The organism is Streptomyces sp. NBC_01314 (genome assembly GCF_041435215.1).
In the GTDB taxonomy this organism is placed as follows: Bacteria; Actinomycetota; Actinomycetes; order Streptomycetales; family Streptomycetaceae; genus Streptomyces.
Genome location: NZ_CP108394.1, coordinates 8045258 through 8102928, shown reverse-complemented (window position 1 = coordinate 8102928; position 57671 = coordinate 8045258). Strand labels below are relative to the sequence as shown.

The window sequence follows — 57671 nt, the reverse complement described above, 5'->3', positions numbered from 1 at the left end:
GCGGCACCCGCCGCACGTCTTCGTAAATGCACCTTAGGAGCTCCTTCGAGAACGGATCCAGCCGCACGGGCGGTCGGCGGAACAACTGTAATGATCCGCAATGACATTGGGCCCGCAGGATGACCGCGTGCGGAGCGCACGGCAGGCCACGGGCTCGCTGCAGCCCAGCAGCTCCAGAGGTACGAGTGGCGCCGACTGCGTCGAGATCGTCGTCGCACCCGGCACCGTTCATGCCCGGGGCTCGAAGCCATGTTCACCGCCTACGCGCGTGAGACTTCTGCCTGGGAACAGCGATCCGCGAGCAGCGAACACACAGCTCGGGATGCCTTCAGGTGAACGCCAGAGGCACCCCGACCGCTGTCAGTTCGCCCCGAGGGCGAACTGCTCGCGGAGCAGACCCTCATGGAGCCGTAGCGTGCGCCCGTCCGGCAGGGTCTCCAGCACCTGTACGCCGTCGTAGTTGAGGAGCTGCCGCAGGACCGCCGCGAAGCCGTCGCCACGGGTGGTGGGCATGCCCGCGCGCTGGGCGAGCGCGGTCACGGGCAGGGTGCCGCCCGCGTCGAGCAGGGCGGCGAGTGCCTTGTGGACCTGCTCCTGCTGCGGCTTGCGCGCCAGGCCGTCGAGCTGCACCTGATACGTCTCCGAGTCGAGCAGCGTCGTGACGAGCGCCTCGGTCCGGTTGACGAGGGTCGGGGTGAGAAGGGCGTCGTCTCCCCCGGCGGTCAGCTCCACGTCGAAGAGCGCGTCGTGCGTTCGCTCGAGTTCCGCCTGCTTCTTCTGGGACTTCCCCGTCGGCTTCTTCGGCGCGGCGAGGGTCGTGCCGACCGCCGGCTGAGTGGTGTGCTCACTCGACAGCAGCGTCCTGCCGATCTCCTCCGGAGCCCACCAGACCGGCCGCTGATCCCCCAACTCCCGCCACCCCTTGGGGGGTTCCGCCCCGAACGGCAGGAAGGCCAGTACCGGAATGGTGAACTCGGCGAGGGAGGCACCGCCGTGGTAGCCGGCCTTGAGGGCGGTGTAGCGGGAGTCGGCGTCCCACAGCGCGACGATGGACGCGCCGGGCTGGGGCCACACCACGCGCGGGCCGGAGAGGGCGATCTCCCGGTCGGCGAGCGGGCCGTCGCCGGGCAGGCGGTGCCGGGCGGACGCGGGGTCGGCGGCGGTGTCGACCTTCCTGCCGTGCCGGTCGACGACGTGGCCGTGGTCGCTGGTGAGGATGACGGCCATGCCCTGTGCCGCCGCCACCCGCAGCAGGTCGCGCAGGCCGGGGACGTCGTCGACCCGCCAGGTCCCGTCTCCCAGTTTCTGTTCCTTGGCGAGGCGGTCGTCGATGGCGTTGAGGACGACGGCGACATGCGTCCTGCCGTCGGTGAGGGCCTCCGTGAGGGCCGGGCCGAAGGCGTCGCCCGCGGTGTCGGTGCGCAGGTCGTCCTTGTGGAAGGCGGCGGCCGGGGCGCCGCCCCACAGCTTCAGTGTGGGGAACAGCCGCTTCTCGTCGGCCTGGGTGCCCTTCATCAGGGTGCCCGCGAAGAGCGAGGTCCGGGACACGGCCGTCAGGGTGGGCAGAGCTGCGGCCATGGCACGCCGGTGCGGGGCGCCCTCGGCCAGCGGGTCGAACTCCGCCCACGAGCGGCGTAGTTCCTCGCCGAGTTCGTTCGCTATGGCCGCGCTCATGCCGTCGAGGACGAGCAGCAGCACCCGCCGCTCCTCTCCGCGCCGGACGACCGGTCCGACCACGCGGTCGAGGAAGGTCTCGACGGTCAGCATGCTGCCGGGCTGGGTGCCGGCCTCCGTCCAGACGGCCAGAGCGCGCGCGAAGAGCGCGTCCATCTGCCGTCGTCGGTCCCGGACGCGTGTGCCGAGGGTGTCGTAGGCGGTCTTGAGGACGGGGTCCGGGTCGCCGCCGGCCTCGATGTGCTCCAGGGCGAGGTCGACCCAGCCGGTCTCGGCGATGTGCCGCTGTATGGCGTCGGCCACCGTGGGGGACTCGGCGGGCGATTCGATGGCCAGCCAGCGGGCGAGGCGCTGCCCCATGCGGGCGCGTTCGATGCGGGCGGACTCCTCCGGCTCGTCGGCGAGCCGGTGGTCCTCCAGGCGCCGGACGGCCTCCGCCACCGTGCTCCTGTGGTCCAGCGTGAGTGCTCGTCCTACGGCGGTGAACCGGGCCTCAAGTCCACCGCGCAGTACGGGGCTGGCCCCGACGGCCTGCTCGGCGCCGAACTGGCGGGCCAGCGCGGCCGCCCGGTCGAGCACGGTCCCGGTGGTGCGGCGTGCCTCGCGGGCCTGGTCGGCGTCGGCGCCGCCGGTGCGGTGTCCGGCCGCCAGCAGCGTGGTCACGTACTCCTCGGAGGCCCGACCGAAGACGGCCACCAGGGCGTCGAGCTGTTCGCCGACGGCCGGGGGCCGGTCGCCGAAGTAGCGTTCGGCTCGGCCCCGGGCCTGGTACGTCTCGGGGGCGGGCTCGGCGTGCTGCCACAGTGCCGCGCACACGAGGCCGAAGGCGGCGGCGTCCGCGCCGCGTTCGGCGTCGACGAGGGCGAGCAGGGCGCGTCCGGCGAGACCCGCCTGGTCCTCCTCGCCGAGGAAGGCGGTCAGTCCGGCGCGCTCGGGGCCACGTAGTCCGAGCAACCGTTCGGGGGCGCCGGGCCGGGTCGACCAGTGCAGCAGGGTCTGCACGTCGAGCCTGTCGTCGCCGGGGCGCCGTGCGGCACCCTCGATGTCGTAGCGGCCGAGGCGCAGGCGACGTTGGGCGAGGGCGGTGACGGCGTACTGGCGGGACAGCCAGCCGCCGGGCACCGGCGGCCAGCCGCCCGTGGTCGGCGGGGTGGCGTCGAGCAGGGCTTCGGCGGCCCAGTTGACGTCCTTGAGGCGCGGGTCGATCTTCCGGGCACCGAACGCCTCGCGGACGACGTCCCAGCTGTCGACCGTGTCGATGCGCAGTCTGTGGACGCGGGCGAGGATCGCCGGGTCGAGTTCGTTCTGCTCGCGGTCGGTGAGGACCACCAGGACGGCGGGGCCGGGGCGGCGGCCCACCAGGTGGTCGAGGACGAGTTCGTGAACGGCGAGCGGCGAAAGCGCCACCGCGACACCGGCCGTCCGGCCCTCGCCCCAGGCGGGTTCGGCGGGGCCGTCCCACTGGGGTGCGGACCGCAGCAGCACCACCCTGCGCCGCCCGTCCGCCCCCGTCAGGGAGGCGGCAAGGTGTGTCTGCGAGGACAGGTACTGGGTGACGGTCGCGGTGTTCAGCCGGACGGCGCCCGGGACGGCGGCGACGTCGACGGTGTCCGTCATTCGACGACCTTCCAGGTGATCTCGATGTTCGCGTCGGGGTGGCGGGCGGCCAGTTCGGACAGTTCCGCCTGGATGTCGGCGGCGGCCCGCGCCACGGTCGTACGGCGGGCCCCTGACTTCCGCGTGGTGCCACTCCCCGAAGAGCCGGAGGAGGGCGTCTCCTGCGGGGTGAAGGGGATCCGCGGATCGCTCGTCGGCCTGCCCAGGTCCAGGTCGTCGGCCGTGGGCTGCGGTACGACCGGCGCGGGCGGCGGGGTGGCGGCCTGGCTGCGCTTCACCAGGGCGACGACCTCGCGCTGGGTGCGGGCCAGGGCGTCGCGCAGGTCCGCGGTGCGCTGGTCGTCGCGGGCCACGTTGCGCAACGAGTCGAGCAGCGTCTCGCCCTCGAGGCCTAGCCCGGCGGCGAGCTCCAAGGTGCTCCAGGGCGCGGAGGCGATGGCCTCCGCGACGGTGCGGGCCTTCTTGATGGAGGTGCCGTACCGGTCGGCGCTGGTCTCGCCCAGGTCGAATGAGGCGAGGGCCTCCACGGTCTTCTTGGCCCCGGCCGCGCCCTTGCCGGCCTCGGCCATGAGCGCGTCCAGCAGTTCCAGGGAGCGGCGGGCGAGAGCGAGCCGCCCGGTGTCGGCGGTCTGGTCGAGGCCGAGGAAGGAGGCGTGGGCCTCCAACTGGTGCACCAGGTCGGCCGTGTGATCCCGGTGGGCGTGGGCGGCCTCGATGATCTGCCGGGCGAACTGGTTGACCATACGTCCGCGCCGCAGAGCGGGCGGTTTCTCACCGAAGACCGTCTCGAAGCGCTGCCGTGCCGTGTCCCAGTCGGACTCGGCGGGCAGCGGCTGGCTGCGCAGCGCGTCGTGGTCCTTGATCGCGGACAGTTCGGGCGCGGGGTCGAGGACGGAGCCGCCGCGCACCCACACCCGGTCGTCCATCTCGGCGAAGGCGGCGACGACGAGCCGGGCGAGGAAGTCGGGCAGGCCGCGCGGGTCGGGCTTGTCCGTCCAGTCGGTCAGAGTGATCAGCGACAGGTCCCCGGTGACGCCCTGGGCGCTGGCGAGCCGGCGGAAGTGGTCGGCCCAGTAGCGGGACAGCTCGAAGTACGCCTCCTTCTGCTGCCCGAGGCGCAGGGGCCCCGCGATCCGCTGCATGAGCTTGCGGTCGACGGCCGGGACCTCCACCCGCCCGTCGCGCGCCTCTGCGGCGGCCCGTACATGGGTGAACACCTTGCGCGTGTCCGTGGGTTTGACGGCGGTTTCGGTGGCGTCGGGATCGAGGTCGGGGTGGGCGGGGTACTGGTGGGCGAGCAGCTTGCCCGCGACGTGCCGGATGCCGTCGTGCAGGCTCTGCCCGAAGGACAGGGTGAGGCCGTCGACGTCCGGCAGCGCGACGAGATGGTCGTCGAAGTCGGGTACGACGTCGGCGGGCTGCTTCTGGGCGAGTCCGTACGCCTGTTTGAAGGCACCCTTGACCTGCTTGAGCAGGGCCTCGCGCTGGGTTTCGAGGAGGCCCTTGGCGCGGCTGCGGTTGTCGGCGTTGAGGTGGCCGGCGTACTGGGTGTCGAAGCGGTGCTCGTCGGCGAGGGCCTTGTCGATGACGACGAGGCGGCGGAAGTCGATGAGGCGCTGCGCGGACAGACGGGCGGGCAGCCAGGCGACGGTGCGGGAGCGCTCGTCCTGCTGCCGTTCGCGTAGCCGCCGCATGCGGTCGACATCCTCGGCCCAGCCCCAGTTGCCCTCGTCGAAGGGAAGGTCTATGGCGATGCGCCAGCGACCGTCCTCCTGCGGCATCAGGTCGTGGTCGGGCAGCTCGTCCTCGTCGGCGACGTTCCCGAACACGATCTCGGCGGTGCGGGCGGTGCCGCGCCACACGAAGCCGAGCTGGTCGGTCAACTGCCCGTGCTCGACGCCCAGTTCCTCGGACAGCAGCCGCCGGGCGAGGGCGACCCGGTTGCCGGGGTTGTCGTTGACCTGGGCGTTGGCGATGACGGAGTCCACGTCGACGCCGGACAGCTCCAGCCGTACGCCGGGGTTGGCGTCGGTGCCGGTCTCCTTGATCTCGGGGAACCTGGCCGCCCAGTCCGCGACCTTGTTCTTGATGATGCCGACCTCGGCGCCCGGGATCGGCGCGAGGACCGACCCGTGGTTGAGCGCGCCGAGCCGCCGGATGGTCAGCTCGGCCAGGGAGGGCACGCTGGGCGCGAGCGCGGACAGCAGCAGGGTGCACACGAGCCGGTTGTCGCCGACGAACATGCGGCAGCGGTTGGCGTGCTGCGGGTCGATGATCTCCTCGGGCCGCTTGAGGTACTGCTCGACGTCGTCCTCGGTGATGTCGTACGAGCTGAGCAGGTACGGCCGCAGCTTGTTCTTGTAGAGCTTGTCGGCCGCCTCGAAGACGACCTTCAGGCTGTCGGTGAACGGCTTGTCGCCGCCCTCCGCGATCACCGGGTAGAGGTCGCCGACGGGGATGAGCTGCCCGAGGCGGATCTCGTTGCGGTGGTCGGCGAGTAGCTCGCCCATCAGCTTCAGACCGGTACGGGAGCGCTGCAGCGCGGACGAGATGTGGACCAGGGTGTCCATGAAGGCGGGCGAGAACGGGTACGTCAGCCGGAACGACTCGGCGTCCGCGCCGGTCGTGCCCTTGTCCGAGCCGAGGAGGGTGTCCCAGACCTGGGTGCCGACCCGCTTGGTCTGCTCGAAGGCCGCGTCGACGAGCTGTTCCGTCCCGGGCTTCGGCTTGAGGAGGCGGGCGTGGGCGATCTGCGGAAGGTTGCGGTCCTCCAGGGTGATCTTGTCGAACCGCCCGGAGGCCAGGTTCAGGGTGTCCTGGATGGAGGCCTCCGCCGCGCCCGACACCTCCTCGCCGACCAGCTCGCGCAGGTCGCGCTGGCGGGCGATCAACGACACGACGGGGATGGCACGGCGGGCGTCACCGCCCTCCACGAAGTTCGTGATCTTGCTGGCCTCGCGGGCGACGAACTTCTGCTCGTGGATGAGGGTGGCGAGCCAGAGGATCAGCTCGTCCAGGAACAGGATCAGTCCGTCGTAGCCCAGTGACTTGGCGTGCTCGGCGATGACGGACAGGCCCGCGTCGAGGGAGATGAAGCCGTGCTCGTTCTCGGCGGCGTTCTTGGCGAAGCCGGGGAGGAGGTTGGTGCTGGCGTCGTTGACCAGCTTGGCCCGCAGCTCGGCCGGGGTGGAGGGGTTGCGGAGGTCGAGCCGGGCGCCCTCCTCGTGGATCTCCTCGGCGGCGAGCGCCGTGTCGAGGAGCTGCGGGGTCCAGGCGAAGCCCTCGCCCCACTCGTCCTCCTCATCGTCCGTGTCACTGCTGCCCAGGCCGCGGATGACCGCCTCGTCGCCCATGTTGGCGCGCATGGCGCGGATGTCGGCGAAGAGGGAGTCGGTCCGGTACACCTGCGGGGTCGGCGCCTGCGGGTGCAGCTTCTTGACGTGGTGCACGTACCCGCCGAGCACCCGCTGTTCCAGGGCCTTCGCCCCGAGCATGTGGTACGGCACGAGCAGGAACTTCTTGCCGTCCGTGCCCAGCCACTCGTGCTTGGTCAGCACCGGGTCGAACTCGCTGCGGGCGCGGGCGGCCGGGTCGCCGCTGAGCAGCGCGTACAGCACGGCCATGAAGTGCGACTTACCGGAACCGAACGAGCCGTGGAGGTAGGCCGCCTTGGAACGGTGCCCGTCCAGCGCGGACTTGACGAGGGCCAGCGCCTCGTCGAAGTTCTCCAGCAGCCGCTCGGTGACGACGTAGTCCTTGAGCGCGTGCCGGGCGCCGTCGGGTGTCGTCGCCTCGGCGAGGGACAGCACGAAGTCCGAGGTGGAGATGTTCTCTTTGATGTCGATGACATCGCGGAGGAGGGGCGGCTGCTGTGCCATTACCGGTCACGCTCTCCATCTGGTGGTCTCCGCCACCGCTCGTCCTCGATCGTGCGGGATGTCCGCTGCCTGTTCGGCCGACCAACAGGGACAGCGAAGCCGACCGACCACAGCGAAGGCGGGCCACTGCCCACCCGCGCCGGAAGCGTCCGGCTGCCGGGCAGGCGCTTACTCCCCGTTGCGCTGTATACCCGTCTTCATACCGATCGATCAACCGGCGGCCCTCGCACCCCTGGCCACCGGAATCGGATCGGGGCTACTGAAGACATCTCACTCCGCAAGCCGTACCAGAATGTCGTACCATTGCAGTACCGTTTTCCAGTACCACCAGGAGAGGGTGTCGCAGATGACCATAAGCGCCAGCGAGGCCCGCAAGGACCTCTTCCCCCTCATCAAGCGCGTCAACGACGACCACACCCCCGTACGCATCAGTTCCAAGAGCGGCGACGCCGTGCTGATGTCCGCCGAGGACTACGACTCCTGGCAGGAGACCGTCTACCTGCTGCGCTCTCCCGCCAACGCGCGCAGCCTCATGGAGGCCGTCGCACGGGACAGGGCCGGCGAGGCCGTGATCACCAGGACCATGGCAGAGCTGGAAGAGCTGGCGGGTGACGGGTGAGGAGCGTCCACTTCGACCCGGCCGGATGGGAGGACTTCCTGTTCTGGCTCGGCTCTGACCGCGCCATGGCCCGCCGGATCACCCGGCTGATCGCCGAGATCCAGCGCACGCCCTTCACCGGCATCGGCAAGCCGGAGCCCCTGAAGGGCGACCTGTCCGGCTACTGGTCACGCCGGATCGACGACGAGCACCGGCTCGTCTACCGGGTGGACCAGAAGGAAGTCAAGATCCTCAAGGCCCGCTACCACTACTGAGGCCACCGCTCATCCCCATGCCATCCACCGTCGCGCGGGCTTGGGCACAGAACCCGCTCAGGTCCCGCAGGACCTCGAACCGCTCGCCGACGGCTTGGCGTTGCAGCTCGTAGTGCGTCGATGCGATGATCGCACGCATGTCCGATCACAGGGGAGGCGGTGGAGCGCCGGAGGGTACACGCCGGTCCAGGATCTACGACTACCTGGAGCCGACCGCCCCGGCAGAGCCGACCGCCCCGGCAGAGTCGGCCGCCCCGGCAGAGTCGGCCGAGGTCACCCCCCTGCCCCCTCCTGAACGCGCTCCGGATGCCGCTCTCGAGCAGCCTGCCACCGACCAGGACGCCATCCACCGCCGTCGTCGTCGGCGCGAAGCCGCCGCTCTGCTCGGTGAGTTCCGGCGTACGGCGGTCCTGGTGCCCCTGTCGGTGGACGGCGACCCGCTCACCGGGGAGTTCGGCGGTATCCGCTGGATCTATGCCTTCTCGGACGAGCCCTCCCTGGCCCGATTTGCCGTCGCGAGGGGCGAAGGGACGCGGGAGTGGCCGTACGACCGTGTCCTGGGCGCCCGGCTGCTGGACGTGGCGATCCCGGCGATGCCGGTTCCGTACGGGGTGGCGCTGGACGTCGGCAGTGAGGGGCAGGGCGCACTGTTCCCGCCGGTCATGGGCATCGTGCCGGACGTGGCGGCGGTGGACGCAGGCGCACGCCCCGGCCCAGGCGCGAACGACATGAACGGAATCGACCCGCCCGGGGAGTTGGCTCGATGAACGACGGCGGAGGCGGTGGCGGCGGCGGAGGCGGTGGCGGAGGCGGAGGCGGTGGCGGAGGCGGCGGAAAGGACCTGCAGGTAGAGGCCCTCTCCCTGATCACCGAGGGCATCAACCTGGCCATGTCGGAGCTCCGCGAACTCGGCATGGTCGGCGAAGCGAGCGTGGGCCGCGGCTTCTCCGATCTGGCCCTGTCCGGCCTGGAGTTGGGGCACGGGGGACTGACGTCGGCGCTCGACACCTTCTGTGAGCGCTGGGAATGGGGGGTACGTGCGCTGATCCTGGAGGGCAGCAGCTTCGCGGACGCCGTGGGTCTGGCGGCGGGGACGTTCTACGAGACCGAGCAGTACGTCGACGGCACCTTCAAGATCGCGGCGAACTCCGTGATGGGCAACCCGCACCTCAGCGAGGACCAGGTCACACAGATGTCCTGGGGCGAGATCGGCGACAACCACATGTTCGCCACCTCCGACTGGAGCGCGGAGTCCTGGCAACGGGCCCAGGAGAACACCGACCAGGCCTGGAACGACACCCAACGTGACGTCATGACGTCGCCCCTCCTTGAGAACGGGCCCCTCGACCCGCAGAAGGCGATGGGCATGACCGACCAGGAGTACGAGGCGTCGCTGGACCAGCAGTACGGCCCCTCCCGCGAGGAACGCGAGCAGGCGGCCCAGACCGAGGGACAGCAGCAGAGCGGGGGCGGCAGCTGATGGGTGGCTGGATCCCGGACGGTGTGGAAGACAAGCTCAAGGGCGCCGCCAACACCGTCGTCGGCAAGGCCGAAGAGGTCTACGACGACGGCAAGAAGCTCGTCGGCGAAGGCATCGACAAGGGCACCGACTACGCCGGTGAGCGCTTGGAGGACATGGGCCTCAAGGGTGTGGCGGACAAGGTGGAGGACTGGGGCGACGGCGCCGCGTCCGCCCTGGGCGCCACCCCCGGCGAGCAGCAGCTCGGCGAGACCGAGCAGGCCAATGAACTCATCCACGGCAACCCGACGCGCATCCAGGAGAGCGCCAAACACCTCAAGGACTTCCACACGGCCTTCGACAAGGTCGGCGACGGCATGCGCAAGCTGGACTCCTCCCGGTGGAAGGGACAGGCGGCCGACACCTTCCGCGAGAAGTTCGCCATGCACCCCAAGAAGTGGCTGCACGCGGCGGACGCCTGCGACAAGGCCGCCAAGGCGCTCGACGCGTACGCGGACACGGTCAAGTGGGCCCAGGGCCAGGCCCAGGACGCCGTCGACGCCTACACGGCGGGCATCAAGGCGTCCAAGGCGGCGGTGGACGCGTACAACTCCAAGGTCGACGCCTACAACACCAAGGTGAAGGCCGGTGAGGACCCCGGCCCCAAGCCGGCGGAGTTCAGCGACCCCGGCAAGGCGGACATCACCCGCGCCCACGAACTCCTCAAGGAGGCCCGCCGCCAGCGCAACGAGGCCGCCCGCACCGCCACCACCTCGGTCAAGGCCGCCCTGGAGCACGCCCCCGCCGCACTACCCCCCGCCCTCAAACTCGCCGCCAACTTCGCCGACCAGGGTGCGTCATCGGCCGTGGAACTCACCCATGTCGTCGGAGGCGTGGTCAAGGGCGGCGCGGGCATCATCACCTTCGGCCGCAGCATGAACGCCCTCGACCCGTACAACATCGCCCACCCCGCCGAGTACTACCAGAACGTCAACATGACGCTCGCGGGGCTCACATCGACGGTCGCCCACCCCGATCGGGCCCTCAAGGACGCCTGGCAGTCCGCCAAGAAGGACCCGTCCGAGTTCGGGGGCCGCGTCGTCCTCGACCTGCTCGGCACCAAGGGAGCGGGGGCCGCGCGCGGGGCGGTGACGGGCGGGATCAAAGGCACGCTCAGACACACCGTCGAGGACGTGCTCGAGTCGGGAAAGAAACCGGACATGCCGGCGCGAGAGAGTGTCAGCGACGGTCCCGGCCGGGACTCGCGCCAGCCCGACGCGGTGGAGTCGCGGGGCTCCGACCCGATCGACTTCGCCACCGGCCGGATGTACCTCCCCCAGACAGACGTGACGTTACCCGGCGCCCTTCCCCTGGTGTTCAGACGCCGCGTCGAGTCGGGCTACCACCTGGGCAAGTGGTTCGGCCCGTCCTGGTCCTCCACCATCGACCAACGCCTGGAGATCGACTCCGAGGGCGTCGTCTTCATCACCGAGGACGGCCTGCTCCTCGCCTACCCCCACCCCGCGCCGGGCGCCCCGACCCTCCCCAGCCACGGCCCCCGCTGGCCCCTGGCCCGCGAGGACGGCGGCTACACGGTCACCGACCCCGGTACGCGCCGCACCTGGCACTTCACCGACCGCCGGGACGATCTGGCCGTCCTCGAACAGATCGACGACCGCAACGGCAACTGGCTCACCTTCGAATACGACGCCGAAGGCACCCCGCTCGGCATCGTCTCCAGTGCCGGCTACGACGTCCGCGTCGCCACGGAGGCCGGCCGGGTCACGGCCCTCCGCCTGGCCACCGCCGACCAGGAACTCAAGCGCTACGGCTACACGGACGGCAACCTCACCGAGGTCGTCAACTCCTCCGGCCTCCCCCTCCGCTTCACCTACGACGAGGCCGGCCGCGTCACCTCCTGGACGGACACCAACAACCGCGGCTACGCATACGAGTACGACGACCAGGACCGCTGTATCGCCGAGGGCGGCACGGACGGCCACATGACGCTGCGCGTCTCGTACGACGCCACAGACCCCGACACGGGCCTGCGCGTCACGACCACGACGACCGGCGAGGGCCACACCCGCCGCTTCGTCATCAACGAGGCGTGGCAGGTGGTCGCCGACATCGACCCCCTGGGCGCGGTCACCCGCTACGAGCGGGACCGCCACAACCGCCTGCTGTCCCTGACGGACCCTCTGGGCCACACGACCACGTTCCGCTACGACGAGGCAGGCAACCCCACCGTCGTCACACGCCCTGACGGCCGCGAGGCGAGAGCCGAGTACAACGGCCTCGGCCTGCCGACACGCCTGGTCAACCCGGACGGAACGGTGATCCGCCAGACGTACGACGAACGCGGCAACCGCACATCGGTGACCGCCCCCACAGGCCTCACCACCCACTTCGTCCACGACGACGCGGGCCGGCTGACCGCCGTCACCGATGCCCTCGGCCACACGACGACGGTCCGCCGCGACCGCGCCGGCCTCCCCTTGGACATCACGGCCCCCCTCGGCGCGGTCACCCGCTACGAACGTGACCCCTTCGGCAGACCCGTCACCATCACGGACCCAACGGGTGCAGTGACCCGGCTGGAGTGGACGGTGGAAGGCCACCTCGCCCGCCGCACGGTCGCCGACGGCACCACGGAGTCGTGGACCTACGACGGCGAGGGCAACTGCACCACCCACACCGACCCGATGGGCGGCGTCTCCCACTTCGAGTACACCCACTTCGACCTGCTGACGGCCCGCACGGGCCCGGACGGCGTACGCCACGAGTTCGCGTACGACCTGGAGTTGCGACTGACGAAGGTCACCAACCCACAAGGACTGACCTGGAGTTACGAGTACGACCCGTCAGGCTCTCTGATCGCCGAGACCGACTTCGACGACCGCACCCTCACCTACGAACACGACGCGGCAGGCCGCCTGACGTCCCGCACGAACACGCTCGGCCAGGTGGTGCGTTTCGAGCGCAACGCCCTGGGCCAGTTGCTCCGCAAGGACGCGGCGGGCGACGTCACGACGTACGCGTACGACATGACGGACCAACTCGCCCAGGCAACGGGCCCGGACGGTACGACGCTGACGATCCTGCGCGACCGCTTCGGCCGGGTGCGCTCGGAAACGGTCGACGGCCGCGAACTGACTCACGAGTATGACGATGTGGGCCGTCGAACAGGCCGCACGACCCCGACCGGCATGACGACGACCTGGACGTACGACGCGGCGGGCCGCCGCACGGGGATGGTCGCCGCCGGCCGCGCCATCGACTTCACCTACGACGAGGCAGGCCGCGAACTGACCCGCCAAATCGGCGAGACGGTCGCCCTGGCGCACACATTCGACCCCGTGGGCCGCCTCACCACCCAGGCGGTGACGGACGCATCCGGCCGCCCGCTCCAACACCGCGCGTACACCTACCGCGCCGACGGCAACCTCACCGGCATCGACGACCAACTCTCCGGCACCCGCCACTTCAACCTGGACACAACAGGCCGCGTGACAGCGGTCCACGCCGCGAACTGGACGGAGACATACGCCTACGACGAGGCCGGCAACCAGACCTCGGCGTTCTGGCCCTCGAACCACCCGGGCCGGGAGGCGACAGGCGACCGCTCGTACGAAGGCACCCGCATCACCCGCGCCGGACGCGTCCGCTACGAACACGACCCCCTCGGCCGCATCACCCTCCGCCAGAAGCCCCGGCTGTCCCGCAAACCGGACACCTGGCGCTACGAATGGGACACCGAGGACCGCCTCGCCTCGGTCACCACCCCCGACGGCACCCGCTGGCGCTACACCTACGACCCGCTGGGCCGCCGCACCGCGAAGCTACGCCTGGCCGACGACGGCGAAACGGTGGTGGAGCGGGTCGACTTCACCTGGGACGGCACCACCCTCTGCGAGCAGACCACCACGTCCCCGGCCCTCCCGAATCCCGTCACCTTGACTTGGGATCACCAGGGCCTACGTCCCGTCACTCAGACGGAGCGCATCGCAGCGGCCGGTGTCTCACAGCAGCAGGTCGACTCCCGCTTCTTCGCCATCGTCACTGACTTGGTCGGCACCCCCAGCGAACTCATCGACGAGCACGGAGAGATCGCCTGGCGGACTCGAAGCACACTCTGGGGCACGACAGCCTGGGCAACAGACAGCACCACCTACACCCCTCTCCGCTTCCCGGGCCAGTACTACGACCCCGAAACCGGCCTCCACTACAACTACTTCCGCCACTACGACCCCGAAACAGCCCGCTACCTCACCCCGGACCCCCTTGGACTGGCGCCGGCGCCCAACCCTGTCGGCTACGTCCAGAACCCCTTGGAGGAAATCGACCCCGAAGGTCTGACTCCTTGCCGTCAAGCTGTGGCAGACGACTTCAATGTCCCGCGTAAGGCGGTGGTGGAACCCCGCGTGGTCTACCGTGGCGACACGCGACTTCCTGAAGATATGTTCCAGAACGGATTCTCACCCAAGGGCACCAACGAAGACATCGGCCGATACGCACTTCACGATGACCCGTCGAACTGGGTGGGAACCAGCAAGAGCGCCAGCCAGGCTGGAAATTTCCCCATGTCAGCCCAAGGCCGTGGCACATGGGTATACGAGATCCGCGGCGCCGGATACGGTGTCGATGTCAATCGGTCCCTGGGGGGAGCAATCCGAGCCTGGATAAATGGCACTGGCTTCCCGTCCGAACGAGAGGTCATATTCAGAAACATTGATCCGAGCAACATTGTCCGCGCGGAACGATGGCGCTATGGAATGCCAACGGGAGAGATCATCGAGAACCCGGGGTATGTGGGATGACTGAAGAAATTACGATCCGTGTCCAAAAAGATGACCAGGAGGACCAATGGAAGATGCTGGTCGATGGGGAGGGCCCATGGGATCTTCGCCTCGAATCACCCAACGGGGTTGAGTCGACGGCGAGCGGCGACAATGTCTTTGAAGCTTTGCGATCCATGCGAAGAGAACTCTCAGCAAGAAACATCATTCTCTGCTGCAACGGAGCACGCGTCAACGTCAGACCGTCAGGCCTCTCCGCATCACACGGCGCTTGGATGGTTTACGTTCTCCACATGTGGCGCCCTTCAACAGTTCGAGATCTAGTTCCCGTCTTCGGTTACACCCAGCCTCGCAAAATTGGTACCGTAGAAGAGCAAGACGCCTATTGGGAACGCCACCTCAAAAACAGAAAGAATTGGCTTAATTTCATCAATCCAATCTGGTGGATCTATTTTCTCACAAGTTCCTGGGGGAAGCCCAAAAGGCACGATTTCTAAGAGCTTGACATCCGACGGCCAGAAAGAGGGGAGACCTGTTTCTCCTTCGCTGGTGACACGCCTGATGAGCTGCATCCACGGTTCAATGTAGGAGTAGTCGACGCTCTCTCCGCGGAGCCAGTCCGTGAAGGGGCTGTCCTCGTCGGGGACGAAGTAGTCGTCCCTCAGCTCCAGATGGAATGCGTCCTGCGCGGAGCTCTCAAAGAGCTGGTTGCGCTTGGCGCTGGAGATCAACTCCAGGTCAGACGGGTCGCGGCGTCTGCACTCTTCGTCCCCTTCGCGCACCGTCCGTGCGTGCCGCTCCCGTCCCGCCGTAAGCACTACGGCCGCCATCGCCCTGACCGGTAGGCGTCCAGCAGTTGTCGGCTCGCGACCGTGAAGGGGTGCTCGGGGCCCAGGCCGCGTTCCCGCCGCTCGACGACATCGGTCATCAGCGCGATCCCCTCCTCCACGTGTCCGAGCGCGGCCCGGGTCCGGGAGAGGAGTTGCCGGGCGGCGAGCACGATCGGGTACTCGGGCCCGAAGCGCCGCACATACGTCTCGGCGACCCGCCGGATCTCACGGTCGGCCTCGTGGAAGCGGCCCAGGAGGTACAGCGCCCACGCGTGGTTGTGTCGGGCGCCCAGTGTCACGGTGTGGTCGGGGCCGAGGGACCGCTCGCATTCCGACGGCAGCGTGAGCAGTGTGCCGCCTTCCTCGGTGACCACTTCGGCGGCGGGCAGCATCTCCAGCAGGCTGGCGCGGGCCCGCAGGGTCAGCGGATGCGTGGGGCCCAGTGCCGAGCGCCGTCCGGCGACGGTGTCGCGGAGCAGCGCGACGGATTCCTCGCGTCTGCCGAGGTTCGCCAGCACGAGCTGGAGTCCGTAGCCGCTGTCCGTGGTGTCGGGGTCGTCGGCGCCGAACAGGCGCTCCTGGGCGTCCCGGACCGCGCGGAGCGCCGCTTCGGCTTCGGCGTACCTGCCCAGCCGGAACAGTGCCCGCCCTGCCCTGGAGCGGGCGGCGAGGACCGTACGGTGGTCCGCGCCGAGGAGTCGCTGTGCGAGGTCCGCCGCGCTTCGGGCGGTCTCCCAGGCGGAGAGGTAGTCTCCGGTCCGGTGCAGGGCGACCGACAGCCGCGTCGCGACGGCCAGGGCGTCGGCGGCGGACGGCCCGCCGATGTGCCGCAGCAGGGCCAGCGCGTGAGGTACCAGCAGGCGCAGTCGCGGATCGTGCGGACCCGCGTCGGGTACGCCGGGCACGGCCGCGTCGAGCAGCCGTACGGCTGTCGTGTCGAGGGCGGGCACCAGGTCCGCGGGGGTCGCCGCCGAGACGCTGTCGAGCAGGATGCCGTGACTCTGTACGCAGCGCGCGCCGGCGGCGTCGACCAGTTCGGACAGCGACTGGTCCAGGAGTGCTCTGAGGGCTGTCTCGGTTCGGGCACGGGGCAGTACGGCGCCGATGTCGGCGTGGTTGAGCAGGGTCAGCGGCAGCGGCTCGGCGGCGAACCGGGCCAGCAGTCTGAGCAGGGCCGCCGCTTCGTACCCCGCCTGCTGAACGTCGTCGTCCACGCTGCAGCTCCTCCCCTACGACCATCACAGCCACCGGACTCCGTTCGCCCAACGCGCGGCTCGGGACCCGGTCACGCCCAACACCGCGTACAAGCGCACCACCCAGGCGTACAGCCCACACCCGTCAGTGCATCGCTCCTGTTCGACCACGCAGAGTCCGTCACCGTTTGACGGGGGTCCGTCATGGAGCGACCGCGCGCACGAGGAGCGTCCCGATGTGCCCCGGGTGAGGCGCGTCGAGCACCCGCGCCTCAGCCGTGGCGAACCCGGCCCGGGTGAGCAGGCGCTCCCAGACGGCCGGGCGGTAGCTGTAGCGGTAGGTGAACATCGCCTTTCCGGCGAAGCCTCCCTTGTACATGCCCTGCGGCCCGTACGCGCCAGGGATGGCCGGCGGCTGCGAGAACACGAAGACGCCGCCGGGCCTGAGCCGTTGGCGGACAAGGGGGAAGAGACGGCCCGGGTCGGTGAACCAGGCGGCTCCGAAGATCGAGTAGACCGCGTCGTACACCTTCTCGTGCCCGCTCAGGTACTCCAGCACCTCGCAACACACGAACTCCGCACCGGTACCGGCCCACTTCGTGGTGGTCTTCTCGACCATGACGGGAGACAGGTCGACACCCCGAGCGGCGATGCCGCGCTCAGCAAGGTGGGCGAGGGCGCGGCCGGTGCCGCAGCCGATCTCCAGCACGCGGCGCGGGTCGCCCAGCAGCTCCGGGCCGGGTCCGTGACCGGCGTACTGGGTCCAGCGGAAGCCCGGCTCCGCGTCTTCCTTGAAGGCGGAAGTGGCGAAGGTGTCCCACAGCTCCGTCTCGGCGGCGATGTCGTGTTGTGCGGGCAAAGCGAGTCCTCTTCGCAAGGGCCAGCCCCCTGGGCTCCGGGTGTGTGCGCCTCGGGATGCGAGACAGGGGTGTATCCGCTGAGGTAGACAATGACGCGACCGGGCCTGTCGGTCGGCGCCCGGGATCGGCTCCTCTCAGACCGCGATGACCTGCTGGGCCAGCAGCAGCGCCAGCGGACCCCCCTGAAGCAGAAAGCGTCCCTCGGTGGCGGCCCGGATCGCGTCAGGCATCGGCCACCACATGAGCTTGAAGGTCTCTTCGCTGGGCGTGAGCTGCTGCGGGCCGCAGGTGAGACCTTCGGCCAGGAAAAGGTGGATGCGGGCAGTGGATTTCAGGGTGATGGCGTACGAGCCGAGGGGCCGCCAGGTCTGGGCGGTGACGCCGGCTTCCTCGCGCAGCTCGCGTCGCGCGCACTCATCCGGTGTCTCGCCGTCCTCCCGGCGGCCCCCGGGCAGGAACACGTACTCGCCGCCGTGCTGGGGGAACTCGGCGGTCAGGACGGCAACCATGCCGTCCGCGTCTCGGGCCACGATGACGGAGGCGTCGCACATCGCCCCCCGTTGGGATGTGTCGGTCATGGCCCGGGAGCGTAGCCGCCTACGCTGACAGCCAGGCCGCGAACGGCACGTTCAGCACGGTCGGGTGAGCGATGCCACGACCGTGGTAGCCGTCCTCACCGAAGGCGTCGCCGTGGTCGGCGCACATGATGATCAGCCATCTTTTCCTGCCGGTGAGCCCGTCGACGAGGCGGCCGATGCGTTCGTCCGCATACGCGAGCGCGGCGGCCTGGGACTGCCAGGAGTCGCCGCTGTCGCCGGTGTAGTGGCTGTGGGGGACGTGGGTGGCGGAGACGTTGACGAACAGGAACAGCGGCCGGTCGGCGTACTGCTCGGCGACGGTCAGGGCGTGGTCGACCTGGTGGCGGGTGGAGTCGGGCTCCGGGGAACAGAAGTGGGGCCGCCAGTGGTCCTCGTCGAACATCTCGGGCAGCACCGACCCGAGCGGTGTCTCCCCGCGAGAAGTAGGTCACGCCGCCGACGCACACGGTGCGGTAGCCGTGCTGGGCAAGCCCGGTGAGGAGGTTCGGCGCGTCGAAGACGAACGTGCCCGCATCGACGGAACCCGCGTTGACGACGTTGTTGGTGTGCGCGACTCTGAGGCGCCCGTTCACGGCTGACACCAGAAAGACGCTGCACCAGTTCATCGCATCGCTGGCTGTGAACGACTTCCCTGGCCCACACCAAAGCCCGACAACAGGCCACCGCAGCCTCTTAATCGACCACAGCGGGGGCACCCAGGCACGCCGACGACCGAGCATGCATCATGATCGGATACGGGCAGCGCATGAAGCGGGGGAAGATGATGGCAGCTCCAGCAGAAACTGGATCCCATGGGAATGCGGGCTCGGCGGGAGCTTCGCAGCCATCCGGCGGACTGATCATCTTTCTGAACGGCACATCGAGTTCTGGGAAGTCGAGCATCGCCAAGTCGCTCCTCACGGTCCTGGACGACATGTACTTCCACATGCCGGTGGACGCCCTCGATGCCATGCGGTCGCAGCGGGCCATCGCTCCGGACGAACTACCCTCCGCGCTCAGGCGTGCATTGATGGGCTTCCACCGCGCGGTCGCCGGCATGGCCGCGGGCGGCAACAACCTCGTGGTGGACCACGTCCTGAGCGAGCCGTGGCACCTGCTCGACTGCGTCGCACTCTTCGCCCCCGAAGACGTGGTACTAGTCGGAGTGCACTGCCCTTTGCCGGAACTGGAACGGCGCGAGCAAGAGCGCGGGGACCGCCCACCGGGGCTGGCCGCACGCCAGATCACCCAGGTCCACGCTCACGGCCTCTACGACATCGAGTGCGACACGAGCACCGCCAGTCCGGCCGACTGCGCTCAGCAGATCAAGGACTTCCTGCCGCACCGCTCGACGCCCACCGCATTCGAGAAGCTGAAGGCGAACACCCCGGCCGAGCAGCCACCGGCCGGCTGACCCCTGGCCCGTCCGTCCGAATGCTCGGCTCAGGCGAACACGGACAACGGGTGGGGCCAAAATACTCGTTCACATCCCGCCCCCATGATCGCTACCTGGGGCCACCAGACTCGTTCCTTTTCCTTTGGGACCAACCGACACGTTCGAAGCCACATCGCAGAGGCTTCGGCATCCGCAGTATCGGCTGCCCCTTCGATGGCCTGTTCCATCTGGCGAAAGGTCCGTTCGGCTGATTAAGTGACAGTTTCAGTTGGCACGTGATGACCTGGGGGCAAAGGGATGGCGACAGATACCCACGACGGAGCGGATCCGGAAGCAGCCGGACGTGGGCAGCGAGTCCTCGCGCTTCTGGACAAGGCGATCGACCTCCAGACCCCACTGGTGCGCAAGAACATCGCCCGAGCCCGCCAGCGGAACCCGGAGGCAACTCCGGCACAGGTGATCCGCAGTCTGGAGCGGATGTACGTCAGCGCCTTGAGCGGGACGGGTGCCGCAGTGGGAGCAACCGCAGCCGCACCCGGCGTGGGCACGGGAGTCGCGCTGGCACTGTCGGCAGGCGAGACTCTCTCGTCTCTTGAGCTGAGCGCCCTCTTCGCGCTTTCGGTCGCCGAAGTCCACGGAGTCCCGATCGACGAGGTCGAGCGCCGCCGAACGATCGTGATGGGAATCATGCTCGGCGGGAGCGGCTCCACCACCATTACCAAGGTCGCCGAGCGCACGGGTCAACACTGGGGACGCCAGGTGGTCGCCAAGGTACCGGTCGAGACGTTGCGCCAGATCAACAAGATCCTGGGGAAGAACTTCATCACGAAGTACGGGACCAAGCAGGGAATCATCGTTCTCGGCCGAGTGGCACCCTTCGGTATCGGCGCTGTGATCGGTGGCGGCGCCAACGCCGCCCTCGCCGCTCTGGCAGTGAGGGCCGGTCGTCGGGCGTTTGGCCCGCCCCCGACGTCATGGCCAGAGCTGACGCACGGCACGCCGTCGACGCCCGAGGACTCGCAGGACTGACCCTCGGTGCGCTGAAGGGCGTCGAGCGCTCCGCCACCGGAGGCGACTGCGGCACCTAGCCACATGATCACGACTCGCTACGTGCCCTGACGGGCACGAGGCTTTACGGGCCCGCACTGTGTCAGCGCCCCGCTCCGGGGTTGGAGCGGGGCGCCGACGCGTGACGGGACTGCGCGCGGAGCCGCCCGTCGATCACGCCACGGATGAGGCCGGCCTGCCTGTCCGGCCTCAGCGCAGAGGCGGGCCCGTCTCGCCCGCCGAGGGCCCTGCCCCTGTTAGAGGGCCGCGAACTCGACGAACGCGGTCCATGCCGTGGGGTCCACGGCGAGTGCGGCACGGGTTGTGTCCTTCGAGTCGCGGACGTGGACACTGGCGGGGCGGACGGCGACCTCGACGCATTCGCCGCCCGAGCCCGTGCTGTAACTGCTCTTGAACCAGGCCGGCTCAGGTACCGGCTTCATGAGCTGTTGGGCGTTCATCTCTCTCCAAGCAACTTCTCGACGAGGGCCAGCGACTCACGCGGAGTGAGCGCCTGGGCCCGAAGGATGCCGTACTGCTCCTCGATCTCCCGTACCTGCCTCCGCTCCGTGTAGAGACGGCTGTCCTTGTACGCCTCCACGTAGGCGATCCTCTGTCCTTCGTGCGTCTCGATCAAGGTAAAAGGGCCTTCCAACCCAGCATGCTCGACCCGCTCGATCGGCATCACCTGGATTTCCACGTTGCGCCGATGCCCATACAGCAGAATCTGCTCCAACTGGCCCTGCATCACAGCCTGTCCACCGAGTGGTCGCCGCAGAACGAACTCTTCGATGACAAAGCTGATGGTGGGCATCGGGGTCCGGGAGAAGATCTCCTGGCGTGCCAGGCGAGCCGCGACCCGCTGGTTGATGGTCTCCTCGTTCAGTAGGGGACGCCACATGGAGAACACCGCTCGCGCGTATTCTTCCGTCTGCAAGAGCCCCGGCACAGCCTTGGTCGCGTACACATGCAGGGCTGCCGCCTTGGCCTCCAACCGCGCCGCGTCCCGGAAGAACGCCGGATACTGAGCCCGAGCCACCTCCTCCTTGCTCGCCCTCAACACCCCGCTCGCATCGAGCAGTTCATCCGCCTGGTCGATGAACTTCGGCGGCGGAATACGTCTCGCCTGCTCGAACGACGCGATCGTCGACGCCGAGTACCCGGTCAGCGAACCGACCTTCGCGCGGTCCATCCCCGCCCGCTCCCGGAACAGCTTCAACTGCCGCCCGAACACGCCCAGAACGCCCGTCCCGAACTCGTACTCCGGCTGCTGAACCTCGTCGTCCACGCCACGACTCCTCCCGTACGACCACCACAGTCACCGGACACCGCCCGCCCAACGCAAGACCAGGGAACCGGTCACGCCAACACCGCGTACAAGCGCACCACCCACGTGTACAGCCCGCACCCGTCAGCCCGTCGCTCCTGGTCAACGCTACGCAGCGTCCGCGACCGTTGACCCCATGAAGTCAGCAACTCCCCCCAACGGGCATATGCCACAACACCCCACACCCGAACGCGAGTTCACCATGCGCTTCACCTCCACCCCACGCGGCGCCCGCCTCGCCCGCCGACTCGTCTCCCACCGCCTGGACGCCTGGGGGCGTCACTCCTCGCCCGGCCGCCCCCAGCAAGACCGTATGGTCACCACCATCCAGCGCGACGAACTCAAACAGACCACACCCACTCCCGTAGCCACCTGACGAACGCCGCCGCCGCAAAGGAACGCCACTAACCTCGCTGTTTCGCTTGGGGTGACGAGGTGGCGCTGTGGGGTTGATCGAGGCGGTATCGGGCGGTGGGCATGGTGGGGACCCGGCGCGGTGGTCGGGTTCTCCAAGGTCTTTCGTGTCGTAGGTGGCCGGGGTGGCTGGTCAGTTGGCGGGGCGGGGTAGGGCGGCCAGACGGTGGAAGGCGGCGGCGAGTTGGTGTCGCCAGGGCCAGGTTGCTGCGATCCGCAGATGGAGGCGACGGCCGCCGCGGGTGAGACGGGCAGCGACGTGCAGGATCCGGTAGCGGAGTTTCTTGGGTTCGGCGGTGGCCAGTTCGCCGTCCAGCAGCAGGACGCGGGTCCAGGCCAGAAGGTCGATGGCCGCGAGGCTGAGCTCGAGCCAGGCGGCGTTGACGGAGAACAGGCGGGATGGGAAGCGTCCGAAGCCGGTGGTCTTGCCGCACCGGATGTGGTCCTCGACGGTGGCGTGTCCACGGTGGCGGACCTCCAGGAACTGGGCCGAGCCGCCGCCGGAGTACGGGGTGTCGGTGAGGAAGACCTGGTGCCGCAGGCCCTCGTCCTGGTCGAACAGGGACAGTTGGGCGCCGGGGTGCGGGCGTTCGCGGCGCACGATGATGCGGGTTCCGGCCGGGTAGCCGTTCAGGTCGACCATGCCGGTCAGCTCGGCGACCTCGGCGCCGGCACGCAGTGTTCCGTCCTGGTCCAGGGCGGGGTGCCAGACCTGTTCGGGCAGGGCGCGGATTGCGCGGCGGACCGGTGCGGTGACCGCGTATCCGACCGAGAAACGCAGGTGAAGGCCTTTGTCACGCAAGGCGCGGAGATGCGTGAGGAACGCCTTCGCACTGCCCGCGCTGTCGGTGCGGACCAGGATGTCGGTGCCGTGCCGATGGGCGTCGGGGATCTGCGCGAGGGCCTGGTCGAGCACGGTGATGTGATCGGCGGCGGTGTTGGCTCCGGCGTTGCCAGGCCGCAGCAGCCCGGACATCGCCTCGCCGGTGTTGGCCAGGAAACACAGCAACGGGTGGAACCCGAAGCCGCCTTTGTAAGTGGGTGCGGCCTGGTCTTTCTCGGAGTGGCAGGTGACCAGCGTGGCGTCGAGGTCCAGGACCAGGCCGGGCAGTTCGCGTCCGCCGGCCTTCACTGCGGGTATCGCGGTGCGGGTCTCGGCGGCCTGTAGCCAGGCCACTTCCCGGGCTGCGGCGCGGGCCGACCGCAGGCGGTCCAGTATGCGTTCGTCGACGGCGGCCAGCAGCCGCCAAGCCGTCGGCGTGGAGGCCACCGGGCCGAACACCTCGCGCTGGTCCCGCAGAACGGCCAGATCCGCGATCGCCTCGCCGCCGTCGGCGAGCATCACTGCGAGATCGGTGGCGATCCGGCCCGGGTCGTGGCCGGTGCCGCGCGGCCGAAGCGGCCGGAGCACGGTGGAATACGCCGCCGTCAGCCCGGTCGCTTCGGCGAGGTCCGCCAGCAAACGTGCTCCGGCGTGCCCGACCACCCCCGACCCGTCAGTGGACACCACAAGCCGGGGCCGCGAACCGATATCCTTCACGCAGAAAGTGCCTTCCTCTGGCGACGACAGAACCCCTAGACAAGGTCCATCGTCCCAGCTCAGGAAGGCACTTTTGCGTTTCTACCCAACCCTCAGCCGCACCCCAACCGAAACGGCGAGGCTAATGACCACGCTCACCGACACCCCTGCGGGGCCGCTCATCCCCATGCCGGACAGGAGCCCCGCCGCTCTCCGTGTCGCCGTCGCCCGCCTCAGCCCCGAAGCCCTGCCCAGGTTCGATACGCACTGGGCCGAAGCCATGGACCAGGCCCGCGACGAGTTCAGCCTTCTGCCCGGCCGCCACTTCGTCGATCACTGGTGGGCATGGGTCGCCGTCCAGCGCTGGCCCGAACGAGCCGCCCGCTTCCGCGAGTGCGAACACCTCGTCGCCACCAGCGACGACAAAGACACCCGCCGCGCCGCTTCCGCCGAACTCGGCCGCATCCTCGCCGACGCGGAACTGCCCGTCGATCACGCCACGGATGAAGCCGGTCCACTCGTCCGGCCTGCGGCGGCTGCGTGACCCCCACTACTCTCGCCCTCATGCCGACAACTGACGTGAGTGTCCGGACCCTCGACGGTCTTCACCTGGCGGGCACCTTGGTCACGCCGGAGCAACCGGCTACACGGGCCGTGGTGCTCGTGCATGGTGGAGGCGTCACCCGCGAAGAAGGCGGCTTCTTCACGCGGCTGGCTGCCGGGCTGGCTGAGGCCGGTGTGGCCTCACTTCGCTTCGACCTCCGCGGGCATGGGCAGAGCGAGGGTCGTCAGGAAGACCTCACCTTGTCGGCCATCCTCAACGACATCCGGGTCATGCTGGCGCACGTCCGCGAGGCAACTGGGGCCGCGGAGGTCACGCTGCTCGGGGCCAGCTTCGGCGGGGGCATCTGCGCGTACTACGCGGCCCAGCGTCCCGACAAGGTCTCCCACCTGGTGCTCTTCAACCCCCAACTCGACTACAAGAAGCGCACCATCGACAGCCGGCCCTTCTGGGAGAACGACTACCTCCAGGACGAGGCAGCACAGCAGTTGGCGTCAGAGGGCTTCATCCAGTTTCACGCCGACACTCAAGCACGGCCGCCCCATCTTCAACGAGGTCTTCTGGCTCCGTCCCCATGAAGCCCTCGGCGACGTCGAGGCTCCGACCCTCATCGTGCACGGCACCGGGGACACCTTGGTGCCCTTCGAGTCGTCCAAGTCAGCCGTCTCCCAGTTCCGCGCACCGTGCCAACTGGTCGAGATCGAGGGCGCACAGCACGGCTTCGCTGTCCACGACGACCCGCAGTACCTCAACCCCCAGAGCCAGGAGTGGCAAGCGTTCGTGGTCCGGACGGTGGCGGAGTGGATGACCGCCGAGCCGAGTTGAGGACTGCTCCTTGCCGATGATGGCCATTCATACAGGTGCATAACAAGGAAGCCCTGCAAGAGCGAATGATTGTCCATTTGGCAGACAGGGACTCGATCGTTGCGCTATAAGACCTAGCATGACAGACGCCTCTGAAACTGCCGAGTCCGGCCAGCCTCGCTCGGGTCAAGGTGAACCATCGGAGAGCCGATTGGGATCCCGCCTGTCCATGACGGAAAGCATGATAGGTGTCCTGTCAGCAATTGGAGCCTTCGCCCTAAGCGCACTGAGTGGCGTAGTCAAGATTCCAGAAGATTTCCGGCCTTGGCTAATCGTCCTGCTTGGCATGATTGCCGCATTCGTCGTTTTTCGCTCTATTCGAAATCTGCAAGCAGGCGGAAGTCCGATCACTGCTTCAGCGCGGCGTACAGTAGTCCAAGCGTTGGCTCCAATCGCAGCACTGACATGTCTGACATTTATTTGGAGCTTGCCCGGAATTGGAGATTCGGAAGGGTCGAAAGCGGAGAGTAAGGCATCCGCAGAAGCGGCGTGGGCGAAGTCCCTCGCGCGCCTCAAGAAGGGCATCAAGCCCAGCCATCACGCATCGATCGGGTGCACCACTGCCGTGTCAGGAACCGGCTGGATTCCGGATCACTTCGACATCTGGACGGCCGTCCTAAACGACACCAATGGAAACCCTGACACGTCACGGCTCTTCGGCCTAGAAAAAGCTGCCGCGTCCGGCGGGAACTCATGGACGACTGCACCATTTAACGTCGGCGTGTCAAAACCCAAGAACGACAATTACTGGATCTTCGTGTATTTGGTCCACGAAGACGCAAGCTCCGTCCTGACCAATGCCGTGCTCCCCGAAGGAAGCCAGAAGGTAAGCCTTCAGCGTCCCATCGAAAATGCCACAATCCTTGACCAGATTCCCGTCGAACGTGCGGCTCAAGCGAAGTGCTGAACTCGTAGGTCACGCCCCCCACGGCAAGGCTTCGGCGTTGTTGTGGGGATGGTGGGATGGCGCCGGTAAGACGGTCGGCCGTGTCCGCATCGCCGACAACCCGCCCACCACGGAACAGCTGTTCCTGCTCGACTACGCCCGGCACAACGCCACCTTCGGCGAGGACATCCGGTACCTGTGGCGCGAGGACGCCGCGCGGGCCGGCCTGCCCGCCGAGGACTTCTGGATCTTCGATTCACGGCTGGTCGCCCTGCTGCACTTCGACGACGAGGACAACCTGCTCGACATCGAGCTGATCACCGAACCGGCTGAGGTCGTGCGGTACGCCATCGTGCGCGACGCGGCGACGCACCACGCGATCCCGCGCGAGCAGTTCGCCGCGCAGGTGGCCACGACCGAATAGCACGTGACCGGTGAGCACTGACTACCAGCAGGCACGGGCGGCGTTGGGCGCGCGGCTGCGCGAACTCCATTGGGTGCAGCTCGTCCTGAGGGAAGAGCGCGATCAAGCGATGACTTGAGCGTGTCAGGGCTCCCCGACTGCTGCGGCCACTGCGGCCCGCAGTTCGGTTGTGTTCACCCTGAGGTCCTTGAGCAAGGCAGCGGTGCGTTCGTCGTGGTCGAGGATCAGTGCGAGCAGGTGGACCGAGGTGAAGGGCTTCTTGGTGAGGTTTTGCGAGAGGTGGAGGATCTTCTCCATCGCGGGTGACCAGGGCAGATCCCGAGCGCGGCTGACCTTGCTGGCGTGCCCGCCGACAGCCAGAGCCGTGCGGACCGTCTCGTAATCGGCGCCCGCTGTGTCCAGGAGATGGCGTGCCGGGCTCTCGTGGTGGGCGATGCTGAGGAGTACGTGGGTGGCGGACACGATCGAGTGCCCCAACGACCGTGCCTCGGCAGGGGATTTGGCAAGGTCTCGGACAGCATCCTCGGACATTGACTCGGGCATGGAGGCCAGCATTCGCCAGAAGCGCCTCGGCGTCCACTGAATGCGTGCATCTGCGGTGTAGCTTCTCGCCCGGAGCAAGCCGGGTGCGCAGAGCGCGCCTTGTACAAGAAGGTCTGGAAGACCCTCAGCGAGTCGGCGGTACACGGGGCCGACGCCCACAACATCATCAACTCGGCCCGCCGAGCCCTGAACCCGCGCTGATGACGTTGGGGGCGTGCGCAGGGCCCCTGGCAAGCACCCGCCTACCCAGGGGCCCTGCCTTGTCAGAGGGCCGCGAACTCGACGAACGCGGTCCATGCCGTGGGGTCCACGGCGAGTGCGGCACGGGTTGTGTCCTTCGAGTCGCGGACGTGGACCCTGGCGGGGAGGGTGGCCACTTCGACGCACTGACCGCCCTCAGCGCCGCTGTAGCTGCTCTTGACCCAGACAAGCGCAGGCGCGGGACCGCGCTTTGCTTCAGCGTTCATCTCTCTCCCAACAGCTTCTCGATGAAGGCCAGGGACTCACTCGGGGTGAGAGCCTGCGCTCGGATGATCCCATAGCGCGCGGACAGCGCATGGACCGCATCTCGCTCCGTGACCAGTGTGCTCCGGCCTTGAGCCTCCATGTAACCGACCTGCTGCCCCTGCCTTGGCGTCAGCAAGGTGAACGCGCCATCCACACCAGCATTGTCCTCCCGGTCGAGCGGCATCATCTGAAGCTCGACGTTCCGCTTCTGGCCGAGCAAAAGCAGCTGCTCAAGCTGTCCGCGCCATACCTGCTCACCACCGAGCGGTCGCCGTACAACCGGCTCCTCCATGACGAAACTCAGCAACGGGGCGGGCCACCTGTCGAAGATTTCCTGTCGTGCGAGCCGCGCTGCAACGCGCTGCTCGATGGTCGCCTCGTCCAGCAGTGGACGCCGCATCCCCAACAGAGCCCTCGTGTACTCCTCTGTCTGCAACAGACCGTTGACCACGTGGGTGTCGTACACGAAAAGCTCGACCGCCTCGGCCTCCAACTTGGCCGCGTCCCGGAAGAACGCCGGATACTGAGCCCGAGCCACCTCCTCCTTGCTCGCCCTCAACACCCCACCCGCGTCCAGCACTTCATCCGCCTGGTCGATGAACTTCGGCGGTGGAATACGTCTTGCCTGCTCGAACGACGCGATCGTCGAGGCCGAGTACCCGGTCAGCGAACCGACCTTCGCGCGGTCCATCCCCGCCCGCTCCCGGAACAGCTTCAACTGCCGCCCGAACACGCACAGCACGCCCGCCCCGAACTCGTACTCCGGCTGCTGAACCTCGTCGTCCACGCCGCGACTCCTCCCGTACGACCACCACAGTCACCGGACTCCGCCCGCCCCAACGCACGGCCAGAGAACCGGTCACGCCAACACCGCGTACAAGCGCACCGCCCACGTGTACAGCCCGCACCCGTCAGCCCGTCGCTCCTGTTCAACGCTACGCAGCGTCCGTGACCGTTGACCCCATGAAGTCAGCAACTCCCCCGAACGGGCATATGCCACAGCACCCCGCACCCGAACGCGAGTTCACCATGCGCTTCACCTCAACCCCACGCGGCGCCCGCCTCGCCCGCCGACTCGTCTCACACCGCCTCAACGACTGGGGCCACCCCTACACAACCCCGCTCAACGAGACACTCACCCTCATCACGGCCGAACTCAGCGCCAACGCCGTACGCCACGGCCACGTCCCCGGCCGGGACTTCCACGTCCAACTCACCCTGGCCGAGGGCGCCTTCCGCATCGAGGTGACCGACACCCGCGCCGAGAAGCAGCCCCCGTCCACGCCCCCGACCCCCGACTCGGCATCCGAGTCCGGCCGCGGCCTGTACCTCGTCGCCGCCCTCGCGGACGACTGGGGCGTCACCCCTCGCCCGGCCGCCCCCGGCAAGACCGTATGGGCCACGCTGCGCGTACCGACCGGAGGCCACCCGCGCACGCCGCCGGTGGCCCCTCGTCCGGCAGACTCGGCATCGGCTTACGGGCACGACACCAAGTCATTTCCGGCTACTTCTTCACGGCAGCGCGACGGCCTCGGGTTGCGGCCGGGGGACGCCAGTTGCGGAGGTCGTCGTCGGTGAGTCCGTGCTCGCCCTGCTTCTGCTGGCGGTAACCGGCGAAGAAGTCCGCCGGGGAGCCGCTGTAGAGCATGTCGAACTCGTTGTGCCACTGGGACAGCCACGGCTGGAGTTCCAGCAGGCCGGCGAGGAACGGTGTGATCTCCTCGGCGGTCAGCGCGGTGTTGGTGAAGTACGTCGCGAGGGCCTGCGCCTGCTCCCGCTGGTCCCAGCCGGCCCACCCGTACAACTCGGGGGTGGCGGCGTGGGTCTGCCCGTAGGAGATGAACCGCTCCTTGGGCACGTCGAGCTTGCCGCGCGCCCTCCAGTAGGAGGGGCGGAGGAAGTCGGCCGAGGTGTACTTCGGCGGTACGGGGATGGAGTCCCGGATCTTCCGCTTGGCGGGCTCGTCAGGCGCGGCGTCCTCCTTGCGCTGGAGGTCCCACACCTCTTCCCAGTCGACACGCTTCTTCAGCCCGGAGGGCTTGTAGCGCAGGGCGGAGAGGAACGGCACGTGCTCGTCGGTGACCAGCTCCGCGACGACCTTCGTAAGCTCTTTGCGGGGTGCGTAGAGCTTGGCGACAGAGACGAAGTCCTCGTCGTGGGAGAGGGCGTCTGTGAGGCGGGCCAGAGTGAGGATGGTGGGCTGACCGTTCTCGTCGAACCAGTGGTCGCGGTTCTCCATCCGGTCGAGCAGCCAGGACCGGAGGGCCTTCTCCTCGAGCGCGTCCCAACCTTCGGTGGCCCAGCGACGCTTGTACTCGGGGCGCTCGACCATTCCGATGGCACGGTTCGACTCGATGGCGTCGATCCGCTTCCGGACGATCTCTCGGTAGGGGGCGGGCCAGTGCGCAGGGATCTCCGTGATGGGCGTGGAGCTGTGCCGTTTGAACCACTCGTCACTGGCCTCACCAGCGGCGACGCGGCGAGCAAGAACGATCTCGAAGGCGCGCTCGCCGAGGGCGAGTTCGGGGATGTTGGGATCGTCGGCGTCCTCGGAGACGCGGAGGTCTTCGGGGTGGAGGTTGTAGAGGAAATAGACCTGCCAGTCGAGTTCTTCTTGAAGGGCGATCATGCGGGCGCGGGTGGATTCCCAGAGGGCTTTGGCCTCGCGAAGCAGGCCAGCAATTGGCACAGCGTCAGAAACCACCGACACAGGGCTAGCTGCCACAAGTCGCTGAGCCATAGCATCGACGGCGGCGCCGAGGATGGCCGGGTACTCAGCAGGAAGCGGGAATTCCTGAACTTTGGTTCCGGTGAACTCGTACCTTTCGGACCAGGGATGCACACTCACCCGAGCACCTGCGTCACCAACCGGGTCGCCACCCTTCGGATAGCTCACCATCTTGAGCCAGAAACCCGCTGTGGAGCTGTTGAGTAGCCCAAGCAACCGCAAGTGCTCTTCCTCACTGGCCCCCTCTCGCAACTTAATTACCGGTGCAGTCTGCTTGAAGACCTTGCCGCCACGATCCAAAACAAAGTGATTATGAGTGGAGACAAAGGGAAATGCGATTCCCAAGGGGACCGAGAATCGCTCAGGATGCCAACGACTCCACTCATACCAAGTCAAGCCAATCTCTTCATGTGTTCCGCCGGGCTCTCTCCGATTGCGAAGAATAGGGAAGTAGCGCCTAAGCAACGGAATCACATCATCTGACACCTCCGGACGCAGGTCGGCAGAGTACGGAAAGATGGACTCAGTCTCCGGGGAAACGTTCCAGTCTCGCAACGCCTCCCCTTCGACCAAGGGCACAATATGCCGGTCGGCGACGCCAAAACGACGCCAAGTCCCGGTTGGCGCAAAATATGCCAGGTCAGCACCGGTGTGAGCATATCGCCCTATAACACGCCGAACATCCGCCAGCCGCCTGGTTGACGTCAGGGAGATCTGCTCCACCATTTCGAGACCGCCGTCGGCGAGAATCCATGGCTGCTTACCGAAGTATTTCTTGCGGTCCAGGTCGTCCACGGACACCCACTGGCTTACTGATCCCGGCTTGTCAATCTGTTCAACGATCGCTCGCCAGACCAGACCCTCCTCAGCGTTCTCCGGCGCGGCAGGCTCTCCCTGTACGCTGCGAACGGTCCGGATCACTGCCGATCGCGCGTCCCCGCCCCGCTGCTTGCCAACCAGGATGACCGTCGGCGTCCCGTGTCCCGGAATGTACGCACCCGACGTGTCGATGACCTCGGCCAGTTCAACCGCGTGCCCGAAGTAGCCCTCGATGAGCTTGGTCCCAAACTCACGTTTCATAAAGGAGTTAGCGGTGATCTGCCCAACCATGCCAAATCCTCGCCCTTCGGAATCCCCGCGCTTGGCCAGTTCGAAGAACCGCTGGGCAAACGGAACCGAGAGCGCGTAAGTGCCCGCACACGCCGGATAGAGTTCCCGGTAAAGCTCGTTGAGCTTGTTGTCCTTCACCGTGATGTAGGGCGGGTTCCCCACTACCACGTGGTACCGCCCCGGCCTCAAGATTTCCAGATGCTCGTGCACGTCCTCCGTGGCGTACTTGAACTCGGCCAAGTCGTCCACAAAGTCTTCGTCTAGGCCGCCAAACAAATTCCCCTGCTGCGAGCGGCGGGACTTGATCAGCGAGTCTCCTACCGCCAGAGACACCGGCCAGTCGTACTTTGCCGCCTCCGCCAGCGTCCGCACACCACTCGCTGCCATAGCCGCAACCAGCAGCCGGAACCGAGCAACGGCCACCGCGAACGGGTTGATATCCACCCCGTGCACCGAATCCAGCGCAGCCCGCACCCGCTCGTGCACATCCCGCCCCGGCTGCCCCTCCCCCCACAGCCGAACCAACCGCCGAAACGCCCCCAGCACAAAGTGCCCCGACCCGCACGTAGGGTCGATCATCTTCAGTTCCTCGTACCCGAACTCCCGCACCGCCGGGTTCATCGTGCGGTCGAGGATGAACTCCTCCACGAACTCCGGCGTCTGCAGCAGCGCGTACGTCTTCCGGGCGGCCTCGCTCAGGTCCTGGTACAGGTCGCCCAGGAACCGTGTGTCCCAGCCCTCCGTACCGTCCTCGTTCAGCGGGTCGGTGAAGTCGTGGACGAGGATGCCCACCTCGTCCCTCCCCCGCCAGAACTCGACCAACTCCCGCGCACCGTCGTGCGAGAGCGGGACCTGGTACAGCGGGTTGTGCCGCTTGTCGAAGAGGAGCCGTCCCGCCTGGCCCTGGCCCAGCTCGTCGAACGCCTTCTCCAGCCAGCCGCGGTACGTCGGGTTGTCGTCCGACTCCACGTACGCGTCGTACCGGGACTCCGCCAGCTCGCGCCGGTCACCGTCCGCGCCCGTCAGGTACGGCTCGGGGATCAGGCGGTTGTCCTCGCAGAACCGTACGAAGACAGAGCCCAGCACCCACGCCACCGCGACCTGGGTGACCCGCTCGTCCAGCCACGAGGTCCACGTCGCCGCCGTACGCCCGAGCTTGCGGGCCTGGTCGTACTCGGCCCTCAGCCGCGTACCGACGTCCTCCAGCGCCTTCACCTGGCGCCCAAGGTCGGTCTCGACCGCCTTGACCTGCTGCTTCAGGTCGTTCAACAGAGCCTTGCGGTCGATCACTTGACGTCTCCCTCGACACCACTGGCACTAGCCACAACCTCGCCGGACCCGCGATGGGCGTTGCCCACCCACGTGTCCGGAAGCTGGATCCACTCCCCCAGGCCGGCCTGGTACGGCACGGCCACCTGCCCGAGCCGGGGCTCGCGCAAGGGGTCACTCTGCGGGACCAGGAGCCACAGCCCCCGCCCGCCCTGCCGGGCCGCCGACGCCAGCCGGTCCAGGACGCCCATCGCGTCGTACCGGGCGAACACCCCGGCCTCCGTCAGCAGCACGGGACCCGAACCCGACGCACCGCCACCACCACCGTTGCCACCGCCGCCCAGCAGCTCGACGATCCGGGGCTCGACCGAGCCCCACGCCGTCCGCGCGTACTCCCTGAAATGCACCGCGCCCTTCGAACCCGGCTCGGCGGCGTCCGCCTTGAGCAGGGTCTCCCAGGTGGGCTTGGTACCCGGCGTGACCAGTCCGTGCAGGGCATCCAGGAACAGCTCGGTCACCGAGACCGCCTCCGCCCCCAGCCGTTCGCCGCCCAGCCCGGCCACGGCCTGGCGCACGGACCGCTGCCCGACCGTCAGTACCCGGTAGCCGTCCCGGCGAGCCGACGCGAGCAGCCGTTCCTCCGCGCGCACGGCGCCCGCGAGCTGCGGGTCGTCGGCGTACCGCGTCACCGCGCCCGTACGGGTGGACTGACGCCACGCGCCCGTCGTGAGGTAGCTGGAGGCGTCGTCCACGCGGGTCGGCAGGTAGCGCAGGATGCCGTCGCGCTCGTGCATGCTGAGCGACAGTTCGAAGCCCGCGTCGCGCAGGGCCTTGGTGAGCGGGCCGCCGGTCGGCAGGTCGTGGGTCGTGCCGCCGTGCCCGTCGGGGACGACCAGCTCCGGGAAGCGGGAGCGGACCCGTTCGTGCACGGCCTGCCCGGTCAGGCCGGGCTGCCGGCCCTCCGGCATGGCCGGGACGCGGCTCACGAGGCCGGCCTGGGCGAGCCGCAGTGCCCGTACGAGGGGCAGGTCGCGCGGGTAGATCTCCAGGCGCGGGGTGGCGGCGGCGTTCAGGGACGCGGCGGCGGCCAGTTCGACCATGCGCCGCTCGTCCCAGTCGATCGCGCCGGGCGGTGCGGTCACCGCGCCCAGATCGGCCAGGACTGTCGCCGCCGTCGGGAGTGTGTCCAGCCCCGCGAGGCGGTCGGCCGTGCGGCCGAGCTTCGTCGCGTAGTCCAGCAGGCCGGGCGCGGTCGGGGTGTCCGGCGCGTCGGCCTCGCGTACGTCCAGGGCCAGCAGGCCCGCGCCGAGCGCCTCCTCGGTGGCCTTGCGGTTGGGCTGGTGCTGGAACTCGGCCTCGTCGGGGGCGAGTTGTTCGACCTCGACGACGGCGCGGACCGCCGCCAGGGCCATCGCGCGCCGCTGCTCGCGCTCGGCGAGCTGGCTGCCGCGTCGCACCGCGAGGGCGTCGGCTATCTCGACGGCGGAGGCGACCCGCCCCAGACCGGCGAGGAAGTCGAGGATCTCTGAGCGCAGGGCGCGGACGGCCGGGTCGGCCTTCCAGCGCTTGCGCTCCTCCTTGAGCATCTGCGGGATGCGCCCGGCGCTGAGCCCCAGCGCCTCGGCGACGTCCTTCTGCCTGGGCCAGACCCCGATGTCCGGCAGGACACCGTGCTCGTCGGGCAGGCGCAGCAGCAGCCGCACCATCTCGGCCTTGTTGCGGTTGGAGCCGTTGTTGTTGACGACCGGTACGAGGATCGTGGCGAGGGCGTCGAGGCTGACGGAGCGCAGGGCGCGGGGGGACAGGCCGCCGGCAGCGTCGGTCGTGGCCAGGGTGCCGACGAGGGCGGACTCGGCGGCGGTGAGCTGTTCCAGCTCCTCCTTGGCCTCCGCGCGGCCCTCGGGTGTGAGCGGCGAGACGGGCGTGGCGCGCAGCTTCTCGCCCCACTCCCGCTGCCGCTTCTGCACCTCGTTGCGGGTCTTGGCGCCGAGGCCGGGGGCGTTGACGAGCTTGCGGCGGCTGTAGTCGAGGAGTTCGCCGACGGTGGTGATGCCCAGGCCGTAGAGGAAGGACTGGGCCGCGCCCGTGAGACCGGAGACGGTCAGCGGGGTGTCGCGGGTCGCCTCGGCGGCGAGGCGGTCGCGCTGCTGCTCGGCGGTCTCCGGCTCGGCGTCCGCGATGGTGCCCCGAGCACCCCGGGGGGTCTCCTCCGCTCCGGCGGAGCCCGCGGCGGGGGCGGCGGTGGAATCGGTGCCGGCCGGTGCCGGGTGGCGGGTGCGGTGGCTGGAGGGGACGGTCTGCGAGGCGTCGAGGAAGATCTTGCGCCAGGCGTCCCGCATGGGCTTGAGCTCGGGGAACCGCTTGCCCGCGTCGCGGTGCAGGGCCTTCTGGAAGAAGGCGACGAGCCCGTCCCGTACGGCAGGGTCGAAGGCCTCGGCCGCGATGATCGGGTACGGCCACTCCTTCTGGTCCGTCATCCGGGGCAGGACGCTGCCGTCGCCCCACTTGGGCAGTTCGCGGGAGGCCATCTGGTGCAGGGTGACGGCGACCGCGTACCGCTCGGCGTGGGAGTCGTACGTGCCGCGTGTGATGACGTCGACGAACGGGTCGAGGTAGCCGTCGGTGCCCGCGTCGGTGTTCTTGGCGGGGTATCCGGCGAGCGAGAAGTCGATGAGGACCAGCTCGCGGGTGCGGTTGGGGCGGATACGGATGGCGATGTTGTCCGGCTTGATGTCGCGGTGCCAGATGCCCTCGCCCTCCAGGAAGTCGACGGCGCCGAAGAGGTAGTCGCCGTACGCCTCCAGCTGGTCGACGGGGAGCCTGCCGTCGTCGCGGAGCTGGCGGGCCACCGTCTCCTCGCGGCGGCGGGGCGCCTTCCGCTCGCCCGGCTCCCCGCTGTCGTCCCGCTCGTCGCCCACGTATTCCAGCGCGAGGACGGTGCGGCCCGCGATGCGCAGGGGCTCGGGTTCGACGAGGCGGATGATGCCGGAGTGGGGGCGCAGGCGGCCCATCATCTCGGCCTCGCGGACGAGGATGTCGCCCCGGTTGTCGGACAGCCCCACCTTCAGCACGGCCAGCGGACGGGTCCTGCGGGCCTCCGCCTGGAGGTCACGGACGAGGAAGGCGCGGCTGGTGGAGCCCGTGCCGAGTCGGCGGCGGACCTCCCAGCGGCCGTCGAACACATCACCGGGGACCGCCTCCAGCGGGTCCTTCTCGGGTACGTCGGCGGTCTCGGGCGGGGTGGCGGACGCGGGGGCGGTGAGGGAGTCCTCGACGACCTCCAGCATCTCCAGGAAGTCGTCGACGCTGAGCAGACGCTTGTCCGGGTTGTACGCCGTGGCCGCCTGCACCAGTTCGTCGACGTCCTCCGACAACCCGTCGACCAGGGAGCTGGGCCGCAGGCCCTCCCCGGCCTCCAGGCGGGCCCGCAGCTCGGCCTGGCTGGCGGCCGGGGCCTTGTCGGTGACCAGTAGATAGGTGAGGACACCGAGGCCGTAGACGTCCAGGGAGACCGGGTCGGGGCGGAGCGCGGTCAGCTCGGGCGCGAGGTAGGGGTCCTCGTCGTCGGCCAGGTTCATCGCGGACAGGGCGGTCGGCGCCAGACGCGTCGCGCCCCCGCCCTGGGAGGAGTCCGCGCTGCGCTGGGTGGCGATCTGCCAGTCGGAGATCTGCAGCCTCGGGCTGAGCCAGGCGGCCTCCTCGCCGACCGCCTTCCCCGGGCCACTGTCGAGACGGGGCAGGACGTGGATGGAGCGGGCGGCCAGGGCCCGGTGGTGGATGCGCCTGGCGTGCGCGGACCGCATGGTCTCGGCGAGCTGCCGGACCAGCGCCATCCGGCCGAGGATGTCGAGCTTCGCGCCGTACTGGACCAGGTACGCGTCCAGTTTCATCGTCCGCCGGTCGTAGTCGAAGACCAGCGCGGGGCCCGCCGGGTGCCCGGTCGGGAAGTACTGCCGGTAGGGGACGACACCCTGGTGCCGGAAACGCTGCAGCACGGCCGCCTCGCGGCGGGCGGCGTTCTCCACGGACTGCCGCAGCGAGGAGTCCGAGCCGCGCTCGCTCAGGTAGACGCGGACCCGGGCGCGCTCGGGCAGCTCGCTGTGGCTGGCCTCGTAGTCGGCCCAGGTCTGGCCGGAGTCGAAGGGGCGGCGCTTCAGTTCGTAGGGGCCGACCTTGTACTCGGCCTCGCTGCGGCGGATACCGATCCGGTCCAGCTCGGTCTTGATGTGCCGGGAGTCGATCGCGGTGACGCGGCGCCGCTCGTCGCGCGGGGGCTGCCCCAGCATCTCGACCAGCTCGGCGACGGTGTACACGCCGTTCTGGTCGTGGGCGGGCAGGCGCACGCGCAGCCCGTCGTCCGTGAAGCAGACCGCCTCGCCGACCCACACACGCCGGCCGCCCTGGCCCTGGCCCTGTCCGATCAGGCCGGACAGCTCCTTGGCCTTCTTGTTGACCAGGTGCAGCGGGTTGCCGTGCGTGCGACGCCGGCCGCCGGGCGTGGTCTGCACCCAGGTGCCGTTCTCGGAGGTGACCGAGCCGTGCCAGTCCTTCAACTCGATCATGTACACGCCGCCGGGCGCGACGACCAGCAGGTCGACCTCGCGGACGTGGCCGGTGTTCGCGGTGAAGGTGAAGTTCGACCAGGCGCGCCAGGGATCGGAGTCCGGCAGCCTCTCCCGGATCGCCTCCAGGCCGCGACGTTCGTGATCGAACTCGGACTCGGTGACCGTGACCCACCGGCCTTCCCGCATGCCTGTTCCCCGCTCCTCGTGTCCCACGAGGGTCACCGTTCCCCATGGTCAGGCCCTCGACGCAGATCCTAGTGGCTGCATGTGACATGCGAAGAGGTGACGAAGGACGGGACTACGGTACATACGGCCCGCATGATCGGAATCGGGCGCTCCCGGCCACGCGGGCCGACAGCCGTACAAGCCATTGACCTCCTCAAAGAGGCCGGTCTCCACGGCTACAAGTACGCCATCGACGCGGCCCTGGCCGCCGTGACCCTGCCGCAGCCGGGGCCGGTGCATGATCCGTCTTCACCTCCGACGAGGACGACCTGCACGAGCTCTGCGGCGACCGCGTAGTGGTCATGAGCCTGTAGGACATGGGGCACACCGATCGGGAGACACCCCGCCGATTGACCCTTCATCGTCCGGCAGCGGCTGAGGACCTTCTGCCGAACCCCAGCTCCCGGGTTCAGAAGATGCTCGGGCGGCCACCCCATGCGTGTGGCCGCCCGGGACGACGCCGGGTGGCTCGGTCTCAGGGGAAAAGCCACTCCCTCTCGACCCGCGCCAGTTGCACATACCGTCCCGGATCTGCCAGCCACGGGTAGGGGGTGCGGAACCTCATCAGGTTCTCCATGGACACCACCGGTGCGTCGAGCTGGGTCGCGATGTTGAGGAGAGCGTGCGGAGACGCCGACGGCACCGCGATCACTTCCCCTTCGCCGATGGCCCGGTCCAGGAGGTCTCGCTCAAAGTGCTCCACCGAGTCGACGATGTCCGTTTTGACCACCGTCACGAGCCGGTGGCCCGGGTACTTTTTGCGGGCGGCGGCCAAGGCGGAGGTGAGCAGCGCGTAGCTCGGCGGACGGGGCGAGGCAGCAGTGCGGCCCGCCGTCATGATGCGACTTCCGTCGATGACGACGGTGGACGTCGTCCCGTCACTGCGGTCCTCCGTCTCCTGCTCCCCCGAGCGCAGTGGGTCGGAAGGTACGCGGAGACCGGCCTGTTCGACCTGCGGGGCCGGTTCCGTGATGCGGCGGAGAAGGCGTTCCAGCTCTCGGTCCAGCCCGTTGACGATCGGTGTGCCGTCCGGGCCGAAACAGTCGATTTCCTCGTTGAGGATCTCCCGCCCGCCGTGTCGGTGGACGGCGCGTACCTTGAGGATGCCGTTGCGGTCGTATCGGTAGTCGACGTCGAAGAGGTTCGCGCTCGGTTCCGCTCCGGGCTGGGGAACGGGCAGTTCGAGGCGTGCGAGCGGGAAGGTCCGTTCGTCGTCCGCGGCTCGGGCGCTGTCGCCCTCGACGATCTCCAGGACCACCGTGCGCGCATCGCGACGGGCAGGCATGGCACTGCGACTGCCACGTGCGGGAAGCGTCGAGTAACGCGGGATGACCGTCGCGAACCCGCGGCGGCCTCCTGCTTCGAACGACAGCCCGAGGTCGTGACTGGCGGCGACGGAGATGGTGGTGTCCGGCAACAGCCCGTCGATCTCCGCCGCGGTGATCGCCGCCCCGCGTGCCACGGCAGTCATCGGATTGCACAAGCGCGGGTGAACGGCCTCCCGCCCGAGCACACGCTCCACTTCCCTGCGTACCAGCGGGATCTGTGACGTGCCTCCGATCATGAGGACGGCGTCCAGCGAATCCGGAGTCAGGCCAACGTCCCCCAGGCACTCCTTCAGCGGCACTAGCGCCTGGCGCACGAGGTGCTCCGTGACTGTCTCGAACTCGTCACGGTGGATGACGACGGGCGCGCCCCCTCCCGGCGGGTCGAACAGCTCTTCCGTCACGCCCGGCTGCGAGAGCGCGATCTTGGTGAGCTCTACATGCCGCCGCCAGCGGCGCGCTTCCCGCCGGGTCAGCTCGTCGGGGTGCTTGCCGAGCCTGGAGAGCACCAGCCGGGCGAGCGCCCAGTCGAACTCCAGGCCGCCCAGTGCGGGAATGCCCCGTGAGGCGACCTCGTCGAAGATGCCGTCGTAGTGTTCGAGCACGGTGACGTCGATCGTCCCGCCGCCCCAGTCGAAGACGAGGAAACGGCCCTCACCCGGGTACTCGTGCGCGTAGCTGATGGCTGCTGCCGTCGGCTCGTTGATCAACGCCTTGACCCTGATGCCCGCGAGGCGGGCGGCGGCGCGGGTGCGGTAGCGGGCGGCGCCCGTCGCGTTGGCCGGCACTGTGACCACCGCTTCGTCCATCTCCCGCAGGTTCCTGCGGACGCCCTCACGCATCCGGTCGAAGAGCGCGGCGGCGACCGTAGTACTGCGGAAGGGCTCGTCCCCAAGCCACACTTGGTGCTCCTCGGGCGTCACACCGCGGGCGACATCTCCCTCGTCGGCCGCCGCCCTGTGCTTGGAGGCGAGCATGCGTTTGACCGCGTCCTGGGGTTCCGTCGTGGAGCACTTGGCGTCCCAGCCGAAGCAGAGGGTGCGCTGAACATCCCTCATGGAGACTACGGACGGGAAAAGTTCGTCGAAGCCTGGCCTGTTCCACTCCGCGGGCAGTCCCTCGTTGTCCACGCGGAGCACCTCGGTGCCATGACCGTTCCAGCGGGCCACGACCGAGTTGCTGGTACCGAAGTCGATTCCGAAGGTCATGCCGGCCTCCCCTCCCTCGCTTCGACGTCTTGCCCGTCTTCCCCGTCGGCAGCGGGCGGTGAGGCGATGTGATGCACCGTGCCCCGCTGGACGACACGTCCGGTCGCCGTGTCGACGTACGCCGGAACGATCACCTCGTAACGACCGTTCCGGGTGTGCTCAGCAGGATTGTCGACGTCGAACACTCCGAGGTCGTCAGGATCGGTCACCCTCTTCAGACCCGACCGGGACATCTCCGCATCGACGCGAAGACGCACCGCTTTCAGGTCCTGTGTCGTGTGCGCGGTGCGATCGATGAGGGCCAGCTGCGCCAGTTGCCGCTCCCTCGCACGCGTCTCGTCGAGAGCCGCGGTACGCAGGGCGTCGTCCACCGCCGCCTGCACGGCCTGCCTGACCACGGATCCCATCTTGTCCGCGGTCGACATCGCTTCCCGGATCGACTCGTCGAGCTGGGTACGCAGTCTCAACGAGAGTTCCTGTGCGGCCTTCTGCCCCGCCTTGGAAGCCGCTTTGTCCACTTTCGTCGCGAGCTTCTCGCTGAGCTTGGCGAAGAGAATATCGGGACGCGCCAGAACGTCGGTGGGAATCTCCTCGTTCGCATTGGACGGAGGTTCCGAAGTCGTGCCGTCGGGGTCGGTGCCGGGCGCGGTCCGCTCTCCACCCGTCTCCCTGGCGCGGAAGGCCTCCTCCGTACTGCGCTGGGTCTTGGGGCGCTCACGGACTCCCTGGTACTGCGAGGGGGGAGTCACTTGCCTTCGCTGCCTGTTGGACATCAGTCGTTGTTCCTTGTGCTCCCGGCACTTCGGCCGATCAGTTCGCGGGCCGCTTCGGACGCGGACCACTGGAGTTCTTCTTCCGTGCTGGTGTCCGTCCGACGTTCCAGCGGCTGTGCGGGCGGATACAGCAGGGGTGACCGTTCACGCGGCACCCACAGGAGCCGTTCGTCGAGCGGCATCGTGTACAGCGACGCAGAGGCTGTGCCGAGGCGCTTGGCCGCATCAAGACGCTGGATCCGGTCCTTGGCGCTGTTGATGTACTCCAGCCGCTCGCCCGACACCTGGCGCCGCAAGTTCCGCCATCCATGCCGCCATTCGGTCGACCCGTGTTCCACGCACAGGGCAAAATAGGGATTGAGCACGTCCTGGGTTCTGTGCTTCTGACGCAGGGCCTGGAGTAGTGCACTGAGCTTCTTGAGCGCCGAGCGTGTCTGACCGCCCATTCCACCGGGACGCCCAGTACCGCTCCTGATCAGCTCCTCCAACAGCCCGACGGCGTGATCGAGCCGGTCTCGCTCGCCTGGGCGGGCTGTCAGGAAGTACACGTAGGCAAGTACCACGCGCGCTTCCCGATCCGCACGCCCTGCGGTCGCCCCTCCCTGCTCGTTGCGCAGGGCACTTGCCTGTTGCACAACTCCCCGCAGTGTGTCCGGAACCGTCTCCGGCTCGACGGCCATGGCCCAGTGGAGCTCGTCCAGCAGCCGGTAGAGACGCCTTGTGCCCGCCCAGTAGTGGAATGCCGCACGCCCGGCAACGAGACGACCTGCGGGCAGCCAGTCCTCCAGTACAGCAAACAGGCCGCGGTCGTTGCCCAGTTCTCGGTCCACGGCGCCACCTCGCCGGATCGACTGCAGAGAGTGCAGGAACTGCGCGAGAGCCGACGGAAGGCTCTGCCCGGGCGCCAGCGTGTTGGTGACAGAATCGAGTCCGGCGGTCTCTCCGCCGAGCAGCGCCGAGCGCAGGCTCCATCGGTCGTGGCAACCGTCGAGCGCGTCAATCGCCTCTCCTCTGTGGAGGGCCCTTCTTCTCGCTTCGTCCTGCCACCCCAGCACCGACAGCTCGGCCTCGGTCAAGTCCTCGGGCTCCAGTCGCGCGACGAGATAAGCCTCGCGATCCTCCAGCCCTCGCAGCGCCGGAAGGACTCGCCGGTCCAAGGTTCCGGCATCGATGAGATCGTCGACCACCGGCAACGGCAGCGTCCCGGCCAGCCGATGCCATGCCTCGCCCGAAAGCACACCCCGGCCGGACGCTTCCACAGCCTCCACATGTATCTGCCACGCGTCCGGGTGAAGGGGCGACGCGGAAGGAGCCGGAAGCCGCTCCGCCAGCAGGGCTTCACCTCGGGAGAGCTCGTCATCGGCGAGCATGGGCAGTCCGCCATGGGTCAGTTCGACGAGATGGCGCAGCGCCACCAGAGGAGAGCAGTTCAGAAGATGCTCACGAACGGCCTCCACGACCACAGCATGGGGATCTTCCTCCGCTCCGGCCCGCGCCAGCACCTCCACGAAAGAATCCGGGTCGCCCGCCTCTTCCGCTATGCGCCTCAGTGCCTGGTCGGCGCGTGCCGACAGCGTGACCGGCTCGGACTGCGGTGAGGGCGTCGCGTCGTTCTCAGAAGAAGAGGAAATCTTCCTGAACCGCGCACTCAGTACGGGGATCTCACCTCGTTCCCGAGCCAGACGCCTTCGTGCACGCTGCGCCATTTCTCGGCGACGTAGTTCTTCGAGATCGGGTTCGTCATCGAAATCGACAGCCAATTGGGTGGCCCCCCACCTGCTCCATGTATGCGCCCTGTGGCGGGCGATGGCATGGATGTTATGGGACATCGCCGCACTTCGGCATACGTATCTGTCAGGGACCACTCGTTCCGCAGCTCCGAGGGGTCCGCACTGCCGGTGAGCTCAACCGTGGTGCCGCCAGCCGTGCTCAAGAGCCCCGCCTCGAAGTGTCCCACCAGCGCCGGTCGCTCAGTTCGCGGCAGAGCGATTCACAGCACAGGAGCGCTCCTCCGCAAGGTAAATTGTGCCGCTGGCCGGATCCATTCCCGACATCACATGCCATGCGTAAGGTCCCGTCGTTCCGCGCACGACATCGACGTTCGGCCGATCACCTCGGGGGTGGTTCCATGGCAGAGGGAACGACGCGTCCACATCCGGTCAATGAACTGCTGACCGCTGTCCGGCTGGAGATCGCCGCCGAGTTGCGCAACGATGCCAAGGACGGCGTGAAGGTGTCCCTTTCGAAGGGACGCCGGGTCTCGTCATGGGACGGCCGGCACGAGTACCTCTTCGAGTGCCGTACCTGGCAGGCCGCGCTGGACGGCAAGGACGTGCTGGTCAGGGCCTCGCGGTCGACGGGCGAATGGGCATCGGCGGAGGTCGCCCGGATACCGGAGGGCAAGGTGCGACTCACCACGGCCGCCGCGCTCGGCGTATCCCCGGCGAACGTGCAGATCCGGGAGGACGAGACGGCGGGCCTGCGGGTTCTCGTCGAGCGACTGGAATCCGTGGGGCAACCGGACCATCCGGTGCGGCTGGAGAGCGCGGGATGGATGATTGGCCAGGGGACACCCCGGATCGACAGTGAGCGCTCGGTGGCCCGGTGGGTGGCCAACTGGGCTTCCCTGCAGCTCAATTCAGGACAACGTCAGGCCGTGGCGCGGGCTCTCGCCAGTGAAGTCACCTTCCTGTGGGGGCCTCCCGGGACCGGCAAGACGGACGTCGTCGGGCACATCATCGAGGGCACCTGTCGGCAAGGGCTCAATGTGCTGTTCCTCGCCCCGACGAAGGTGGCGGTCGATCAGGCACTGGAGCGCGTCTGCGACCTGCTGTCCGGTGAGTCCGCCTTCAAGGAAGGACTCGTACAGCGGGCCGGGGACATCGCCGTCGCCTCGCTCCGCGATACGTACGGGGACCAGATCGACCCGGACCGGATCGCGGCACGGCTCTCCGCGAAGTTGGACGCCGCACTGACGGAGCACACCGAGGCGCTGCGCGCGGCACGAGCCCACATAGCGGCCCATGACAGGGCCCGCGCCCTGCGGAACGAATTCACCGACGCGCAAAAGGCTCACAACAGCGCCACAGCGTCACGGGAAGCGGCCATATCGGCGCAGCTGCGGGCGCGGTCCGAGATCGCCGAGCACAACCGGACAGTGGTCAAGATCGGTGATCCGGACGGCATCTTCGGCGGGCGCAAGCGCAAACAGCTCGACCACGCACAGGCCGCCATCACCGGCGCCCGCACGAGGTTGGAGCAGATTGTCTCCAACCTGGCCGCCGGCGATCGCGCTCTGCGCCGGGCCACCGCGGATCTCACACGGATCCGAAAAACCCTCGCCGACGCTGAGACCGGACTGGTGGGGGTGCCCGACCGGGCCGCCCTGGTCAGCAAGGCCGACCGGTTGCAGCAGGAGATCGACGGGCTTGACCAACAGCGACGGGCAATCAAGGACACGGTCCACTCGAAGTGCCGGGTGCTCGGCACCACCGTCGCCAAGGCCGTGCAGTCGAAGAAGCTGCTGGACCGAGTCGACGTCGTCGTCATCGACGAGGCGGGGATGGTCGCTCTGCCGTCCGCCTGGTACGCGGCGGGCCTGGCGCGCAAGCGAGTCGTCGTCGCCGGTGACTTCCGGCAGCTGCCGGCCGTGACCAAGGGAGTCGGTGACCGTAAGGCGACGCCGGACGAGCGGGACCACGCCGCGTTGTGGACGGCGCGGGACGTCTTCCACGCCGCAGGTCTGGTCGGTGCCTCCGGCTCGGTCCGTCCGGACAGCCGCCTCGTCGCGCTCGACACGCAGTACCGGATGCGAAGCCCGATCTGCGACCTGGTGAACACCGTCGCCTACCCCGATGCTCCCCTGTCGACCGGCCGCGGGGACTCCTCGCGCATGCCGTTCAATCCGCTCGTCGACGCCCCGTTGATTCTCATCGACACGTCGAAGCAGCGCATCACTGGACGGGACCACCAGACCAACACCGTTCACGAGGCAGCGGTCCACGAACTCGTACGGGGTCTGCAGTACGAGGGCGTTCTGCCGGGCCGCAAGTGGCAGGACGTTCCCGCCGGAGAACGGGCCACCGATCGGCTCGCGGTGATCGCCCCCTACAAGGCACAGGTAAAGGCACTTCAGCGCAGTCTCGCTCACCGGTTCGGCGAGTCCTACGAGGGGCTCGTCGACACGATCCACCGGTTCCAGGGCAGTCAGCGCCCGGTCGTCATCCTCGACACCACAGCCGGGGCCGGTCGGCACCCCGGATACTTCTACCAAGGCACCGGTCTGTCCTCCCAGACTTGCCGTCTACTCAACGTCGCTCTCAGCAGGGCGCAGGACCATCTGGTGGTCCTCGCGGACGTCGAGCACCTTCGCGAACACCTCGGCATCGGCAGCGAGGCGCTACGCATGCTCGATCATCTCGAGGCGCATGCCCAACTGCTGTCTCTGGACCAGCTCATCCCCGTCCGGGACGCTGCGCAGCTCTCTGTGCTGTCGGAGGAGGAACTGGCCCGGCCCGCATTCTTCCCTGCCGACGAGGTGCCGCAGGCGGTGCGGTGGGATCTCGACCGGGCCACGCGCAGTATCGAGCTCTACTCCCCGTTCCTCGACCCGCGTCCCGTGCGGTCCTGGGGCAGCTCGCTCGCGAAGCGCGTCGCGGACGGTGTGCGGGTGACCGTGACAACACGAGACCCGGATGAGCAGTCGACGGAGGCTGCGGCATCCAGAGTCTCGGGCCTGGTCGAGGAACTGCGATCGTACGGATGCGTGGTGGAGTTCCGGGAGCGCATGCACGAGAAAGTCCTGATCCTGGACGGCACGATCCTGTGGCACGGGTCCCTGAACCTGCTGGCGAACACTGGGCCGACGGACCTGATGATGCGTCTCACCGATCCCGTCGCTTGTGAGCGTGTCGGGCAGGTGATCGAGCGGGCGCGGAAGGAGAGGTCCGCCTGGAATCCGCGGCTGCGAGAGCCCGGCGGTCCACAAAGCGCTCCAACCGCCCGGCTGTACCTGGACGTCCCGTTCGAGGACAACAACGAGGTGAAGAAGCGCCTCAAAGCACGCTGGGACCCCGAACGCCGTGCCTGGTACGTCGATGCGAACAAGGTGAGCCGCGAGCAGGCAGCACGATGGCTGCCTCCCCGGCAGGAGTAGTAGGGTCGCGCCGCACCTTTCATCCCGACAAAGGTGCCAGGTCAGGGGAGCGAGACGGATGCCGAGCGAAGCAGACAACAGGTTCCACGGCGACATGCGCAGCGGCGCCGAACGTCTCAAGCGCGAGATCGGCTACAACCCCACGAGGTTCGTACAGATGCTGGGTGAGCTGGGCGGCGTCGGGGCCGCCAAGCAGCTTCTGCGCGGCGGCAACGCCTCGGACGGCTTCACCAGGCTGTGGGAGGCCGGCCGTCTTGAGCTGAGCGTCGAGGCGTTCGTTCTCCTGCCGTGGTATCGACATCTCTTCGAAGAGCGCCACTTGGACACGGCTCGGTACCGGCTGAGCGAGCACGGCTTCGACGTCGATCGCCTTCTGCGTGAAGCCCAGCGGAATCCACCCGGCTGGGCTTCTGACGACATCTGAACGCACACAACCGGTCCGTCAGACCGGCACGACTTCCCGTGCCACTCCACCCGCCAACTCCCACAGTCTCTCCCGCGTCTCCGCGTCCGGCGAGTACACGATCGTGCCGACCATGCCCCGGGTCAGCAGGACCTTGTAGGTGTTGCGGATCAGGCGGTCGACGTCCGTGTCCGGGGTAGACCTCTTGAAGACCGGATCCTTGGAAGCTGCGCGGTCCGTGATCCAGCGGTCGCCGCGCCAGACCAGGTCGGGACCGATGATGACGCCGGACCAGCCGTACTCGAAGCCCTGCGCGGTGTAGACGCAGCCGACCTGTCCGAAGCCCGCCGGGTCGGTGGCCCAGAGTGCGGCCGGGGGTGCGCCGGAGACGGAGCGGTCGCCGCGCAGGTTCCAGGGGCGGGCCCAATCACCGATGACGACGTCTGGCGCGAGCGGCTCGCCGGGCTTGGGTTCCGGGGACCAGCGCCAGCAATACCCTGCGGACATACGGGCACCGTAGCCCTGGGATCGACGGGCTTCGAGGAAGGCCTCCATCTCCTGCGGGCTGTCGGCCACCAGCAACTGCATGCGGTCATCGGGCTCCCAGACGACCGGCCCGCCCGGCTCCAGGCCGAGGAGGCGAACCACCCAACGCAGGTAGGCATCACTGCCACCGCAACGGAACTGGCTGTCGAGCGGGACGACCTGGCACGGGATGCCCCGCTTCGCCGCTGCCGCCTTGATCTCCGCCACGGTGCCCATCTCTCCGGGGCGCACGACCTGGTGCTCATCGAGGAAGAAGACGGGCACGTACGCGACGTCGATGAGTTCGTCGATCTGGGCCCGGCCGGTGCGGTGCGCGGCGCGCGTGTAGCGGTTGGCCGAGGTCTCCCGGATACGGTGTGCCTCGTCGCAGATCAGGGCACCCAGGCTGTTCTTCTCTGCCGTCATGAAGCTGTTGAAGTACTTGAACAGGTCCTGGACTTCCCGCTTGCGGGCTCCGGCGACCTTCCTCATCGTCTTCGTGAACGACTGCGAGCCGGTGGCGTGCAGCGCCGGCACCCCGCGCCGGTAGAGCTCGCCGAGCACTTGGAGAGCAATGACGCTCTTGCCGGTGCCGGGACCGCCCGTGACGACGACAACCTCCTTGCGGTCGGCGCGCTTGGCCTTCTCCACCGCGTTGAGCACCATGCGGTACGCGACCTGCTGCTCGTCGAGGAGGACGAACTGTGTGCGTTCGCGCACCTCTTCAGCGGCCACGGACATGAGCTGCTTCGATGGCACCGTGGCGCCCGCGCTGAGTTCGTCCGCAGCCCCGGCCCCTGGCTGCTTGTCGCTCAGCCTCGAACGTAGGTGGTCGAGGAAGGCGCCACGGCGTTCCGCTGTGAAGAGCAGTCCGTGACCGTCACGCTCGATCTCCCGCAGCCCGGTCACACCGAATTCGGTGGCGTTGTGCAGAAATGCCACTCCCGCCACCCGGTGCCCGTGTTCCGCCACCGCCCCGTTGAAATTGACGAGGTATTCGCAGTAACGGCGGACCTGCTCGATGGGGTTCAGAACCGGATGAGCATAGGCGTCGACATGACACAAGGTGGGGTCGTCCTCGTGGGGCAGCGCCTGGCTCCACTGCTTCAGCTCCACCACGACGTACGACGGCTCTCCCGTCACCGGGTGCACACCCGCGAGGACCACGTCGGCGCGCTTGCTGTTCAGCGGGAGCGCGTACTCCAGCATGACCTCCACGTCGCCCAGGCCGGCGTCGTTGAGCGCGGCGGCCAGGACGGGAATGCTGCGCTCCCAGGAACGCACCTCCGAGGCGCCGGGCCGATAGCCGTGCATGTGAACGAACTTGTCGGTGAGGTGCAGAAACAGCGAACCGTCGAGTGCCATGACGGCGACCGTTTTCGCGGACGCGCGGAACAGCAAGGACTTCCCCCAGGCAGCACGAAGAGACTCGTGCGGGTGGGGGCATGTCCTTCGAGGCTCCACCGGGGTGGAGCGGAAGCCCGTCGGGCCGCGTTGACGATGTGTTTGAGGGTACCTGGCGGTACTGACAGTCGTACCGGTGGTCGCAGTGACGGCAGCGGACGCCGTACCCGGTCTCCCCTACCGACGTCCGGCATCGGCCGCTGCTCTGCGTGGTCGACGACGAGGACCGCGCCAGTGCGCGGCGGTCTGGGTCCGGGGTCAGCACAAAGGCTTCAGCAACCGCCTTGTCCACGAGAGCGTCCCACCTTCGATCGCTCGCATGTCAACGAACCATTGATGGCGCTTGTCCATCCTGGCAGCCCAGCGGGCCCTCCGGGCGATATGAGGAGAGCCCACCGCAGCGGATCAAGAACCCTCCGCAGGCATCAGGCCGCCCCCCGACTCGGTCAAGTCCCCGGCGGCGATCAACGCGTCGATGTCGCCAGTCAGCGCGTCCCGGATATCGGCTCCGAGTCGCGCCCATCCGAAGAAACGAGCGGCCTCCCGCAGCAGGTCCTCGCGCTGCACGCCCGGTCCTTCGTCGACCACGTTTCTGAGCACGAGCTGCCGCTCCGCCACGGGGACCTCCGCGACTCGTCGGGCGCACCGCTCCGTCGGTGTGCGGGCGAACTCCGTTTCGTGGCCGGGCCTGTCGTAGGCCGTACCGATGTGGACGATCTTGCCTTGCCTGAGCAGGCGGCGAAGAGCCCGGTCGATGCGGTCGCGGACCACCTGGCCGGCTCGTCCGAGGCCCCACGCGAGACGGACCCGGGTGTAGATCACCTCTTTCTCGACGGGCCCTTCCACCTCGACCACACACAGCGCCACGTCCGCCACCACATCGAGGGCTTCGGGGTCCTGCAACTCCGCGCCCCACATGCCCCGCTGGCTGCTCGACCTGTCACGTACCTCTGCCAACAGGTCAGGGTCGACCTCCTGGTAGGGGCGGCTCCAGGGTGCAGGGCCGGCGTCGACGGTCACGAACTCCACTCGCGGGACTGCCGGACCACCGGCCACTTCTACAGGTTCTCCGCCCCCCGCGCTCAGGGGGCCGTCCACGACGTCCGCCGTACTGTCACCGTTGGCTAGGCCGCCACCACTGCGGTCCACGCCCACGGGCGGCGCCACTCGCACCGCATGCGGATCCTCCGCACACGCCTGCTCCACCGCGGCCCGCAGCCGCGCCATCGCATCCCGCCGGTTCCGATACCAGTCCGTGCCCCAGATTCGGTGCAGCCTCCAGCCCAGGTCGCGCAGGACCGCTTCCCTGAGCCGGTCGCGGTCCCGGGCCGCCCGCGAGGAGTGATACATGGCGCCGTCGCACTCGATGCCCAGCGCGTACGTGCCGGGCGCGCCCGGGTGCCGCACCGCCATGTCGATACGGAAACCGGCGACCCCCACCTGCGGCTGGACCTCATATCCCCAGCCGCGCAGGACGCCGATGACCTCCTCTTCGAAGGGGCTCTCCGGCGCCGCGTCCGGATCGGCGGCCTCTGTCTGGAGGATCGCAGGACCGTGCTGGGCGTACTGCAGGTACCGCTTGAGGTGCTGCACGCTCTTGTTGGCGCTGTCCGGCAGATCGCCTCCGTGGAAGGAGGCGACGACCTCCATGCGGCGCCGGGCGCGGGTCACGGCAACGTTGAGGCGTCGCCAGCCGCCCTCTCTGTTGATGGGGCCGAACGTCGACAACAGCTTGCCCCGGTGGTCGGGACCGTAGCCGACGGAGAGGATGATGACGTCGCGTTCGTCGCCCTGGACGGTCTCGAGGTTCTTGATGAAGAAACCGTCGAGCCGGCCTTCCGTGAAGTGGTGGTCGAGGTCCGGGCGGGCCGCCCTCGCCTTCTGCACCGCCTCCTCGATGGCCTCCGCCTGCGCCTTCGACAGCGCGACCACGCCGAGGGTGTGCTCGGGGCGGGTGTCGAAGTGGTGGATGACGCGCTGGGCCACCTTCGTGGCCTCAAGGGGGTTGTCGCTGCTCCCGCCGCGGTCGTAGACGCCGTCCGCCTTGACGAACTCCACGCCGATGTCCGGTCCCTGTTCCAGCGCGCCAGGGAACGTGACCATGGAGTTGTCGTAGAAGTCGTGGTTGCTGAAGGCGATCAGGTTCTCGTGCCGACTGCGGTAGTGCCAGCGCAGGGGCAGCCCGCGCAGGACTCCGCTGGCCTTGCACATGTCGAGGATGGACTCAAAGCCGTCGGTGGCGTCCTCGTCCCAATTGTCGCCGTCGTCGCTGTCCCCGGTCGCGGTGAAGAACGAGGTCGGCGGCAGCTGCTTCTGGTCGCCCGCCACGATGAGGGCCTTGCCCCGGTAGACGGAGTTCACCGCGTCCTGGGGCAGCACCTGGGATGCCTCGTCGAAGACGACGACGTCGAACTCGAAGTCGGGTGGCAGAAACTGGCTGACCGTCAGCGGGCTCATCATGAAGCAGGGCTTGACCAGCCGTACGACGTCGCCGGTCTGCTGCAGCAGGTGGCGTACGGGCATGTGACGACGCTGTTTCTCGGACTCACGGCGGATCACGGCGGCCTGGCCCACAGATGTCCGGCGAGGGCGGCGGGAGTTGCACGCGGCGATGACCTCGGCGTGGGCCGCCGCCACCAGGTCCTGGTCCGCCCTCTGGAAGCGCTCCACCAACTGGTCGCGCTCCACGGCCCGCATCGGCTTCAGCCTCGCGTCGGTGGCGAGCTGGTGCTCGACCCACGCGGTGAGCACCGCACGTTCCATCGCGGCTGGGAAGTCCTCGGCGGAAACCTCGCGGCGTGCGAGCTGGTCGGGCAACCCGTCGAGGTGGTAGCGGCGCAGCAGGGTCAGTGCGTCGGCGCAGCTGGTCCACGCTTCCGGGCCGAAGGGGTCGCGGTCGAGGCGGGACAGGATGGACTGGGCCGCGGGGAGGGATTCGGCGAGTTCGCGTCGCAGCTCCTCAGCCCGCTCGGGCTCGAAGTAACCGGCGAGTGCCTCGCGCTGACCGCTCCAGTCGTCGGCGCGGGCCGCGACGGACGGGTCGGCTGACGCGGCCAGCATCAGCCGGGCCGCATCCCGGGGCAGGGGCGCGGAGTGGCCGCCGTGTGCGGTACGACGGACCTTCTGAGCCCAGTCCAGGGAATCCAGGACCGCATCACGGTCTGTCTCGGTGCCCTGGTAGAGGGAACCGAGAAGGCTTCGGTACGTGGCGTCGTTCTCCGCGAAAGAGGACTCGGCGGCGCGGGCGGAAACAACGGCGGCCACCGCTTCCCTGGCCCGCGACAGGGTGAGGCCCGTCTCCTCGTCCATGACGCGGGCGGTTGAGCGGATGAGGTCGGCGGCGTCCTCGAAGGGCTCCACGTGCGCGCGGAGCCAGCTCGCCGCCCGTTCGAGGGGGCGGGCGGCGAGCGCTGTGCCGACCGTCGCGACGTGGGGCTGCCCGGTGTACTCCTGCCAGAGGTCCAGGTCACGGCGGATCTGGTCCGTCTGCGCGAGGAGTTCGCGCGGTTCGGGCCGGCCGTCGGCCAGTACCTCGACGAGGCTGGTCCGGCGCGCTGGTTCCGTGAGCGTGTCGGGTACGAGGCGGGCGATCAGCCCGGCGGAGTCCAGGGCGGCCCGCAAGGCCTCGGTGTGGGGGTGCCCTTCCGGGGCGTACCGGCCCAGCAACTCGCGCTGCTGCTCCGAGGTGTATGGGCCCGGTTGCTGTCGCGTCAGGTCAAGGCCGCGGCGCAGGAGCTGCCCCACGGGCTCATAGCCCGTCACCCCGTTGGGCGCGGCGTCGTGCAGGTCGTCCGCCTGCGTGTCGAGGCCCCGGTACCAGGGGCCGAGAAGACTGCGGTCGGTTACGGCCTGAGCGGCGAACGCGGCGGTCTCCTTCTGTGCCGCGTGCGCAGCCGTGACCGCCGTGCGCGCGGAGGCGAGCGTGTGCTCGGAACCGGGGCCACTGTCCCGGCGACCGACCGAGGCCACGGTGTCCAGCAGCGCGACGGCCTGTCGCAATGGGGCGAGGTGGGCGCGCAGCCAGCGGGCGGCGTCGCCGAGCGGCTGCTTGGTGAGGTCGGCCGCATGCGGTGCCAACGACGGGCTGGCCAAATCCCTTCGCCACGTGGCGAGATCGCTGCGCAGCGCCGTGCCCTGCTCGACGAGTGGGGGTCGCGGCTCTCGGCCGTCGGCCAGGTGAGTGGCGAGCAGACTCCGGCGGTAGGGGTCGGCAACGGTTTCCGGCACGAGTGCGTGGACCGCTTCGGCGTGCGCGAGTGCCTTGCGCAGTGCCGGAACATCGGGCAACGCCGTGCCCCGATAGCGGCCGATCAGCTCGGCGTGGGCCGTGGCCAGCGACCGCAGCTTCCGGTGAGCGGCGCACCAGGCGTCGGCGAGTGGCAGCTTGTCGTACAGCTCGCCGCGCCACGAGCCGCCGTGTGTCAGCCGGGCCACGAGCTTCCGGTCGGCCCGGATGCCGCTGGACAGCATGCCGGCGAGTCCCTGGCGACCCTCCAGGAGCCGGTGGACCGCTCCGGGCAGTTCGGGCGCGGAGACGACTTCGGGCAGGAAGGTGTCGCGCGCCGCCTCCTGCGCGGCAGCCAGGTCTTGGGCGGCCGCGGAGATCTCCGCGACGGCTGCCTGGACACCGGGAAGTGCACGGGGATCGAGCCATGCTTCGAGCGTGCGGTCCGAGGCTGTGGCCAGCTCGACCAGCGTGGCCAGGCCCTCCGCCTCGGAAGTAGCCTTCGGCCGGTCACACCCGAGGCGCTCGGCCACCGAGTCGGCGTGCTCGGCGGCCATCTCAAGCGCGTCGGCGAGCGTGTCGAACCGCTTGGCCAGCTCGGCGGCCTCGCGGCCGGTCAGCGACGCGATGTCGGCGCCTGGCGGCTCCAGTGCAGCGATGGCCTGCTCGTTGGCCGGTCGCTCGGCGCTCACTTCCCGATGCAGTTCGGACCACCCGGGGCCCGCGTGGTCCGTGGCGAGGACCTGGGCGGAGAGTACCTGGTCCCGTCGTGAGAAGAAGTCACTCAGTGCGTCGGCGGCGGCCCCGACCGCCGCCTCCTCCGCCCGCGCGGGGCCGTCAGGGACCAGCCACTGCTCGAGAGGGCGGTGTTCGGTGCCGGCCACGGCGATCACGTCACACAGATGACGTGATCCCTCCGGGCTGCCGGGATTCGTGAGCCCGGTGAGGTGGCTGACACCGGTGAGGCTCTGCAGGGTCCGCTCCAGCACACCAGCGGTCGCGCCGAACTCCCCGGCGAGCTGTCGCGCTCGCTCCTCCGTGAGTCCGGCGAGGTCGAGGCCGCGCGGCGCCATCACCGAGAGCGCCTTCTCGGCTTGCCCCGGCTCAGCCGTCAGCCTGGTGGACAGCTCCTGCCAACGCTCGCCCACCGCCGCGCGGACGGCAGTGCTCGTACGCTGCACCTTGCGCAGTTCCGCCAGGAACGTGTCGGCCCGGTCGTCCACCTCATCGGCGAAGGCATCCGTGGTCAGCCACGCTTCCGGCACAGGACTCCGCACGTCAAGCAGCCGCAGGAGCGCGACCAGACGGTCGATTCCGCTCTGGTCCGTGACAGGCACTCCCCCAGGCGCAAGATCTCGGTACCGGTCGACCGCCGTCGTGAGCGCGTCCCGCGCCGCCTGCGCCTGCTCCAGCACAGGACGTGGATGCGCCAGGCCGGCTCGCAGGTCACGCCAGGGGAACGACGGGTCAGCGACCGCCTCCCAAGCGTGGGAGATGACTTTCGTCGCTTCGACGATCAGCCGCAGGTCCTCGTCACTGAGCGTCTCGGCGCGAAACGTCGCCCCTGTCCCCGTGGGGGTGTCGTCACTGTGGCTCAGATAAGCCACCGGCGCCTCGGACAGTCGGCCGACCCGACCGAGCACGTCGTGCAGGGTCCGTCCCAGTGGGTCGCGGACCTCGTTCATCGCTTCGGCGTAGGCGCTGAGCGCGAGACGCAGTTCTCTGGCCTGGGCCAGGGTCCGCTGTGACAGTTGCGGTGCGCGCGGCTCTTCCGCGAGCGTCCGTCCCAGCTCCTGGGCCACCGCCTTGCGGCTGGTGTTGTGGCTGTGGAGGGCCAGGGCGTACGAGTCGAGCCCGACCGACTTCAGCCGGTCGAGGACGACGTCGAGGGCCGCCGCCTTCTCACTGACAAACAGCACACTGCGGCCCGCGTGCATCAGGCCGGCGATCATGTTCGTGATCGTCTGGCTCTTGCCGGTGCCGGGCGGGCCGTCCAGGACGAACGACTGTCCGGCCACGGCCGCGGCGACGGCCTGCCGCTGCGAGGCGTCGGCGTCAAGCACCAGCGGGCTGTCCTCGGGCGGACTCAGTTCGTCGATCCGGTCGAGCTCGATCTCCTCGAAGTCGAAACGGTCGGAGGCGAGTCCGGAATTCGGGCCGAGCGCCATCGCCCGTACGAGGTCGCTGCCGAGAACCCGGTCCTCGTTGTCGAGCAGATCCTGGTACATCGACTCCTTGTGGGAGGCGAAGAGTGCGAGCACCACGCGGTCGGAGATCTGCCATCCGGCCTTGCCCGCCACCGCGCGAGCCGCGGCGGAGAGCACCGCCTGCAGGTCCGAAGGGTCCTGCTCGGCGACCGGCATCCAGTCGATGTGGAATTGCTGCAGCTTCACTTTCAGGGCCGGGTTGAGGCGCGGTTCCTCGTCGTCGCTCGCCCTGAGGCGGATCCGGCCGTTGCGCGCGCGCTCGATGACCACCGGCATCAGGATCAGGGGGGCGTCGCTGGCCGTCTCAGCTCCGTCCTCGCGCCAGCGGAGCATGCCGACGCCGAGGTTGAGGGTCCACAGGCCGTAGTCGTTGAAGACCTGCGTCGCTTTGGCGCGCAGGCTGTTCAACGCACGCGAAAGGGAAGGCGCGGTGGTCTTCTGGGTGACGATTCCGTCGGTGCGATCGCCCTTCTTCGCAAGGACCACATCGCCGGGTCGCATACCCTCGCCGTCATCCGGCTCCTCGTCCGGGAGCGGCGCGAAGTCCCAGCCGCGGGCCAGGCGTTCGACGAGCTCCTGCGCGGACGGGTTCGAGATCTCCAGTGTCGCCGACTTGGTGTGCCGGAAATTGAGCAGCCGGTTGCGGCCGCTCAGGTCCACCAGAGAGGTGCGCCAGCTCTCAAGCATCGCCTTGAGGCGGTCGAGTTCCTGGCTGCCCCCGAAGTCACCCGAGTTCGTCACGCTGGTCCCTGATGTTGTCGCTTCTGGGCCAACGGAACACCGGCGTCGACGGTAGTCCCCTCTGCCGCCAACGCAAAGCGCGGCCACAGACGTCCGTACTGTCCTGGTGGCCGCACAAGTCCCGTTGATCCCCCTGGATGCGAATCCTACGGTCAGCGCACCAACGCGTGAAGCGTTAACTACGGAACGATTTTCTCGCTGTTCAGGAAGCCTCGGTGTGCTCAGCCCGCGGCTCTTCATCGCGACATTGACCGGACAGCTGAAAGAGTTTCACGTGATGCACTTCTGCTCACCGCAGCTCGCGCGGAATAGCCTCGCGGACGGGTACGACGGCCAACGCCGAGGCCGCGTGATCCCGCCGAGCCAGGACCAACCCCACCGCCAGCACCACCAGCTCCATGCTCTGACGGCTGCCGCGAACAGCCATGTCAGAGGCCTTGCCCGCTCATCTGCGCCAGGGACTTTTCAGTGCGTTCACGGTGCTGTCCGAGGGGCTTTTCGCCGCCTGACGCGGCAAGCCCTTGAAAGCCCGGAAGGGCCTCCGACTCGGGTCAGCGACCCTTTCCAGAGCAAGCAAGCCGCAGGTGGCAGCAGACGAGTCGGGCTGTACGCCGGGGAGAATCACCGCAACGCTATGACCTGCACAAACGTGCAGGGAGAACGTTTCCGTGGCCACCTTGATGGCTACGCAAGGAGGCGCCCCACGCCGGAGCGGTCCGGACGGGGGCTTCGTCGTTCTCGGAGAGGCGGGTTCTGGTGGCCACCGAGGCGAGCGGCATCACCGCCGACATGGTGATCACCGAACTCAACCGGCGCGATGTACCGGTGGTCCGGTTCAACCCCGCCGACATCGGCGAGAACCTCGCAGTCTCGGTTGGTGGCAGGCTCCGGGACGGGGTTGGGGATACCCCCTCCAGGGCCGCCCGAGGCGGGACGCTCACCGGAATCCGTACTAGAATCTGTACAGAATCAAGCCTCTATATGGGTACGGTGACAGCATGGAGATTCCTGAGGTCGTGACCGTCAGCGACGCGCGCGCGAGACTGTCGCGGATCCTGACCGACCTGTCGGAGTCCGGCGCGGATGCTGACCCGGTCCTGATCGGTGCCCACCGCAAGCCCCAGGGTGTCCTCCTGTCCGTCGAGGCCTTCGAGGCGCTGAGCGGCCGAGCGGCACGGCGTGCGGCCGTCGCCTCGGCCACCGGCTCCATCGAGGCCGAGGGGCTCCAGGCCTCCAATGCCTCAGACCGCGACACCGAGGCATACGTGAAGGGCGACCTCGACGCGGACACCCTTGTCGCCCGCGCGATCGCCCGCCACAAGCAGACTTCGGAGCGGCGGGCCGGGTGAACGATCCGTACGCCATGCCCAACGGCGTGCTGCGCAACAAGCTCGGCATCACCGACCATCAGCTGCTCGCGGCAGCGGAGGCGGACATCACCCGGGCGCGCCTCGTCATGCTCGCCGAACGCCCCCTACCCGGCGCGTACGACCTCAGCCATCTCCAAGCGTTCCATGCCGCGATCTTCGGTGACATCTATCCGTGGGCAAGCGAGTTACGCACCGTTAACATCGCCAAGCGCACACCGTTCTGCCCGGCAAGAAACCTGGTGCCCTACGCCGGAGAGATCTTCGGCCGTCTCGCCTCCTCCGGTCATCTGCAGAATCTCCACCGGCAGGCATTCGTCATCCAACTGGCCACGTTGTACGGCGACCTGAACGTCCTCCACCCGTTCCGCGAGGGCAACGGCCGTGCCCAGCGGGCGTTCCTTGTCCAACTCAGCGCCGACGCGGGATACGCCCTGAACTGGTCGGGCATGGACCCTCAACGCAACGAGGACGCCTCGGTGAAGAGCTTCCTCGGTGACAACAATCTGTTGGAGCGGCTGCTCGACGAACTGGTCACCACGAGTTGACGCCCGTCACTCCGGCCGGCAAGGAAGCCCGGAACAGGGCGGCGCCCCTTGGGAACAGCCACGAGGAGCTGCACTCCGCGCATGTTTTCCGGGGGCTAGTGGGGGGTGATCTTCAGGTGGGGAATCCGCCGTGGGTCAGGCCGCGCTGGGAGGAGAACCCGCTCGGTACAACACAGAGGTGCGGCTCATCCGGCGCGACACGCGCCAACGCAGTTTCGAGTCAGCCGATGGAGGAGAAGCCGCCCGAGCCGCCCTCGCGTGCGTCGAGCAGCTCGTCCCAGTGCTCGGTCGCCCATCGGCACGCGGCGGCCAGCGGCTCCAGCGTGCTGCGGCCCAGCGGTGTCAGCGCGTACTCCACCCGCAGTTTCGGGTCGGCGTGCACCGTGCGTGACACGAACCCGTTCCGCTCCAAGCCGCGGAGCGACTGGGTGAGCGCCTTCGGGGTGACGCGGCCCAGTGGCACGCGGAGTTCGGAGTATCTGCGCGGGCCGTCTTCCAGACAGCGGAGGACCAGGGGTGCCCATTTGTCACCGAAGCGGAAAGGCAGCAGCGAGGACGGGCACAGCTCGTCGAACAAGTCGGGTGGCAGCGGTGGCTGTTGCGTCATCGAGGGTCTCCCGTCTCCGGTCTTGGTATCCAGTTG

Annotated in this window: 39 protein-coding genes and 3 pseudogenes (1 of these 42 cut by a window edge); 19 read left to right on the top strand and 23 right to left on the bottom strand. The window is 68.5% G+C overall.

What is annotated here, in order from left to right; translation table 11 throughout:
* The 3 genes from OG622_RS35645 to OG622_RS35635 all read right to left on the bottom strand — a co-directional run.
* A protein-coding gene (locus tag OG622_RS35645; RefSeq protein ID WP_371580737.1) for a hypothetical protein crosses the window boundary here: on the bottom strand, nucleotides 1–32 show its beginning. 1279 nt of this gene lie to the left of the window's left edge; 32 of the gene's 1311 nt are visible here — the first part of the coding sequence; its start codon is at nucleotides 30–32; its stop codon lies off the left edge, out of view.
* 328 nt (nucleotides 33–360) lie between these two features.
* Nucleotides 361–3291, bottom strand: coding sequence for a BREX-2 system phosphatase PglZ (gene pglZ / locus OG622_RS35640; protein WP_371580736.1), 2931 nt, complete (start codon nucleotides 3289–3291; stop codon nucleotides 361–363).
* Entirely contained in the window at nucleotides 3288–7169 is a 3882-nt protein-coding gene (locus tag OG622_RS35635) for a phage resistance protein (protein WP_371580735.1), read from the bottom strand. The genes pglZ and OG622_RS35635 overlap by 4 nt, the downstream gene beginning before the upstream one ends.
* 346 nt (nucleotides 7170–7515) lie before the next feature.
* Here OG622_RS35635 and OG622_RS35630 point away from each other — a divergent pair, with 346 nt between their 5' ends.
* The 5 genes from OG622_RS35630 (at nucleotide 7516) to OG622_RS35610 (ending at nucleotide 14321) form a co-directional block, all read left to right on the top strand.
* Nucleotides 7516–7788, top strand: coding sequence for a type II toxin-antitoxin system Phd/YefM family antitoxin (locus OG622_RS35630; RefSeq protein WP_371580734.1), 273 nt, complete (start codon nucleotides 7516–7518; stop codon nucleotides 7786–7788).
* The gene (locus tag OG622_RS35625) at nucleotides 7785–8042 is read left to right on the top strand and encodes a Txe/YoeB family addiction module toxin (RefSeq protein WP_365610971.1); all 258 of its coding nucleotides are present in this window, start codon (nucleotides 7785–7787) and stop codon (nucleotides 8040–8042) included. Before OG622_RS35630 ends, OG622_RS35625 begins: the two co-directional genes overlap by 4 nt.
* A 137-nt stretch (nucleotides 8043–8179) precedes the next feature.
* Nucleotides 8180–8809 (top strand): hypothetical protein, encoded by a 630-nt coding sequence (locus tag OG622_RS35620; RefSeq protein WP_371580733.1) that lies wholly within the window; start codon nucleotides 8180–8182, stop codon nucleotides 8807–8809.
* Nucleotides 8806–9522: a hypothetical protein gene (locus OG622_RS35615; protein ID WP_371580732.1), complete on the top strand. Its 717-nt coding sequence runs from the start codon at nucleotides 8806–8808 to the stop codon at nucleotides 9520–9522. Before OG622_RS35620 ends, OG622_RS35615 begins: the two co-directional genes overlap by 4 nt.
* Nucleotides 9522–14321, top strand: a complete 4800-nt coding sequence (locus tag OG622_RS35610; RefSeq protein ID WP_371580731.1) for a putative T7SS-secreted protein — start codon at nucleotides 9522–9524, stop codon at nucleotides 14319–14321. The genes OG622_RS35615 and OG622_RS35610 overlap by 1 nt, the downstream gene beginning before the upstream one ends.
* 299 nt (nucleotides 14322–14620) lie before the next feature.
* Here OG622_RS35610 and OG622_RS35605 read toward each other — a convergent pair whose 3' ends face one another.
* The 5 genes and pseudogenes from OG622_RS35605 to OG622_RS35585 all read right to left on the bottom strand — a co-directional run bounded on the left by OG622_RS35605 (nucleotide 14621) and on the right by OG622_RS35585 (nucleotide 18176).
* Complete coding sequence (locus tag OG622_RS35605; protein WP_371580730.1) at nucleotides 14621–15082, bottom strand: DUF6879 family protein; 462 nt, start codon at nucleotides 15080–15082, stop codon at nucleotides 14621–14623.
* 35 nt (nucleotides 15083–15117) lie between these two features.
* Nucleotides 15118–16314, bottom strand: a pseudogene (locus OG622_RS35600) (tetratricopeptide repeat protein); the annotation flags it as partial.
* 211 nt (nucleotides 16315–16525) lie between these two features.
* Nucleotides 16526–17182, bottom strand: coding sequence for a class I SAM-dependent methyltransferase (locus OG622_RS35595; RefSeq protein ID WP_371580729.1), 657 nt, complete (start codon nucleotides 17180–17182; stop codon nucleotides 16526–16528).
* 135 nt (nucleotides 17183–17317) lie between these two features.
* Nucleotides 17318–17761, bottom strand: a complete 444-nt coding sequence (locus OG622_RS35590) for an NUDIX hydrolase (protein ID WP_371580728.1) — start codon at nucleotides 17759–17761, stop codon at nucleotides 17318–17320.
* A 19-nt stretch (nucleotides 17762–17780) separates the two neighbouring features.
* The gene (locus OG622_RS35585) at nucleotides 17781–18176 is read right to left on the bottom strand and encodes a sulfatase-like hydrolase/transferase (protein ID WP_371580727.1); all 396 of its coding nucleotides are present in this window, start codon (nucleotides 18174–18176) and stop codon (nucleotides 17781–17783) included.
* Nucleotides 18177–18545: 369 nt separating this feature from the next.
* On the opposite strand from OG622_RS35585, the gene OG622_RS35580 reads away from it, so the two are divergent.
* Both OG622_RS35580 and OG622_RS35575 read left to right on the top strand, forming a co-directional pair.
* A complete protein-coding gene (locus OG622_RS35580; RefSeq protein WP_371584326.1) occupies nucleotides 18546–19175 on the top strand; it encodes a chloramphenicol phosphotransferase CPT family protein in 630 nt (209 codons plus the stop codon).
* Nucleotides 19176–19454: 279 nt separating this feature from the next.
* On the top strand, nucleotides 19455–20186 hold the full coding sequence (locus tag OG622_RS35575; RefSeq protein WP_371580726.1) for a hypothetical protein: 732 nt from the start codon (nucleotides 19455–19457) through the stop codon (nucleotides 20184–20186).
* A gap of 275 nt (nucleotides 20187–20461) precedes the next feature.
* On the opposite strand, the gene OG622_RS35570 is transcribed toward OG622_RS35575, so the two are convergent.
* Nucleotides 20462–20665 (bottom strand): DUF397 domain-containing protein, encoded by a 204-nt coding sequence (locus tag OG622_RS35570; protein WP_371580725.1) that lies wholly within the window; start codon nucleotides 20663–20665, stop codon nucleotides 20462–20464.
* Nucleotides 20662–21492 (bottom strand): helix-turn-helix domain-containing protein, encoded by an 831-nt coding sequence (locus OG622_RS35565; RefSeq protein WP_371580724.1) that lies wholly within the window; start codon nucleotides 21490–21492, stop codon nucleotides 20662–20664. Before OG622_RS35565 ends, OG622_RS35570 begins: the two co-directional genes overlap by 4 nt.
* 175 nt (nucleotides 21493–21667) lie before the next feature.
* Between OG622_RS35565 and OG622_RS35560 the strand changes: the two are divergent.
* Nucleotides 21668–21808, top strand: a pseudogene (locus OG622_RS35560) (ATP-binding protein); the annotation flags it as partial.
* A gap of 270 nt (nucleotides 21809–22078) precedes the next feature.
* On the opposite strand, the gene OG622_RS35555 reads toward OG622_RS35560, so the two are convergent.
* Nucleotides 22079–23485: an IS1380 family transposase gene (locus OG622_RS35555; RefSeq protein WP_371574203.1), complete on the bottom strand. Its 1407-nt coding sequence runs from the start codon at nucleotides 23483–23485 to the stop codon at nucleotides 22079–22081.
* A gap of 124 nt (nucleotides 23486–23609) precedes the next feature.
* On the opposite strand from OG622_RS35555, the gene OG622_RS35550 reads away from it, so the two are divergent.
* The 5 genes and pseudogenes from OG622_RS35550 to OG622_RS35530 all read left to right on the top strand — a co-directional run.
* Complete coding sequence (locus OG622_RS35550) at nucleotides 23610–24008, top strand: DUF6247 family protein (RefSeq protein WP_371580723.1); 399 nt, start codon at nucleotides 23610–23612, stop codon at nucleotides 24006–24008.
* A gap of 20 nt (nucleotides 24009–24028) precedes the next feature.
* Nucleotides 24029–24604, top strand: coding sequence for an alpha/beta hydrolase (locus OG622_RS35545; protein WP_371580722.1), 576 nt, complete (start codon nucleotides 24029–24031; stop codon nucleotides 24602–24604).
* 34 nt (nucleotides 24605–24638) lie between these two features.
* Nucleotides 24639–24851 carry an alpha/beta hydrolase family protein gene (locus OG622_RS35540; protein WP_371580721.1) on the top strand — a complete coding sequence of 71 codons (213 nt, stop codon included), beginning with the start codon at nucleotides 24639–24641 and terminating at the stop codon, nucleotides 24849–24851.
* 118 nt (nucleotides 24852–24969) lie between these two features.
* Nucleotides 24970–25797 (top strand): hypothetical protein, encoded by an 828-nt coding sequence (locus OG622_RS35535; RefSeq protein ID WP_371580720.1) that lies wholly within the window; start codon nucleotides 24970–24972, stop codon nucleotides 25795–25797.
* Nucleotides 25798–25858: 61 nt separating this feature from the next.
* A pseudogene (locus OG622_RS35530) lies at nucleotides 25859–26200 on the top strand (DUF6879 family protein); the annotation flags it as partial.
* Nucleotides 26201–26323: 123 nt separating this feature from the next.
* Here the strand turns inward: OG622_RS35530 and OG622_RS35525 are convergent.
* From OG622_RS35525 to OG622_RS35515, 3 genes are all read right to left on the bottom strand, one after another.
* The gene (locus tag OG622_RS35525) at nucleotides 26324–26731 is read right to left on the bottom strand and encodes a Clp protease N-terminal domain-containing protein (RefSeq protein WP_371584325.1); all 408 of its coding nucleotides are present in this window, start codon (nucleotides 26729–26731) and stop codon (nucleotides 26324–26326) included.
* A gap of 275 nt (nucleotides 26732–27006) precedes the next feature.
* Nucleotides 27007–27210: a DUF397 domain-containing protein gene (locus tag OG622_RS35520; protein WP_371580719.1), complete on the bottom strand. Its 204-nt coding sequence runs from the start codon at nucleotides 27208–27210 to the stop codon at nucleotides 27007–27009.
* Nucleotides 27207–28037, bottom strand: a complete 831-nt coding sequence (locus OG622_RS35515; protein WP_371580718.1) for a helix-turn-helix domain-containing protein — start codon at nucleotides 28035–28037, stop codon at nucleotides 27207–27209. The genes OG622_RS35520 and OG622_RS35515 overlap by 4 nt, the downstream gene beginning before the upstream one ends.
* Before the next feature lie 242 nt (nucleotides 28038–28279).
* Between OG622_RS35515 and OG622_RS35510 the strand changes: the two genes are divergently transcribed.
* Nucleotides 28280–28828: an ATP-binding protein gene (locus OG622_RS35510; protein WP_371584324.1), complete on the top strand. Its 549-nt coding sequence runs from the start codon at nucleotides 28280–28282 to the stop codon at nucleotides 28826–28828.
* Here OG622_RS35510 and pglX read toward each other — a convergent pair.
* The 5 genes from pglX to OG622_RS35485 form a co-directional block, all read right to left on the bottom strand.
* Nucleotides 28755–32378, bottom strand: a complete 3624-nt coding sequence (pglX, locus tag OG622_RS35505) for a BREX-2 system adenine-specific DNA-methyltransferase PglX (RefSeq protein WP_371580717.1) — start codon at nucleotides 32376–32378, stop codon at nucleotides 28755–28757. The two genes, OG622_RS35510 and pglX, sit on opposite strands and share 74 nt — an antisense overlap.
* Entirely contained in the window at nucleotides 32375–37108 is a 4734-nt protein-coding gene (pglW, locus tag OG622_RS35500; RefSeq protein ID WP_371580716.1) for a BREX system serine/threonine kinase PglW, read from the bottom strand. The genes pglX and pglW overlap by 4 nt, the downstream gene beginning before the upstream one ends.
* A gap of 514 nt (nucleotides 37109–37622) precedes the next feature.
* The gene (locus tag OG622_RS35495; RefSeq protein WP_371580715.1) at nucleotides 37623–39680 is read right to left on the bottom strand and encodes an Hsp70 family protein; all 2058 of its coding nucleotides are present in this window, start codon (nucleotides 39678–39680) and stop codon (nucleotides 37623–37625) included.
* Nucleotides 39677–40453: a hypothetical protein gene (locus OG622_RS35490; protein WP_371580714.1), complete on the bottom strand. Its 777-nt coding sequence runs from the start codon at nucleotides 40451–40453 to the stop codon at nucleotides 39677–39679. The genes OG622_RS35495 and OG622_RS35490 overlap by 4 nt, the downstream gene beginning before the upstream one ends.
* Complete coding sequence (locus OG622_RS35485; RefSeq protein WP_371580713.1) at nucleotides 40453–42213, bottom strand: hypothetical protein; 1761 nt, start codon at nucleotides 42211–42213, stop codon at nucleotides 40453–40455. Before OG622_RS35485 ends, OG622_RS35490 begins: the two co-directional genes overlap by 1 nt.
* Before the next feature lie 368 nt (nucleotides 42214–42581).
* Between OG622_RS35485 and OG622_RS35480 the strand changes: the two genes are divergently transcribed.
* Together OG622_RS35480 and OG622_RS35475 are read left to right on the top strand one after the other, a co-directional pair.
* On the top strand, nucleotides 42582–45608 hold the full coding sequence (locus OG622_RS35480; protein WP_371580712.1) for an AAA domain-containing protein: 3027 nt from the start codon (nucleotides 42582–42584) through the stop codon (nucleotides 45606–45608).
* A 58-nt stretch (nucleotides 45609–45666) separates the two neighbouring features.
* Nucleotides 45667–46032 carry a hypothetical protein gene (locus tag OG622_RS35475; RefSeq protein WP_371580711.1) on the top strand — a complete coding sequence of 122 codons (366 nt, stop codon included), beginning with the start codon at nucleotides 45667–45669 and terminating at the stop codon, nucleotides 46030–46032.
* 18 nt (nucleotides 46033–46050) lie between these two features.
* On the opposite strand, the gene OG622_RS35470 is transcribed toward OG622_RS35475, so the two are convergent.
* The 3 genes from OG622_RS35470 to OG622_RS35460 form a co-directional block, all read right to left on the bottom strand.
* Nucleotides 46051–47937, bottom strand: a complete 1887-nt coding sequence (locus OG622_RS35470; protein WP_371580710.1) for a DNA/RNA helicase domain-containing protein — start codon at nucleotides 47935–47937, stop codon at nucleotides 46051–46053.
* 408 nt (nucleotides 47938–48345) lie between these two features.
* The gene (locus tag OG622_RS35465) at nucleotides 48346–55113 is read right to left on the bottom strand and encodes a DUF3320 domain-containing protein (RefSeq protein ID WP_371580709.1); all 6768 of its coding nucleotides are present in this window, start codon (nucleotides 55111–55113) and stop codon (nucleotides 48346–48348) included.
* A gap of 289 nt (nucleotides 55114–55402) precedes the next feature.
* The gene (locus OG622_RS35460) at nucleotides 55403–55540 is read right to left on the bottom strand and encodes a hypothetical protein (protein ID WP_371580708.1); all 138 of its coding nucleotides are present in this window, start codon (nucleotides 55538–55540) and stop codon (nucleotides 55403–55405) included.
* A 329-nt stretch (nucleotides 55541–55869) separates the two neighbouring features.
* Between OG622_RS35460 and OG622_RS35455 the strand changes: the two genes are divergently transcribed.
* Genes OG622_RS35455 through OG622_RS35445 form a run of 3 tightly spaced genes read left to right on the top strand, consistent with a single transcriptional unit; the run spans nucleotide 55870 to nucleotide 57028 of the window.
* Entirely contained in the window at nucleotides 55870–56133 is a 264-nt protein-coding gene (locus OG622_RS35455; protein WP_371580707.1) for a hypothetical protein, read from the top strand.
* On the top strand, nucleotides 56112–56462 hold the full coding sequence (locus OG622_RS35450; protein WP_371580706.1) for a type II toxin-antitoxin system Phd/YefM family antitoxin: 351 nt from the start codon (nucleotides 56112–56114) through the stop codon (nucleotides 56460–56462). The genes OG622_RS35455 and OG622_RS35450 overlap by 22 nt, the downstream gene beginning before the upstream one ends.
* Nucleotides 56459–57028 carry a Fic/DOC family protein gene (locus OG622_RS35445; protein WP_371580705.1) on the top strand — a complete coding sequence of 190 codons (570 nt, stop codon included), beginning with the start codon at nucleotides 56459–56461 and terminating at the stop codon, nucleotides 57026–57028. The genes OG622_RS35450 and OG622_RS35445 overlap by 4 nt, the downstream gene beginning before the upstream one ends.
* Nucleotides 57029–57248: 220 nt before the next feature.
* On the opposite strand, the gene OG622_RS35440 is transcribed toward OG622_RS35445, so the two are convergent.
* A complete protein-coding gene (locus OG622_RS35440) occupies nucleotides 57249–57635 on the bottom strand; it encodes a winged helix-turn-helix transcriptional regulator (RefSeq protein WP_371580704.1) in 387 nt (128 codons plus the stop codon).
* Nucleotides 57636–57671 lie beyond the last annotated feature (36 nt).

What these genes read in the sequence shown, in the direction of transcription:
- OG622_RS35525 (WP_371584325.1), bottom strand. Translation starts at nt 26,731, where the DNA reads ATGTCCGAGGATGCTGTCCGAGACCTTGCCAAATCCCCTGCCGAGGCA.
- OG622_RS35590 (WP_371580728.1), bottom strand. Translation starts at nt 17,761, where the DNA reads ATGACCGACACATCCCAACGGGGGGCGATGTGCGACGCCTCCGTCATC.
- OG622_RS35460 (WP_371580708.1), bottom strand. Translation starts at nt 55,540, where the DNA reads ATGGCTGTTCGCGGCAGCCGTCAGAGCATGGAGCTGGTGGTGCTGGCG.
- OG622_RS35495 (WP_371580715.1), bottom strand. Translation starts at nt 39,680, where the DNA reads ATGACCTTCGGAATCGACTTCGGTACCAGCAACTCGGTCGTGGCCCGC.
- pglZ (WP_371580736.1), bottom strand. Translation starts at nt 3,291, where the DNA reads ATGACGGACACCGTCGACGTCGCCGCCGTCCCGGGCGCCGTCCGGCTG.
- OG622_RS35490 (WP_371580714.1), bottom strand. Translation starts at nt 40,453, where the DNA reads ATGTCCAACAGGCAGCGAAGGCAAGTGACTCCCCCCTCGCAGTACCAG.
- OG622_RS35635 (WP_371580735.1), bottom strand. Translation starts at nt 7,169, where the DNA reads ATGGCACAGCAGCCGCCCCTCCTCCGCGATGTCATCGACATCAAAGAG.
- OG622_RS35535 (WP_371580720.1), top strand. Translation starts at nt 24,970, where the DNA reads ATGACAGACGCCTCTGAAACTGCCGAGTCCGGCCAGCCTCGCTCGGGT.
- OG622_RS35520 (WP_371580719.1), bottom strand. Translation starts at nt 27,210, where the DNA reads ATGAACGCTGAAGCAAAGCGCGGTCCCGCGCCTGCGCTTGTCTGGGTC.
- OG622_RS35610 (WP_371580731.1), top strand. Translation starts at nt 9,522, where the DNA reads ATGGGTGGCTGGATCCCGGACGGTGTGGAAGACAAGCTCAAGGGCGCC.
- OG622_RS35575 (WP_371580726.1), top strand. Translation starts at nt 19,455, where the DNA reads ATGGCGACAGATACCCACGACGGAGCGGATCCGGAAGCAGCCGGACGT.
- OG622_RS35615 (WP_371580732.1), top strand. Translation starts at nt 8,806, where the DNA reads ATGAACGACGGCGGAGGCGGTGGCGGCGGCGGAGGCGGTGGCGGAGGC.
- OG622_RS35475 (WP_371580711.1), top strand. Translation starts at nt 45,667, where the DNA reads ATGCCGAGCGAAGCAGACAACAGGTTCCACGGCGACATGCGCAGCGGC.
- OG622_RS35510 (WP_371584324.1), top strand. Translation starts at nt 28,280, where the DNA reads ATGCGCTTCACCTCAACCCCACGCGGCGCCCGCCTCGCCCGCCGACTC.
- OG622_RS35450 (WP_371580706.1), top strand. Translation starts at nt 56,112, where the DNA reads ATGGAGATTCCTGAGGTCGTGACCGTCAGCGACGCGCGCGCGAGACTG.
- OG622_RS35580 (WP_371584326.1), top strand. Translation starts at nt 18,546, where the DNA reads ATGGCAGCTCCAGCAGAAACTGGATCCCATGGGAATGCGGGCTCGGCG.
- OG622_RS35440 (WP_371580704.1), bottom strand. Translation starts at nt 57,635, where the DNA reads ATGACGCAACAGCCACCGCTGCCACCCGACTTGTTCGACGAGCTGTGC.
- OG622_RS35630 (WP_371580734.1), top strand. Translation starts at nt 7,516, where the DNA reads ATGACCATAAGCGCCAGCGAGGCCCGCAAGGACCTCTTCCCCCTCATC.
- OG622_RS35620 (WP_371580733.1), top strand. Translation starts at nt 8,180, where the DNA reads ATGTCCGATCACAGGGGAGGCGGTGGAGCGCCGGAGGGTACACGCCGG.
- pglW (WP_371580716.1), bottom strand. Translation starts at nt 37,108, where the DNA reads ATGCGGGAAGGCCGGTGGGTCACGGTCACCGAGTCCGAGTTCGATCAC.
- OG622_RS35550 (WP_371580723.1), top strand. Translation starts at nt 23,610, where the DNA reads ATGACCACGCTCACCGACACCCCTGCGGGGCCGCTCATCCCCATGCCG.
- OG622_RS35570 (WP_371580725.1), bottom strand. Translation starts at nt 20,665, where the DNA reads ATGAACGCCCAACAGCTCATGAAGCCGGTACCTGAGCCGGCCTGGTTC.
- OG622_RS35480 (WP_371580712.1), top strand. Translation starts at nt 42,582, where the DNA reads ATGGCAGAGGGAACGACGCGTCCACATCCGGTCAATGAACTGCTGACC.
- OG622_RS35545 (WP_371580722.1), top strand. Translation starts at nt 24,029, where the DNA reads ATGCCGACAACTGACGTGAGTGTCCGGACCCTCGACGGTCTTCACCTG.